At 63.9% G+C, this 56,302-nt stretch carries 51 protein-coding genes (1 of these 51 running past the window's edge); 28 read left to right on the plus strand and 23 right to left on the minus strand.

The window, feature by feature from the left end:
* Positions 1–16: 16 nt before the first annotated feature.
* Together ACZYTC_RS27255 and ACZYTC_RS27260 are read right to left on the minus strand one after the other, a co-directional pair.
* Positions 17–1,921, minus strand: coding sequence for a glycosyltransferase family 2 protein (locus ACZYTC_RS27255; RefSeq protein ID WP_488991007.1), 1,905 nt, complete (start codon positions 1,919–1,921; stop codon positions 17–19).
* A 43-nt stretch (positions 1,922–1,964) separates the two neighbouring features.
* Entirely contained in the window at positions 1,965–4,202 is a 2,238-nt protein-coding gene (locus tag ACZYTC_RS27260; protein ID WP_488991008.1) for a glycosyltransferase family 2 protein, read from the minus strand.
* Between the two features lie 449 nt (positions 4,203–4,651).
* Between ACZYTC_RS27260 and ACZYTC_RS27265 the strand changes: the two genes are divergently transcribed.
* The 5 genes from ACZYTC_RS27265 to ACZYTC_RS27285 all read left to right on the plus strand — a co-directional run bounded on the left by ACZYTC_RS27265 (position 4,652) and on the right by ACZYTC_RS27285 (position 10,277).
* Entirely contained in the window at positions 4,652–6,085 is a 1,434-nt protein-coding gene (locus ACZYTC_RS27265) for an ABC transporter substrate-binding protein (RefSeq protein ID WP_488991009.1), read from the plus strand.
* Between the two features lie 318 nt (positions 6,086–6,403).
* On the plus strand, positions 6,404–7,540 hold the full coding sequence (locus tag ACZYTC_RS27270; RefSeq protein WP_488991010.1) for a carbohydrate ABC transporter permease: 1,137 nt from the start codon (positions 6,404–6,406) through the stop codon (positions 7,538–7,540).
* Complete coding sequence (locus tag ACZYTC_RS27275; protein WP_488991011.1) at positions 7,537–8,589, plus strand: carbohydrate ABC transporter permease; 1,053 nt, start codon at positions 7,537–7,539, stop codon at positions 8,587–8,589. The genes ACZYTC_RS27270 and ACZYTC_RS27275 overlap by 4 nt, the downstream gene beginning before the upstream one ends.
* A gap of 2 nt (positions 8,590–8,591) precedes the next feature.
* On the plus strand, positions 8,592–9,641 hold the full coding sequence (locus tag ACZYTC_RS27280) for an ABC transporter ATP-binding protein (protein WP_488991012.1): 1,050 nt from the start codon (positions 8,592–8,594) through the stop codon (positions 9,639–9,641).
* A 225-nt stretch (positions 9,642–9,866) separates the two neighbouring features.
* The gene (locus ACZYTC_RS27285; RefSeq protein ID WP_434955011.1) at positions 9,867–10,277 is read left to right on the plus strand and encodes a carboxymuconolactone decarboxylase family protein; all 411 of its coding nucleotides are present in this window, start codon (positions 9,867–9,869) and stop codon (positions 10,275–10,277) included.
* Between the two features lie 70 nt (positions 10,278–10,347).
* Here the strand turns inward: ACZYTC_RS27285 and ACZYTC_RS27290 are convergent, their stop codons facing one another.
* Entirely contained in the window at positions 10,348–10,587 is a 240-nt protein-coding gene (locus ACZYTC_RS27290) for a BrnA antitoxin family protein (protein WP_068293266.1), read from the minus strand.
* Between the two features lie 204 nt (positions 10,588–10,791).
* Here ACZYTC_RS27290 and ACZYTC_RS27295 point away from each other — a divergent pair, with 204 nt between their 5' ends.
* The gene (locus ACZYTC_RS27295; RefSeq protein ID WP_488991013.1) at positions 10,792–11,790 is read left to right on the plus strand and encodes a Gfo/Idh/MocA family protein; all 999 of its coding nucleotides are present in this window, start codon (positions 10,792–10,794) and stop codon (positions 11,788–11,790) included.
* A gap of 239 nt (positions 11,791–12,029) precedes the next feature.
* Here the strand turns inward: ACZYTC_RS27295 and ACZYTC_RS27300 are convergent, their stop codons facing one another.
* Both ACZYTC_RS27300 and gabT read right to left on the minus strand, forming a co-directional pair.
* A complete protein-coding gene (locus ACZYTC_RS27300; RefSeq protein ID WP_488991014.1) occupies positions 12,030–12,314 on the minus strand; it encodes a hypothetical protein in 285 nt (94 codons plus the stop codon).
* 10 nt (positions 12,315–12,324) lie between these two features.
* Positions 12,325–13,644 (minus strand): 4-aminobutyrate--2-oxoglutarate transaminase, encoded by a 1,320-nt coding sequence (gene gabT / locus ACZYTC_RS27305; RefSeq protein ID WP_434955014.1) that lies wholly within the window; start codon positions 13,642–13,644, stop codon positions 12,325–12,327.
* A gap of 319 nt (positions 13,645–13,963) precedes the next feature.
* Between gabT and ACZYTC_RS27310 the strand changes: the two genes are divergently transcribed.
* Both ACZYTC_RS27310 and ACZYTC_RS27315 read left to right on the plus strand, forming a co-directional pair.
* The gene (locus ACZYTC_RS27310) at positions 13,964–14,959 is read left to right on the plus strand and encodes a LysR substrate-binding domain-containing protein (RefSeq protein ID WP_488991015.1); all 996 of its coding nucleotides are present in this window, start codon (positions 13,964–13,966) and stop codon (positions 14,957–14,959) included.
* 311 nt (positions 14,960–15,270) lie between these two features.
* Positions 15,271–16,359: a cell wall hydrolase gene (locus tag ACZYTC_RS27315; RefSeq protein ID WP_488991016.1), complete on the plus strand. Its 1,089-nt coding sequence runs from the start codon at positions 15,271–15,273 to the stop codon at positions 16,357–16,359.
* A 99-nt stretch (positions 16,360–16,458) separates the two neighbouring features.
* Here ACZYTC_RS27315 and ACZYTC_RS27320 read toward each other — a convergent pair whose 3' ends face one another.
* On the minus strand, positions 16,459–17,274 hold the full coding sequence (locus ACZYTC_RS27320; RefSeq protein ID WP_488991017.1) for a phosphate/phosphite/phosphonate ABC transporter substrate-binding protein: 816 nt from the start codon (positions 17,272–17,274) through the stop codon (positions 16,459–16,461).
* Between the two features lie 39 nt (positions 17,275–17,313).
* Entirely contained in the window at positions 17,314–17,949 is a 636-nt protein-coding gene (nthA, locus tag ACZYTC_RS27325) for a nitrile hydratase subunit alpha (protein WP_434955018.1), read from the minus strand.
* A gap of 155 nt (positions 17,950–18,104) precedes the next feature.
* Here nthA and ACZYTC_RS27330 point away from each other — a divergent pair, with 155 nt between their 5' ends.
* The 3 genes from ACZYTC_RS27330 to ACZYTC_RS27340 all read left to right on the plus strand — a co-directional run bounded on the left by ACZYTC_RS27330 (position 18,105) and on the right by ACZYTC_RS27340 (position 19,127).
* Complete coding sequence (locus ACZYTC_RS27330) at positions 18,105–18,395, plus strand: YggT family protein (protein ID WP_434955019.1); 291 nt, start codon at positions 18,105–18,107, stop codon at positions 18,393–18,395.
* Positions 18,396–18,451: 56 nt separating this feature from the next.
* Positions 18,452–18,721: a DUF167 family protein gene (locus ACZYTC_RS27335; protein WP_488991018.1), complete on the plus strand. Its 270-nt coding sequence runs from the start codon at positions 18,452–18,454 to the stop codon at positions 18,719–18,721.
* A gap of 73 nt (positions 18,722–18,794) precedes the next feature.
* Positions 18,795–19,127 (plus strand): hypothetical protein, encoded by a 333-nt coding sequence (locus ACZYTC_RS27340; protein ID WP_434955021.1) that lies wholly within the window; start codon positions 18,795–18,797, stop codon positions 19,125–19,127.
* Between the two features lie 35 nt (positions 19,128–19,162).
* On the opposite strand, the gene tesB is transcribed toward ACZYTC_RS27340, so the two are convergent.
* Complete coding sequence (tesB, locus tag ACZYTC_RS27345; protein ID WP_488991019.1) at positions 19,163–20,035, minus strand: acyl-CoA thioesterase II; 873 nt, start codon at positions 20,033–20,035, stop codon at positions 19,163–19,165.
* A gap of 165 nt (positions 20,036–20,200) precedes the next feature.
* On the opposite strand from tesB, the gene ACZYTC_RS27350 reads away from it, so the two are divergent.
* Positions 20,201–21,415, plus strand: a complete 1,215-nt coding sequence (locus ACZYTC_RS27350; protein WP_441771339.1) for a ubiquinone biosynthesis hydroxylase — start codon at positions 20,201–20,203, stop codon at positions 21,413–21,415.
* Positions 21,416–21,575: 160 nt separating this feature from the next.
* Positions 21,576–22,160, plus strand: a complete 585-nt coding sequence (locus ACZYTC_RS27355) for an SDR family NAD(P)-dependent oxidoreductase (protein WP_434955024.1) — start codon at positions 21,576–21,578, stop codon at positions 22,158–22,160.
* Here ACZYTC_RS27355 and ACZYTC_RS27360 read toward each other — a convergent pair.
* Positions 22,157–23,023, minus strand: a complete 867-nt coding sequence (locus tag ACZYTC_RS27360; RefSeq protein WP_434955025.1) for a LysR substrate-binding domain-containing protein — start codon at positions 23,021–23,023, stop codon at positions 22,157–22,159. The genes ACZYTC_RS27355 and ACZYTC_RS27360 overlap by 4 nt on opposite strands.
* Positions 23,024–23,134: 111 nt before the next feature.
* On the opposite strand from ACZYTC_RS27360, the gene ACZYTC_RS27365 reads away from it, so the two are divergent.
* The gene (locus ACZYTC_RS27365) at positions 23,135–24,052 is read left to right on the plus strand and encodes a DMT family transporter (RefSeq protein WP_434955026.1); all 918 of its coding nucleotides are present in this window, start codon (positions 23,135–23,137) and stop codon (positions 24,050–24,052) included.
* Positions 24,053–24,153: 101 nt separating this feature from the next.
* On the plus strand, positions 24,154–25,476 hold the full coding sequence (locus ACZYTC_RS27370; RefSeq protein ID WP_454812658.1) for an AcvB/VirJ family lysyl-phosphatidylglycerol hydrolase: 1,323 nt from the start codon (positions 24,154–24,156) through the stop codon (positions 25,474–25,476).
* Positions 25,477–25,699: 223 nt separating this feature from the next.
* Here the strand turns inward: ACZYTC_RS27370 and ACZYTC_RS27375 are convergent, their stop codons facing one another.
* Positions 25,700–27,235: a bifunctional metallophosphatase/5'-nucleotidase gene (locus tag ACZYTC_RS27375; protein ID WP_488991020.1), complete on the minus strand. Its 1,536-nt coding sequence runs from the start codon at positions 27,233–27,235 to the stop codon at positions 25,700–25,702.
* Between the two features lie 307 nt (positions 27,236–27,542).
* Between ACZYTC_RS27375 and ACZYTC_RS27380 the strand changes: the two genes are divergently transcribed.
* Genes ACZYTC_RS27380 through ACZYTC_RS27400 form a run of 5 tightly spaced genes read left to right on the plus strand, consistent with a single transcriptional unit; the run spans position 27,543 to position 30,062 of the window.
* Positions 27,543–28,406 (plus strand): restriction endonuclease, encoded by an 864-nt coding sequence (locus ACZYTC_RS27380; protein ID WP_488991021.1) that lies wholly within the window; start codon positions 27,543–27,545, stop codon positions 28,404–28,406.
* A complete protein-coding gene (locus tag ACZYTC_RS27385; RefSeq protein WP_488991022.1) occupies positions 28,403–29,020 on the plus strand; it encodes a hypothetical protein in 618 nt (205 codons plus the stop codon). Before ACZYTC_RS27380 ends, ACZYTC_RS27385 begins: the two co-directional genes overlap by 4 nt.
* An 18-nt stretch (positions 29,021–29,038) precedes the next feature.
* Positions 29,039–29,527, plus strand: a complete 489-nt coding sequence (locus tag ACZYTC_RS27390) for a DUF6998 domain-containing protein (RefSeq protein ID WP_488991023.1) — start codon at positions 29,039–29,041, stop codon at positions 29,525–29,527.
* Positions 29,527–29,706 carry a hypothetical protein gene (locus ACZYTC_RS27395; protein WP_488991024.1) on the plus strand — a complete coding sequence of 60 codons (180 nt, stop codon included), beginning with the start codon at positions 29,527–29,529 and terminating at the stop codon, positions 29,704–29,706. Before ACZYTC_RS27390 ends, ACZYTC_RS27395 begins: the two co-directional genes overlap by 1 nt.
* On the plus strand, positions 29,703–30,062 hold the full coding sequence (locus tag ACZYTC_RS27400) for a hypothetical protein (RefSeq protein ID WP_488991025.1): 360 nt from the start codon (positions 29,703–29,705) through the stop codon (positions 30,060–30,062). Before ACZYTC_RS27395 ends, ACZYTC_RS27400 begins: the two co-directional genes overlap by 4 nt.
* Before the next feature lie 710 nt (positions 30,063–30,772).
* Here the strand turns inward: ACZYTC_RS27400 and ACZYTC_RS27405 are convergent.
* The 5 genes from ACZYTC_RS27405 to ACZYTC_RS27425 all read right to left on the minus strand — a co-directional run bounded on the left by ACZYTC_RS27405 (position 30,773) and on the right by ACZYTC_RS27425 (position 38,193).
* The gene (locus ACZYTC_RS27405) at positions 30,773–31,582 is read right to left on the minus strand and encodes an MBL fold metallo-hydrolase (RefSeq protein ID WP_488991026.1); all 810 of its coding nucleotides are present in this window, start codon (positions 31,580–31,582) and stop codon (positions 30,773–30,775) included.
* A 118-nt stretch (positions 31,583–31,700) separates the two neighbouring features.
* Complete coding sequence (locus ACZYTC_RS27410) at positions 31,701–33,050, minus strand: virulence factor family protein (protein ID WP_488991027.1); 1,350 nt, start codon at positions 33,048–33,050, stop codon at positions 31,701–31,703.
* On the minus strand, positions 33,050–35,719 hold the full coding sequence (gene mprF / locus ACZYTC_RS27415; RefSeq protein ID WP_488991028.1) for a bifunctional lysylphosphatidylglycerol flippase/synthetase MprF: 2,670 nt from the start codon (positions 35,717–35,719) through the stop codon (positions 33,050–33,052). The genes ACZYTC_RS27410 and mprF overlap by 1 nt, the downstream gene beginning before the upstream one ends.
* 200 nt (positions 35,720–35,919) lie before the next feature.
* The gene (locus tag ACZYTC_RS27420) at positions 35,920–36,831 is read right to left on the minus strand and encodes a sugar kinase (protein ID WP_488991029.1); all 912 of its coding nucleotides are present in this window, start codon (positions 36,829–36,831) and stop codon (positions 35,920–35,922) included.
* Positions 36,832–37,005: 174 nt separating this feature from the next.
* On the minus strand, positions 37,006–38,193 hold the full coding sequence (locus ACZYTC_RS27425) for a pyridoxal phosphate-dependent aminotransferase (RefSeq protein WP_488991030.1): 1,188 nt from the start codon (positions 38,191–38,193) through the stop codon (positions 37,006–37,008).
* Between the two features lie 196 nt (positions 38,194–38,389).
* Here ACZYTC_RS27425 and ACZYTC_RS27430 point away from each other — a divergent pair, with 196 nt between their 5' ends.
* The 3 genes from ACZYTC_RS27430 to ACZYTC_RS27440 all read left to right on the plus strand — a co-directional run bounded on the left by ACZYTC_RS27430 (position 38,390) and on the right by ACZYTC_RS27440 (position 41,863).
* Complete coding sequence (locus ACZYTC_RS27430; RefSeq protein WP_434955036.1) at positions 38,390–40,192, plus strand: IlvD/Edd family dehydratase; 1,803 nt, start codon at positions 38,390–38,392, stop codon at positions 40,190–40,192.
* Positions 40,193–40,409: 217 nt separating this feature from the next.
* Complete coding sequence (locus tag ACZYTC_RS27435) at positions 40,410–41,111, plus strand: DUF2865 domain-containing protein (protein WP_434955037.1); 702 nt, start codon at positions 40,410–40,412, stop codon at positions 41,109–41,111.
* An 89-nt stretch (positions 41,112–41,200) separates the two neighbouring features.
* Positions 41,201–41,863, plus strand: coding sequence for a GNAT family N-acetyltransferase (locus ACZYTC_RS27440; protein ID WP_488991031.1), 663 nt, complete (start codon positions 41,201–41,203; stop codon positions 41,861–41,863).
* Between the two features lie 49 nt (positions 41,864–41,912).
* Here the strand turns inward: ACZYTC_RS27440 and ACZYTC_RS27445 are convergent, their stop codons facing one another.
* Entirely contained in the window at positions 41,913–42,362 is a 450-nt protein-coding gene (locus ACZYTC_RS27445; RefSeq protein ID WP_488991032.1) for a group II truncated hemoglobin, read from the minus strand.
* A 156-nt stretch (positions 42,363–42,518) separates the two neighbouring features.
* On the minus strand, positions 42,519–43,184 hold the full coding sequence (locus ACZYTC_RS27450) for an O-methyltransferase (protein WP_488991033.1): 666 nt from the start codon (positions 43,182–43,184) through the stop codon (positions 42,519–42,521).
* A gap of 92 nt (positions 43,185–43,276) precedes the next feature.
* Here ACZYTC_RS27450 and ACZYTC_RS27455 point away from each other — a divergent pair, with 92 nt between their 5' ends.
* Together ACZYTC_RS27455 and ACZYTC_RS27460 are read left to right on the plus strand one after the other, a co-directional pair.
* Entirely contained in the window at positions 43,277–43,909 is a 633-nt protein-coding gene (locus ACZYTC_RS27455; protein ID WP_434955041.1) for a TetR/AcrR family transcriptional regulator, read from the plus strand.
* Between the two features lie 178 nt (positions 43,910–44,087).
* Positions 44,088–44,546 carry a GNAT family N-acetyltransferase gene (locus tag ACZYTC_RS27460; RefSeq protein WP_481273772.1) on the plus strand — a complete coding sequence of 153 codons (459 nt, stop codon included), beginning with the start codon at positions 44,088–44,090 and terminating at the stop codon, positions 44,544–44,546.
* A gap of 7 nt (positions 44,547–44,553) precedes the next feature.
* On the opposite strand, the gene msrA is transcribed toward ACZYTC_RS27460, so the two are convergent.
* Both msrA and ACZYTC_RS27470 read right to left on the minus strand, forming a co-directional pair.
* Complete coding sequence (gene msrA / locus ACZYTC_RS27465; protein WP_488991108.1) at positions 44,554–45,252, minus strand: peptide-methionine (S)-S-oxide reductase MsrA; 699 nt, start codon at positions 45,250–45,252, stop codon at positions 44,554–44,556.
* Positions 45,253–45,500: 248 nt separating this feature from the next.
* Entirely contained in the window at positions 45,501–45,905 is a 405-nt protein-coding gene (locus ACZYTC_RS27470; protein ID WP_481273773.1) for a MarR family winged helix-turn-helix transcriptional regulator, read from the minus strand.
* Between the two features lie 128 nt (positions 45,906–46,033).
* Here ACZYTC_RS27470 and ACZYTC_RS27475 point away from each other — a divergent pair, with 128 nt between their 5' ends.
* Entirely contained in the window at positions 46,034–47,869 is a 1,836-nt protein-coding gene (locus ACZYTC_RS27475) for a chloride channel protein (RefSeq protein ID WP_488991034.1), read from the plus strand.
* A gap of 142 nt (positions 47,870–48,011) precedes the next feature.
* On the opposite strand, the gene ACZYTC_RS27480 is transcribed toward ACZYTC_RS27475, so the two are convergent.
* The 4 genes from ACZYTC_RS27480 to ACZYTC_RS27495 form a co-directional block, all read right to left on the minus strand.
* Positions 48,012–49,382, minus strand: coding sequence for a glutamine synthetase family protein (locus ACZYTC_RS27480; protein WP_481273775.1), 1,371 nt, complete (start codon positions 49,380–49,382; stop codon positions 48,012–48,014).
* A 59-nt stretch (positions 49,383–49,441) separates the two neighbouring features.
* Positions 49,442–50,320 (minus strand): FkbM family methyltransferase, encoded by an 879-nt coding sequence (locus tag ACZYTC_RS27485; RefSeq protein ID WP_481273776.1) that lies wholly within the window; start codon positions 50,318–50,320, stop codon positions 49,442–49,444.
* 28 nt (positions 50,321–50,348) lie between these two features.
* Positions 50,349–51,128 carry a hypothetical protein gene (locus ACZYTC_RS27490; RefSeq protein ID WP_434955047.1) on the minus strand — a complete coding sequence of 260 codons (780 nt, stop codon included), beginning with the start codon at positions 51,126–51,128 and terminating at the stop codon, positions 50,349–50,351.
* Positions 51,129–51,277: 149 nt separating this feature from the next.
* Positions 51,278–52,048 (minus strand): hypothetical protein, encoded by a 771-nt coding sequence (locus ACZYTC_RS27495; protein WP_488991035.1) that lies wholly within the window; start codon positions 52,046–52,048, stop codon positions 51,278–51,280.
* A 397-nt stretch (positions 52,049–52,445) separates the two neighbouring features.
* Here ACZYTC_RS27495 and ACZYTC_RS27500 point away from each other — a divergent pair, with 397 nt between their 5' ends.
* Together ACZYTC_RS27500 and ACZYTC_RS27505 are read left to right on the plus strand one after the other, a co-directional pair.
* Complete coding sequence (locus ACZYTC_RS27500) at positions 52,446–52,970, plus strand: hypothetical protein (protein ID WP_488991036.1); 525 nt, start codon at positions 52,446–52,448, stop codon at positions 52,968–52,970.
* Between the two features lie 1,248 nt (positions 52,971–54,218).
* Positions 54,219–56,302, plus strand: partial view of a hypothetical protein gene (locus tag ACZYTC_RS27505; RefSeq protein WP_488991037.1) — the 5' portion only. Its footprint extends 8,110 nt past the window's final position; only the first 2,084 of its 10,194 coding nucleotides appear in the window; the start codon lies at positions 54,219–54,221; the stop codon falls past the right edge of the window.

Here is a 56,302-nt window from a genome sequence, read left to right on the forward strand (position 1 = left end):
TCTCAAAATCCCGCACTCAACCAAGCGCTGCCTTATACCACTCCAGTGAGAGTGCAGGATGGAAGTAGGGGTCGTTCCTGAGCAGGTGAAGCCATTTCGAGCGAAAATACCCTATTTCTTTTCTGTACAGCATCTCGGACGGCATCTTGTTGCTACGCGAGGCGGACTCGTGATGGTGCAACACCACGCACGGATCCAGCAAGGTTCGCCAGCCGCGCTCGTTGAGCCGCAGGCATAGATCGATATCGTTCAGGTCGATCGGGAGATTGTTCTGGTCGAAGCCGCCGATACCCCGGAACTTCTCGCGCGAAACCGCCAGGCAGGCGGCCGTGACGGCCGACAATTCATGCGGTATGGAAAGGCGCCCGAAAAAGCCAGTATCGGTGCGCGGAAGGCGTCGTTCGAAATGGGCGGCCCGCCCGCCCATGCCGAGGACGACGCCGCCATGCTGCAGCGTATCGTCCTTGTAGAGAAGTTTTGCGCCGACGGCTCCGATGTCCGGTTGCCGAGCCCAGCCCGTCAGCCGGGACAGCCAATCGTCGGACAGGATCTCGGTGTCGTTGTTCAGGAAGACCAGCATATCGCCGCGGGCTCGCTCGGCGGCCTCGTTGCAGATTGCCGCGAAGTTGAAGGAGCCGGGGCTGCGCAGGATGGAAAAGCGAGGGTCCTTCGCCACGCTGTCCAGATAGGCCAGGGTGCCCGGCTCCGTGCTGCCATTGTCGATGATGACGACCTCGAAATGGTCCTGGGTGCTGTGGTCGAGCAGGCTGCGAATGCAGGCCGACAACAGGTCGGCGCGGTCCCGGGTCGGAATGATGATCGTCGACATTGGCGGCTGTCCGCCGGCAGTGATGGCGGCAGGGCTGAGCGGGGAAAGAGGAGCCGCCGGGCTGGCATGCGAGGTGGCGAGCAGAATGCGGCGGACGTGCACGGCCCGGGCGAGGGCGTCGACGGGCGGGCGAAACAGCAGGTCTTCCGCCGTCGCACCGGACGGCATGGCTTGGCGTAGCCAACCCGCACGCGCAAACCAGGCTCGCCCGACCAACGCGGCATGGCGGGCCAGGACAGGGCTCCAGTCCGGCTTGAAGCGGGGCGCCCCATCGCATTCCTCGTCGCCATAATAGAGGGCCGCGGGGTCCTCGACGGATCGCTGGGCGATCGCCGCCAGGGCGAAATCGCTCAGCCGATCATCGGCGTGCAGGACAATCACCAGGTCGTCGTCCCCGCTCTCGTCCAGGAGGGGGACCAGCGGCGTTTGCGGCGAAGCCCATGACAGGGCGATGCCCTTGAGAGGCTGGTTAGCGGCGAAGTCATGCCAGGCCGGTTCGTGCTTCGATGGATCTCCGATGATGACGAGACGGAAGCGTGCGCTGGCTGCCGCCGGTGATGGCATGTCGAGGCCCGCCCACTCGATGGCGCGGCTGCGCTCGATGCGCCAGGCTTCATACATCGCGAGGGGCGTCGCGCCGAGGGCGCGCCTGAGCCGGGCCACCTCTACGCGCCGATTGCCGCGCATGCTCGCCCACAATGCGCTCAGGACCGCCTTGGGATGGCGCCTCGCGCCCCTGGCCAGCCGCGGGAGGGGGCCGATGCGGCCCAGGCTCACCACCCGGAAGGCGAACGGACCGGCCCAGTCGGCCGGTGACAGATGCAGCTCGGTTGCGTCCGGGGGCAGGAAGCCGATCCAAATCCCGCGGCCAAAGGATGGCGCAGGCAGCATCACCTCCTCCTCGCCGCCCGGACGGATGATGCGCAGGATCGGGCGGGTCAACGGATCCAGCAGACTGGCCTCGAAGACGAGGCGGATCCAACGCCCGGCCCATTGCCGTACCGGGGCTTCGATCCGCAACCAGGGCAGGCGGCTCTGCGAGATGGTCCGGCCGTCCTGCAGGACGACATCGACGAGCGGCGTGAGCTTCATGCCGGTGGCCGCGCCTTGCGGAAATGACACCCGATGATGACGGTCATGCTTGGTCGGCCTTGAACACGAGGAAAGCATCGGATTCGTCGGGAACGGTCGTTGTTGCCGCCCAGGAGCGCGGCGGCGGCAGGTTCGGCGGCAGAATGTCGCGAGGGGCGGACGAATGTCTGGAATACCAAGGGCTGTAGGCCGGGTCCTGGAAAACGTCCGTGCGGTATTTTTGGCGCAGGGCCTCCTTTTCGCGCTGAAAGCGTTCCCTGTTCGCCTTTGTCTCGTCGCTGCCCCGTGAGGCGGATTCGTGATGGGTGAGAGTGGCGAAGGGCGTCCATACGGTGCGGAGGCCGGCGGCCGCTGCGCGCAGGCAGTAGTCGACGTCGTTATAGGCGATGGCGAAAGCCGTCTCGTCGAACTCGCCGACCCGGACGTAGCATTGGCGCGAGATCAGCATGCACGCGCCGGTGACGGCACTCAGGGTCTGGCGCACCTTGAGGCGGTTCATCGGCCCCGACGTGTCCTGCGCTGCATTGGCGTACCAATGGCCGGCCAGGCCACCCAGCCCGACGATAACCCCAGCATGCTGCAGCCTGCCGGTGGGATAGAGCAGGCGGGCCCCGACAATGCCGGTTTCAGGATAGTCGAGGCAGCTCACCATTTCCTTGAGCCAGTCGGCGGTGATGATTGCGATATCGTTGTTGAGAAGAAGGATCGCCTGGCCCCTCGCATCCCGCATGCCGCGGTTGACCTGGCGCGAGAAATTGAAGGGTTCGGCCGATATCAATGTCCGGAAGTTCCCATGCTGCCGGCGCATGGTCTCGTAGAGCGACAGCGTCTGCGCGTTCGTGCTGCCATTGTCGACGATGATGATCTCGAAGTCGGCGTAATCGGTACGCTCATAGAGATCGGCCAGCAGGCGAGCGAGGAGGGCGGGGCTGTCGCGATTGGGAATGACGATGCTTATGAAGGGCCAAACACGGCGATCGGGTGAAAGCTCGACACGGTGGAGATCGGGCACCAGTGCCGGGCCGACGGGGGCGGCGACACCGTTGCTGGCGTAATGCGCGGCCAGGGCCCGGCGGGCATGGCTGACAGCCGTGGCCGTGAAGGTGGCGGAATAGGAGGCCCGATGCCGTCGCCACAGATAGGCGGGGTAAGGCAGATGGATGATGGCTTGCCGGGGGAGCTCCGAGAGATAGCGCAACAGGAGTTCATAGTCCTGCGACCCGTCAAAGCCAGAACTCAGGCCGCCCAGCGCCTGCAGGCGCTGGCGGCGATAGAGCGAGAGATGATTGATGTAGTTGACCCCGGACAGCAGCACGGGGTCATAGGCCGGCTTGAAGAAATACCCCATCGGCTTCAGCCTGGCATCGGTGATGGTTTCATCAGTGTAGATGAACTGCGCATCGGGATGGCGCCGGATGGTATCGTTGAGATAGTCGAGGGCCAGCGGCGCGAGGGCGTCGTCATGGTCGATGAGGCCGACCCAGTCCCCGCGCGCCGCCGCGAGCCCGAGATTGGTCGCCCCGGCGATGCCCAGATTGTGCGGCGTGCGCAGGATGTGGATCTGGGGTTGCCCCGCCATGCGTTCGAGCCAGGCAAGAGTGGCCCTGCTGCTGGACGCGTCGTCGCACAGGAGCAGTTCCCAGTTGCGGGCGCGCTGGCTGCGCAGTGAGTTCAGGAGGGTGTCGAGAAAGGCGGGCGGCGTATCGTGCAGTGGAACCACGAAGGAAAGCAGCGGTGCCGGCAGCCCTTCGTCAGGCTGCTCCATGTCGGCGAGGCCCGCTTCCGCCAGGTGCAGGACGGCCTGGAAGTGCTCCTCCGGCGCGAGCTGGCGCGGCGGCGGTGGCGCGTTGGCCAACTCGTCGAGTTCGATGAGATGCAGGCGGTCGGCGGCAGTGCCGAGCTGGCGGCGGAGGGAGGCCAGCGAGCGGGCGGTACGAATGTTCAGGGTGAAGCTGCCTGGCTCCGCATCCGCTCCGGGATATTCCTCGCAGGGGTCGAAGCGCACACGACGGAAGCCCCTGATCCCCCCGGTCCTGAAGGCATAGACGCCATGGCGCTCCGGCGGTAGCGGCAGCACCTGCTCGGGCCGAAAACCATAACCGGTATCGATATACAGATGCGGTTCGAACTCGGGGCCGCTCGAGATGATCTCGATGGCGATATATCTGGCCGGCCAGGGGCCGAGCTTGAAGATGAAATGAGGATCGGCCTCGCGTACGCTCCACTGCGATCCCCCGACGCGAGCCAGCCCCTTATGGCCTTTCATCACGGGCGTAAACACGATGCCGCTTCCTCACATGGCCAGTCATTCATCGCGAACCGGAGAGACATGTCGTTGCTGGTCTTTGGGCTTTTGTGGTTGTTGGCGACTAAATCGGGAGAATACAGTAGAGGAATTGGCGGGAGAATATTGAACGATAGACTGTACTGTTCCTTGCGGCAAGGAGGCGAAAAGGGGAACTTGAAAAGCAGGTAAACAATGCTTTCGTCGACGGTATAGCGTTCAAGAACTCATCGCGGATCCTATAGCTGATTCTAGAATAAAAGCGATCTTCCCGTCATTGATCAGACATTTGACGTTTTCTCAGCGGCGGTGCCATAATCGAACCGCGATGTCCTGCTGCAGGGATGTGTTGGCGTGAATGCAGCGCCTGATATCGGCATAAAAACAAAAACGACATTTGGGAGGGACGAATGGCTTCGAGAAACGGAGTTATTGGTGCTGCGTTAATGGCAGTCGCGCTCGCTGGGGTGGCGCTGCCGGCCAAGGCGGGCGAATTCGATGGCGTTACCGTCAACATCATGACGCAGACGGGCGCCATCCAGGAGCCGCTGCAGCGGCGCGCCCCGGAATTCGAGAAACTGACCGGCGCCAAGATCAACGTGATCGCGGTGCCTTTCTCCGATCTCTATCAGAAGGTGCTGACAGACTGGGCCAGCGGCACCAATTCCGTCGATGCGGCGGTGTTCGCGCCTCAATGGATGGTGGACTATGTCTCCGGCGGCTATCTGGAGGACATCGGTGGCCGGGTCGCCAAGGACAAGGCGATCGCCTGGGACGACATCGCCCCTTTCTTCCGCGACTTCTCGTCGAGCTATGGCGGCAAGACCTATCTGGTCCCGCTCGATGGCGATTTTCATATGCTGTATTATCGCACCGACATCTTCGAGAAGGCCGGCCTCAAGCCGCCGACGACCTGGGACGAATATCTGGAAGCGGCCAAGAAGCTGAACGGCATGGAGGTCGACGGCCAGAAGGTCTACGGCTCCTGCATCGCCAAGAAGCGCAACGCCCAGAGTTACTGGTTCGTCACCGACGTGGTCGGGTCGATGACGCAGTCGAGGGGGACGTCGCAGGGCACCTTCTTCAACACCAAGGACATGGCGCCTCTCGTCGATAACGAGGCCTTCCGCAAGGCGCTGGCCTTCCTCAAGGAATCCGGCAAGTATGGTCCGCCGGACGAACTGAACATGGACGTGTCGGATACCCGCCCGCTCTTCACCTCCGGCAAATGCGCCCTCAATCTCGACTGGGGCGACGTCGGCGTGCTCGCCATCGATCCCGCGACCTCGAAGGTGATCGACAAGACCGGCGCCACCCTCATGCCCGGCTCCAAGCAGGTGCTGAACTGGGAGAGCGGCAAGCTGGAAGCTTGCTCCAAGGAAACCTGCCCGAATGCCATCGACGGCGTGAACCATGCGCCCTATGCTGCCTTCGGCGGCTGGAGCGGCGGCATCAATGCCAAGGCGCAGGATAAGGTCAAGGACGCGGCCTACGCCTTCTTCTCCTATATGACCGCGCCGGCCCAGTCGAATGTCGACGTCACCATCGGCAAGACCGGCTTCAATCCCTATCGCCTGTCGCAGCTCAGCTACAATGATTCCTGGAAGAAGGGTGGCATGAGCGAGAAGGCAGCTTCTTTCTATCTCGGCGCCATCAAGGACAGCCTCAACAGCCCGAACATGATCCTGGACCTGCGTATCCCGCAGAACCAGAAATATCAGCAGGTCGTGCTGGACGAGGCGATCGCGCGCTTCCTGGCCGGCGAGATCGACGAGGAGGCCACGATCAAGGCGGTTGCCGACGGCTGGAAGGATCTCAACGAGCAGATCGGTACGGAAGACCAGATGAAGTTCTACAAGAACACGCTGGGCGCGAAATAGGGTGCAACCTCTGGTGGCAGGCTTTAACCAAGCCATGTGGGACGCGACAATCCCTCCCCGACTTCGGGGAGGGTGGGCCGGCATAGCCGGCTCGGGTGGGGTAGGATGGCGTGACCTTGCTGCTTTACTGGTTCAGTTCGAGCCACGCTCCCCCCCTTCCGTCGATGCTGTGCATCGACACCTTCCCCGAAGTCGGGGAAGGATTGTTGCGCCTTATCTTGAGAGCTAGGGATCGGTACCCACGCCAGCCTTCCGAGGAGCGAGGAAGTCGGCCGTCCCGACATCATCTGAGCGCTTAGAACCCAAGCCAGGATAGCCATGGCCGTCAACCTCTCCATCCCTGATGAAACGGACCGGTGGGAGCGCCTTTCCCAATGGGTCGATCGCCATTCCGGCCGCATCATGGTGCTGCCTGCCGTGCTCATCCTCCTGGCCTTCGCCATCTTCCCGCTGATCGCCTCGGCCTATCTGTCGCTTTCGCGCTTCAAGCTCGCCGGCGGCAGTTTCACGCTCACCTTCATCGGATTCTACAATTATCTGCGCCTGTTTCTCGGCGCCCAGCAATATCATTTCCTCGGCACGCTCAAGGCCCTCGGCTGGCTGGAATGGCTGTTGTTCGTAGCCCTTCTCGCCTTGCTCGGGCTCTGGCTATTTCGCTTTGCGACCAATGGATTCGCACTCTTCGGTTTCCTCGGGCGGCTGATCGCTTCCAGCCTGATCGCCGGAATCTTCTACGTCGTGCTTGCGACCACGGTGGCGGGCGGCATTCCCGGCACGCTCCTCAACACGCTGCTCTATGTCGTGGTGGGCGTTTCCGTGCAGTTCCTGATCGGGCTCGGCCTCGCTTTGCTCTGTGCCCAGCCGATCCGCGCCCGTAGTTGGTTCCGGGTGATCTTCTTCATTCCGGTGATGGTGACGCCGGTGGGCGTCGCCTACATCTTCCGCATGCTGGCCGACATGCAGAAGGGACCGTTCGCTCCGCTCAGCCAGCTCTTCGGCGTCAGCCAATGGTCCTGGGCGACGGAAGCCTGGTCGGCGCGGCTGATGGTACTGGTCGGCGATACCTGGCAGTGGACGCCCTTCATGTTCATCGTGCTGCTGGCGGCGATCGAGAATCAGCCGCGCGACCAGCTCGAGGCCGCTCATCTCGACGGGGCCGGCCCCTGGCAGATCTTCAGGGACATCACCTGGCCGGCGATCGCGCCGGTGGCGGCCACGGTGGTGCTGATCCGCCTGATCGAGGCCTTCAAGATCATCGACATGCCGAACGTGCTCACGGCCGGTGGCCCGGGCCTGGCGACCGAGTCGCTGACCCTGCACTCCTTCATCGCCTGGCGCACCCAGGATTTCGGCGGCTCGGCGGCGGTCGGCTACCTCTTGCTGTTCGTGTCGACGATCACCTGCGTCTCCTTCTTCAACTTCGTGGTGCGCCCCAGCCGGAGGTATCAGGGATGAGTGCCGACACAGACGACCGCCCTCTGCTGCACCGCTTGTTCGAGCGCCGCAGCCTCGAGGAACTGGCACCGATCCCGAAGGCCTTGACCTATGCCGCGCTGCTGGGCTGGACCTTTGTGGTGCTCTTCCCGCTCTATTGGGTGCTGGTCACCTCGCTGAAGGTGCAGATCCAGGTCGATGCCGGCCCCTATTACCTGCCCTTCATCGACTTCCAGCCGACGCTGGATGCCTGGAACTTCATGCTGTTCCAGAACAACACGCTCTGGCCCTATGTGAACTCGATCATCGTGGCGTTGGTGAGCACGATCCTGGCCCTGATCATCGGCTCGCTCGCCGCCTATGCCCTGGTGCGCATCCGGTTCCAGGTCAAGCTTGCGGCAATCCTTGCCTTCATCGTATTGGCCGCCGGCGTCGTCGTCGCCGTGACCCTGTTTGCCGTGCCCTGGCCGGCAGCGGTGGTGGCGGCCCTGGTGCTGTTCTTCATGATCCTCGGCACCATCGGCCGGCGCTTCAAGGCGGCGCTCGGCAACAACGACATCGAATTCTGGATGATTTCCAACCGCATCATGCCGCCGATCGTGGCCGTGCTGCCGATTTATGTGATGTTCCAGAACCTGAAGCTGCTCGATACCCAGATCGCATTGATCTCGACCTATACTGCCATCAACCTGCCCATCGTGGTTTGGCTGACGCGCGATTTCTTCGCCGGCATTCCGCTCGACCTCGAGGAGAGCGCCGAGATCGACGGCGCCTCCAAGCTGCGCGTGTTCTTCACCATCGCCCTGCCGCTGGTGCGTTCGGGCCTGGCCGCCACCTTCATGCTGGTGCTGATCCTGGCCTGGAACGAATATCTTTTGGCCCTGTTCCTCTCCAATGCCAATGCGCAGACCATGCCCGTACTGGTCTCGGCGCAGAACACCACCCGCGGCCCGCAATGGTGGTACATGTCGGTGCTGATCGTCATCATGATCGTGCCCGTCATCGCCATTGCCGCATTCCTGCAAAAGCATATCGCGCGAGGCCTGATGGTCGGCGCCGTCAAGGGTTGAAGATGCAAGTCACGCTCAACAACGTCCACAAATCCTTCGGCGCGGTCGATGTCGTCAAGGGGCTCGATCTCGAGGTCAAGGACGGCGAGTTCCTGGTGCTGCTGGGCGCCTCCGGCTCCGGCAAGACCACGGCCCTGCGCATGATCGCCGGGCTGGAGACGGTGACATCGGGCTCAGTACGGATCGGCGAGCGCGACGTCACCCATGTCCTGCCGAAATATCGCGACATCGCCATGGTGTTCCAGTCCTATGCGCTCTATCCGCACAAGACGGTGTTCGCCAACATCGCCTATCCGTTGATGGTGCGCAAACGCCCCAAGGCCGAGATCGAGGCGGCGGTGAAGGACGTGGCCCGTCAGGTGCAGCTCGATCATCTGCTCGATCGCCTGCCCCGCCAGCTTTCCGGCGGCCAGCGCCAACGTGTGGCGCTCGCAAGAGCCATCATCCGCCGCCCCGCCGCCTTCCTGATGGACGAGCCCCTGTCCAATCTCGATGCCAAGCTGCGCGGCCACATGCGCGCCGAGCTCAAGCACATGCAGCATGAGCTCGGCATCACCACGATCTACGTCACCCATGACCAGGTGGAGGCGATGACGCTTGCCCATCGCGTGGCCCTGCTCGACAAGGGCGTGCTGCAGCAACTGGATACGCCGGCGACCATCTACAACCGCCCCGCCAATCTCTTCGTCGCCGGCTTCATCGGCTCGCCGCCGATGAACTTCCTGGAGGGGGGGCTGAAGGAGGGGCGTTTTTCCTCCGAGGCCGGCGCTTTCAGCACCACCAACACCACCTCGGCGCCGCGCGCGGTTGCCGGCATACGGCCCGAGGATTGCCGGGTGACCGAGCCGGATCTCGGCAAGTTCGCCGGCGAAGTCTTCGCCATCGAGCTGATCGGCGATCATTCGCTGGTTACCTGCCGCTGTGGTGGCGCCAGCGTGACGGTGAAGGTCGACAAGGAGTTCCAGCGCGATATCGGGGAAAAGGTCGGCATCGGATTTGACGACAGGGCCCTGCATCTCTTCGATGGCGAGAGCGGGGAGAGGCTGGCGTAGGAGGAGAACAGGCTCTCTCTTTACCCTCCCCTCGATGGGGAGGGGCGACACGTAGTGTCGGGGTGGGGCGATTCTTTTCTTGGGAACACACTTGCCCCAACATGATTTTCAAGGGCGCGAAGCGCCGGCCACTCCACCCCGATGCTCCGCATCGATCCTCCCCATCGAGGGGAGGGTAGAGATGTGCGCCCCCCGATCGACGTCCACCTTACACAGGAGCACATAATGGCCACCGTAAAACTTCTCAGCGACGACGAGGTCGCGGCCAATCCGGCCGCGAAGGCGGTGTTCGACGATATCAGGGCGACGCGCAAATCCGATTTCGTCAATAATTTCTGGCGTGGTCTCGCCAATGATCCGGTGCTGCTGAAACGCACGTGGGAGGAGGTCAAGGCGGTGATGGTGGGCGAGGGTGCCCTCGATCCGCTGGTGCGCGAATTGATCTATATCGCGGTCTCCTCGGCCAATGCCTGCCAATATTGCGTGCATTCCCATACGGCTGCCGCGCGGGCCAAGGGGATGAACGACGCACAATATGGCGAGCTGCTCGCCATCATCGGCCTGGCCGGCAAGACCAATCATCTGGTCACGGCCATGCAGATTCCGGCCGATCCCGAGTTTCTGGTGACGGGCTGAGATCGAGTTTTCAGCCTTCGTTTTCCGCATTCAGCTCGTCCGGCCGAAGACCGGGCTAAAGCGTTTTGCTCTAGTGATCGACGCCGGAAGCCTCCCGCAGGATCGCATTGATGCGGTCTTGCCACCCGGGCCCATCGCCCTGGAAGTGCTCCAGCACGTCGCGGTCAATCCGCAGCGAAACCAATTCCTTGGCATTGGGCAGCGCCGGCCGCGGCGCGGCAGCCGCCGGAGCCTTGGGCGCCGCGGGCTTGAAGACCGCCTCGGCATTCTTCCAAGGATCGCCCGGGCGGCGTGTTCTGTTGTTGCTCATGGGCTGAAACTGTTTCTGTTGGCGAATGGTGGGATCTGTCTATCTGCAGCCAATAAGAAGGTCGAGTCCATAGCCGGGGCCTGATGCGGCAGCGCAAATGCGTTTGGTCATCCACAGCCACGACAGGTCTTCCCTCTCGTCTCCGGCCATGCCAAGAATGCCGCCCATCGATAAGTCGGACTAATTTCCTGGGAGTGAGCCGGCATGGCCAAGACGCGTTGGGGTATCCTATCCACGGCAAAGATCGGCACGGGCAAGGTCATTCCCGGCATCCAGCGGGCGAAGGGCGCGGAAGCTGTCGCCATCGCCTCGCGCGACCTTGCCCGCGCGGAGGCCGTTGCCAACGATCTCGGCATCCCCAAGGCCTATGGTTCCTATGAAGCCTTGCTCGCCGATCCGGATATCGATGCCATCTACAATCCCCTGCCCAACCATCTCCATGTGCCGCTCACCCTGCAGGCCGTGGCGGCGGGCAAGCATGTGCTGTGCGAGAAGCCGATCGGGCTGACGGCCCAGGACGCGGCGCAACTCCTGGTGCTGCCGCGCGACCGGCTGGTGATGGAAGCCTTCATGGTGCGCTTCCATCCACAATGGCTGCGGGCCAGGGAGGCCGCGCGCTCGGGCGAATTGGGTGAGGTCAGGGCCATTCAGGCCTTCTTCTCCTACTACAATGTCGATCCGGCCAATGTGCGCAACCAGCTCGACATCGGCGGTGGCGGCATCCTGGATATCGGCTGCTATCCGATCGTCGCCGGCCGCTTCATCTTCGATGCGGAGCCGCGGCGGGTAATCGCCCTCATCGATCGCGATCCGGCGACGGGCGTCGACCGCCTCGCCTCGGCCATTCTCGATTTCGGCGAGGGGCGCCGCACGGAGTTCACAGTGTCGACCCAGCTCACTCCGCTGCAGCGGGTCGACATCGTCGGTACCAAGAAGCGTTTCGAGATCACCATCCCCTTCAACGCACCCCAGGCCGAGGCCGTGACCGTCTATACCGATGACGGCTCCAGGCTCGGCGACGCCTCGGCGGTGGCCGAGACCATCGCCCCGGTCGATCAATATGCCGAGGAGGTCGATGCCTTCTCCGCCGCCATCCGCGGCGAGATCACGCTGCCCTATGGCCCGGCCGACGCCGTGCAGAACATGAAGATCATCGATGCGCTGTTCCGCTCGGAAAAGAGCGGGGCTTGGGAGACGGTGTAGGGATTTTAAGGGGCGGGCGAGATGATCGGGTTGAAGATTAGGCTAAGCGTGCGAGCCCCCTCGCCCCGTTCTTACGGGGAGAGGATAGAGGTGAGGGGCTCAGCAATGCGCAGTTTTTCAAGGTTTGCGCCGCCCCTCATCCTTACCTTCTCCCCGTAAACGGGGCGAAGGGGTGGCTGGCGTTGCGCTTCTCGCCCTGAGTTAGCGCCTATCGGCAAGATGTCTGCGATCCCAGGGATTTATCGCCGCCTTTGCGAAAGAGGGATCTGCCTGAGATTGCAGATCTGCGTGCGCGTGCGGATCAGACGGCCCTGATAGCGCGATCCCGCCCGATACCAGCGGCAGCCATACCAGGGCGGGCGCCGCGTGGTCGTCTCGATATCCACGGACTTGTAGCGGCGGTGGGAGAAGTCGTGGCCGCCGATGAAGACGTTCTTGCCGAAGCGGACCTCGGCAAGAGCAGGCCCGCCGGCGCCGAGGAGCGCCAGCAGGATGGTGACGGCGAGGACCCGCAAACGGCCCATCGCGACAGGCTTACTTGGTGCCGAGCAGAGCGGCTTCGAGGATGTCGAGGCCTTCCTTGAGCACCTTGGGCTGGATGGTGAGCGGGGCGAGCAGGCGCACCGTTTCACCATAGACGCCGCAGGTGAGGATCATCAGGCCGCGCTCGAGGCACTCGGCCGCCAGGGCCTTGGCCGCGGCAGGATCGGGCTCGTTGCCGCCATGGCTGGTGACGAGTTCGAACGCCGTCATGCCGCCGAGGCCACGGATGTCGCCGATCGGGCGGCCGGTCTTCTTGCGCTTGATGGCCTTGAGGCGCTTGAGGATGAGCTCGCCCTGCTTGGTCGACTTGTCGAGCAAGTCCTCGGCCTCGAAGGCTTCGAACACGCCGAGCGCGGCGGCGCAGGCCACCGGATTGCCGGCATAGGTGCCGCCGAGGCCGCCGGGCTCCGGTGCATCCATGATATCGGCCTTGCCGACGATGCCGGCGAGCGGGAAGCCGCCGGCCAGGCTCTTGGCGGTGGTGATCAGGTCGGGCTCGACGCCGGAATGCTCCATGGCGAACCACTTGCCGGTACGGCCGAAGCCTGTCTGGATCTCGTCGGCGACCAGGAGGATGCCGTGCTCGTCGCACAGCGCGCGCAGGCGCTTGAGGAATTCCGGCGAGGCGATGTAGAAGCCGCCTTCACCCTGCACCGGCTCGATCACCATGGCGGCGACGTTCTTGGGATCGACATCCGTCTTGAACAGCCACTTCAGCGCCTCGAAGGTGTCGTCGACCGAAATGCCCTTGTGCTCGATCGGATAGGGCACGCGCCACACACCGCCCGGGAAGGGGCCGAACTTGGTCTTGTAGGGCACGACCTTGCCGGTCATCGCCATCGCCAGCAGGGTGCGACCGTGGAAGGCGCCGTTGAACACCACGACGTCGGAGCGGCCGGTATGGGCTCTGGCGATCTTGATGGCGTTTTCGACGGCCTCGGCGCCGGTGGTGACCAGCATCACCTTCTTGGGGCCAGAGATCGGCGCGATCTCGATGAGCTTCTCGGCGACCTGCACGGCCGGCTCGTAGGGCGTCACCATCAAGCAGGTATGGGTGTAGCGCTCGAGCTGCTCCTGCACCCGCTTCATCACGGTGGGGTGACGATGGCCGGTGTTGAGCACGGCGATGCCGCCGCCGAAATCGATGAAGCGGCGGCCTTCCACGTCCCAGATCTCGGAGTTTTTGGCCTTGGCGGCGAAGACCGGCTGGCCCGCGCTCATGCCGCGCGTGAAGACGCTGGCGCGCCTTTCCAGAAGGTCTTCCGTCTGGGTGCGGTTGGCGCCATGCGCCTTGGTGGCGGGTGCATTCATGGATCGAACTCCGATTGCTTGATCAATGCGCTGTGGGCGCATGCTATGGCGCTGTGCGACCGGCTCGTCAATCTCCGTGCGGGATCATCGACGGGCTGTTGTCCGATCGGTTCGGAGCCCTTCCGTGACGACGCTCTTGGATTGCGGCTGATCAGGCGCTTGGCTGGAATCCTGCCACGTCTTGCCGCAAGGCGGCAGGTGCTTTATGCCTGCCGCGGCGGTGCGGATTTGTAACCACTGAAGCCTTGAGACACCAGTCACCCGGCGCATTGCAGCAGGCAGGGCTGCGGGTCGGGATCGGGCATGGAAAGGGCGCGGCGTGGTGGTGGGTCCAGGCAATCAGTCTTCGAGCGAAGACCCACCGGGCGGCGGCGAGGAGATGAATGCCGGCGATGGCGCCGAGGCGGCCTTCGGCGGCCGGCTGCCGCCTTTGTCGATGCTCCGGGCCTTCGAGGCGGTCGGGCGCTTTTCTTCCATGCGCAAGGCCGGCGAGGCGCTCGGCGTCAGCCACACCGTGGTGTCCCGGCATGTGCGCCACCTGGAGGCCTGGTTCGATCTTCACCTCGTCACCTCCGGGGCGCGCGGCGTCAGGCTGACCAAGGCCGGCGCCCGCCTGTTCGAGGTGACGACCGCGGCTTTCGGCCAGCTCGCCGAAGTCACCGTGGAACTGCGGCCGGCCCAGCGCCTGCGCGGCCAGCTGCGGCTGTGGTGCGCCCCGGGCTTGGCAGCACGCTGGCTCACACCGCGGCTCGATGCCCTGCAGTCGGTGCTGCGGGACACGATCATCATGGTGCGTGCGACCTCCGACCAGCCCGATTTCGAGCGGCATGAAGCCGATGCCGCCATCATCTTCGCCGAGGAGGCTCCAGCATCGCCCGTGATGGCTGCACTTCTCCAGCGCGTGCGCATCTTTCCCGTCGCCAGCCCGGCCTGGCTGGCGACGCAGGCGCCGATAGCCAGCCTGGCCGACCTTGCCGGCCAGAAGCTCATTCATGAAGACAATGCCAGCCAATGGCACCGCTTCTTGCGTCTCGCCGGCTACCGAGCCGCCACGCTCAAGGGGCCGTGGCTGTGGTCGGCCTCATCCACCCATGATGCGGCCTTGGCGGGCCAGGGCGTGGCGCTGTCGACCAGCCTGCAGGCAGACGGGGACATCGCGGCGGGGCGGCTGGTCGAGCTTCTGCAGACCGACGTCTCGCTCGGTGGCTATTGGCTGATCGCCCCCGAAACGCGCTGGCGCCATCGCACCATATCGACCCTGCTCAAATGGCTGCGCCAGGAGATCGGAGGTCGTTCCGCCGCAGAGAGAGACTAGAGGCGTCTCGTCCTCACACCAAGTCGCGAAGATGCTGACTTTTCCCGGGATCGCAGGCGTCCTCGCCTGCCCTTCCCACCCATCAGTCGAAGCACTTTCAAGAGCACATACTTCGACAGGTCCGCGTTTTCGAGACTTGGTATCAGACGCCTTCTGCCCGCCCAAAAGTGTTGCAAATCGGGCACGGCTGGCAAGATTCGGGTAACCATCCCGTTAAAAAGACACCCTTATGGAGAAGTTTTGCAGGCTCGTTGCAATTCCGCCACAAAAATGATTACCGGTCGTTAACTTTCTCACGACACAACGAGCGCATGAAGACACGAACCCTCACATCTGCCCTGCGTTTCCTCGCGATAGCGGCGGTAACCTCGGCTCTTGGCGGCTGCGCCCTCTTTTCGACCTCGCGCGTGGCCAGCACCACGAATGAGCGTGAGTGTCTGGCCCGTGCCATGTATTTCGAGTCCAACCGATCCAGCGATGACGGCATGCTTGCCGTCGGCACGGTGGTGATGAACCGTGTCGAGTCCGGCAAATATCCGCGCTCGATCTGCGGCACGGTCGGCCAGCGCGTGCAGTTCGCCCCGGGCGTGCTGACGAAGCGGATGAACGACTCCGGCCGCGAGCGTGCCTTCCGAGTGGCGGATCAGGTGATCAGCGGCAAGCGCTATCCGGGCATGTCGAAGAATGTGCATTTCTTCCACACGGCCGGTTACACCTACCCCTACAACAACATGCATTACGTCGCTGTTGCCGGTGGCAATGCCTTCTACGAGAAGCGCCGCCGCGGTGGCGATGCGCCCTATGCTCCGCCGGTGATGGTGGCCCAGGCCGAGATGCCGCCGCTGCCGACGACGGTGGCCGCTGCCGAGCCGATGCCCTCGCCGCAGCCGCGCAAATATTCGCGGCCTGCTGCCCGGCCTCTGCCGACTGTGGCCTATCAGGATGATGCCGGTCCGCAGGCCGATCCCGTCATCGACATCCTGCCGCCGACCCGTCCTCGCCTCGGCCCGGTCAAGCGCCGCGCCGAACCCCAGGTGCAGGTCGCCCAGAATGATCCGGATGCCGGCATGATGCCGGAGGCCTTGCCGCCGGTGCGGCCGCGCGGTTCCATCGGCAAAGCGCATATCGGTGCAAGCCAAGCTGACGGCTCTCATGTCGCGTTGCCGCCGGTTCGTGGCGGCTCGCAGCCGCAATTCAACTTCCAGCAAGGGCCGTCCGGTGCTGAGGCCTCTGCACCTGCGGCCAAGCCGAGGCGGCCCATGGTGGCCCAGTCGCGTACCGTTCCCACGATCCGTATCCAGCCCGAAGCCGTGCAAGCGGATATGGGCGGCATGCCCGAGCCGGCGCCTGCTCCCAAGGCCAAGCGGCGTTCGAGCCTGGAGCCGGAACCGCTCTACTGAGGCACAATCAAGATCTGTCGAGCCTTCCCCATACAGGGAAGGCTCCCGAAGGGCGGGTGAGGGGTCTCTCCGCCCTTTTCCTTTATCAGACCCTGGCGGTCAGGCGATGGTAGCGTAGCCCTGTTCCCGCGCCTCGCGGTCCCAGGCCAGCGTCCTCTCGAAATCCGCTTGTTCCACCGGCGCGAAGCCGTTGAGCCGAAGCGCCTCGCCGAGCGGTGGGAACCAGGGCTGGTGATGGGCGGCCGCAAAGGCGGCCTTGAGTCGCACGATGGTCTCCGCCGGCAGGCCGGGAGCCGCCACGAAGGAAGGGATCGGTGCCAGCCCGGTGGAGCCGATCACGCGGATACCCTCGGTCAGGTCCGGGCGATAGGCGCGAATGAGCTCGTGCCAATAGCCGTCGAGCGGGCCGACATCGATCTCCCCCGCCAATACCTTGTCGAGGATACCGCGCGCGGTGACGAGATTGCCGACGACCTCGCGATAGAGGACCGGATGATCGGGCGAGCGATAGCGCAGCAGGTGATGGCGTAGCGCGTTGAAGCCGGAATGGGAGTGCTCGACCGTCCAGCCGATGCGATGGCCGAACGTATCCTCGATGCGCCGGAAGGGGCTGTCCGCCTTCACGATCAGGTCGGAGCGATAGAGCGGCTTGCCGCCGGCCCATTCGGCGGCCGGGATGGGCGCCGCAATCGGGATCACCTCGGAGAGCTGGAAGGCGATCGGATAGCCGCACATGAAGACGCAGCCGAGATCGTCACGCTCCCACAGCACTTCCAGGGGCTGCGGGGCGGGGTAGGGCTCATAGTCGAAGGCCACACCGGCGCTCGCCATCACATGGCCGAGTAGGGTCTTCCAATGGTCCTCGACCTCCGGGGTGACCGAGTACATGCGGGCATTGGCGATAAAGCGGGTCATGCAGGCACCGGTTGAAGTTTCGTCGTTGCGAGTTGGAACTCACAGCCCTCCAGGCTGGATGGCAAGGCCGGTACCGATCATGGAATCGCGGGTGACGAGCTGGGCCAATGCCATCTCACTCCACCCCTTGGTGCCGTCGGGCCGCTGGGGCAGTACGAGGTAGCGCAGTTCCGCGGTCGAGTCCCAGACCCGGATTTCGGTGTCATCAGGCAGGGTGACGCCAAACTCGGCCAGCACCCCGCGCGGATCGATCACGGCGCGCGAGCGATAGGGCGCAGATTTGTACCAGACCGGCGGCAGGCCGAGCACGGACCAGGGATAGCAGGAGCACAGAGTGCAGACGATGAGGTTGTGGAGCCCCGGCTTGTTCTCCACCACCTTCATATGCTCGCCCTGGCGGCCGGAATAGCCGAGCGAGGCGATGGCCGCCGTGGCGTCTTCCAGGAGCCAGGTCCGGAATTCCTCGTCCCGCCAGGCATGGGCGACGACATGGGCGCCGTTGCGGGGGCCGACCTTGTTCTCATAGGTGTCGATGAAGACGTCGAGGGCAGCCGGGTCGACATAGCCCTTCTCGACCAGCACGGCTTCGAGCTTCTTCACCCGCTCGGCCATGGGGGAGGGCGGCGCGCCATGGTGATGGTCGTCATGGTCGTGATCGTGATCGTGCGTGCTCATGGCGAATGTGTCGCAGAGATCGCAAGGAGAGGCAATGGTGCGGTGGACGGGCGGACGTCAAGTCCGCTTCTTCCCAATCCCCCGCACTTGCGGTGCACCCTTCCGGTCGCTAGATCAGAGGCAGGTGTGAATGGCCCGGAAGGCTTGGAGACCCGATGCGCGCAATCCTCGACATCATCCTCATCCTGCTGCAGCTCTATATCTATATCGTGCTGGCTTCCGTGGTATTTTCATATCTGGTGGCGTTCAACGTCGTCAGCCGCCGCAATCCCACGGTGGCGGCGATCGGCGATGCCCTCTATCGCTTGACCGAGCCGGTCTTCGCACCGATCCGGCGCCGCCTGCCCGATTTCGGCAGCATCGATTTCGCGCCCTTCGTGGCGATCCTGATCGCGATCTTCATCGAGCGGATCATCGCCTATTACATCTATCCCAACGTGCTTTGAGCGATACCGGTTTCGGCAAACCCTGGCGAATCACGTCGGATGGGCTGCTCGTCGCGATGCGCTTGACGCCTCGGGGCGGCAAGGATGTGATCGGGGCCGTGGAAATCATGTCGGACGCCAGATCCGTGCTGACGGCCAAGGTGCGGGCAATTCCCGCCGGTGGAGAAGCCAATCAAGCCCTGGTCAAGCTGGTCGCCAAGGCTGTGGGCGTGCCGACGAGCCGCGTGTCGATCACGCATGGAGCGACCAGCCGGATCAAGCTGGTGCTGGTGGAGGGCGACGGCGCCGCACTGGAACAATCAATTCTCGCCAGGATGGGCAGATAGTTGCGGAACAAATGACCTCACCTTGCGTTAACCAGGGCAATTTTGCACAGGCAAGGGTAGGGGATTTGGCCATATGGCGATGATTTTGCGTTCACTTCTGGCCGTGGGCGGCATGGTGCTGGCGCTCGATGCCCAGGCGGCCGAAGCTCCTGAGGTCGCAGCCTGCAAGGCAAGCGGCCTGCTCGCCCTTCAGCAGAAGTCGCCCGACATCGCCGATCTCGTCATCGACCAGGAAAGCATCGCCGTCTCGGCGGCGGATACCAAGGTCGGCGATGTGCCGGTCAAGGTCGTCGTGCTCGGGGAGGCCTATATCAAGCGGGCCAAGGAGACGGGCCGGCCGGACCGCTTCGTCTGCCTCATCGGCGAGAAGGGCAAGGTGCTCCTGACATTCTTCACGGCGAAATAGCCGCGACCGCCCAAGCTCCTTCTCGACGCGATGTCTCATGCCTGCGGCTTGTCCCAGCGCTTGCGGATCAGGCCTTCCTGGGCCACCGAGGCGATCAGGCGGCCATCCTGCCAGATCTCGCCGCGGGCAAAGCCGCGGGCGCCGCCGGTGAAGGGGCTCTCCTGCGCGTAGAGCAGCCATTCGTCCATCTTGAACGGGGCATGAAACCACATGGCGTGGTCGATCGATGCCGGCTGCACGTCGGGATCGAACACGCTCTTGCCATGGGCGACGAGCGTGGTGTCGAGCAGGGTCATGTCGGTGGTGTAGGCCAGCACGGCCTCGTGCAGGGCCCGGTCGTCGGGCAGCTTACGGGCGGCACGGATCCAGATATATTGCCGAGGCTCCTGGGGCGTGCGGGCGATGTAGCGCTTCATGTCGACGGGCCTGAGTTCGATCGGACGTTCGCGCTCCCAATAGTCGCGGACCATCTTGGGCAGATGGCCGAGGAATTGATCCTTGAGCTCGGCGATGCTTGGCAATTGATCGGGGGTAGGCACATCCGGCATGGTCGCCTGGTGGTGCCAGCCTTCTTCGGGGCGATGGTAGGAACAGGATAGCGAGAAGATCGGCTGGCCATGCTGGATGGCGATGGCGCGGCGGGTGGTGAAGCTCTTGCCATCACGCAGCCGGTCGACCTGGTAGATGATCGGCACGCTCGGATCGCCCGGCCGCAGGAAATAGCCGTGCAGGGAATGCACATGGCGGTCGGGCTCGACGGTGCGGGTCGCTGCCACCAGGGCCTGGCTGATCACCAGGCCGCCAAAAACGCGCTGCCAGCCGCCCTGCGGGCTCGTGCCGCGGTAAAGATTGTGTTCGAGCTGTTCGAGATCGAGTATCGAGAGGAGATTCGCAAAGGGATCGGACATGAAGCTTTCCTTGATGGAGGCAGAGCATCGGTCCTTCCTAGAGCAAAGCGCGTTTTGGTAGAAACGCCCTTTTACTCTAGCTCTTTGGTCGGACGCGTCTTTGCGATTTGAGATGGTTCCGTCAAATCGCAAAACGCTTTGGAAAGTCAAGCGCGGGGTTCGCACATGGCCAGCAAAGCCGATCTTGTCATAGCCGGTGCCGGCTTTGCCGGCCTCGGCCTCGCTTTGGCACTGAAGACCGAGCTCGGCGCGAGCTTTTCGGTCATCATCGTCGATCCCATGCTCGGCAAGGGTCCCTCGCGCGATCCGCGCTCCTCCTCCATCGCCACCGGCGCGCGGCGGTTTCTCGAGAAGCTCGAGGTCTGGGAAGCCGTGGCCGGTGAGGCCCAGCCGATCCTCGACATGGTGATCACCGATTCCAAGCTCGACGATCCGATCCGGCCGACCTTCCTGTCCTTCGGCGGTGACGTCGAGCCGGGCGAGCCTTTCGGCCATATGGTGGAGAACCGGCTGCTGCTCGATGCCCTGGTGGCGCGGGCCGAGGCCCTCGGCATCGAGCTGCGCGGGCAGGGGGCCACTGTCAGCCGCTACAAGCTGACCGAGGACGGCATCACCGCCGAACTGCCTTCCGGCGACGACATCGCCACGCACTTGCTGGCGGCGGCCGATGGCGGGCGCTCGCGGCTGCGCGAGCAGGCCGGGATCGCCATGCATGGCTGGGATTACGGCCAGTCCGGCATCGTCACCACCGTCGAGCATGAACTCGACCATGAAGGGCGGGCGGAAGAGCATTTCCTGCCCGCCGGTCCCTTCGCCATCCTGCCGCTGACGGGCCGGCGCTCCTCCCTGGTCTGGACCGAGAAGACCGAGGAGGCGACCCGCATCCTCGGTCTCGACGATGCCGGCTTCCATGCCGAACTGGAGCGCCGCTTCGGCCTCAAGCTCGGCGAACTCAAGGTGATCGGGCCGCGCGCCGCCTTTCCGCTGTCGATGCGCATCGCCCGCAATTTCGTGGGCGACCGGCTGGCCCTAGTCGGCGATGCCGCCCATATCATCCATCCCATTGCCGGGCAGGGCCTCAATCTGGGTATCCGCGACGCCGCCGCTCTTGCGGAATGCGTCGCCGATGCCGCTGCGCTCGGCCTGGATATTGGCAGCCCGGACGTGCTGGAGCGCTATCAGCGCTGGCGGCGTTTCGACACCGTCTCGATGGGCATCGCCACCGATGGCTTGAACCGCCTGTTCTCCAACGACCACGATGCCATCCGCTTGGTGCGCGATGTCGGCCTTGGCCTGGTGGAGCGTTTTCCGGCTGCCAAGAAGCTGTTCATCCGCGAGGCTACGGGCCTGACCGGCACGGTGCCGCGCCTGATGCGGTAAGGGACGGAGCGCGGACATCCTGTGCGCTTGTTCCCCCAACCCAAGCGCAATGCTCGTTGGAAAGAAAGAGGCGGACAAGATGTCCGCACTCCGAAAGCGCCCAGTTGCCCCCTTTTCACCAATCTGACACTGTCGCTGCTCGGTTGTGAATGAGGGCTGCATGGATCTGGAGTTTGCCGGCAAGGTCATCGCCGTGACGGGGGCTTCGCGCGGTGTCGGGCGGGCCATTGCCGAGCGCCTGGCGGCGGAAGGGGCGGCGGTGGCGATCGCGGCGCGCTCGGCGCAGGAGCTGGCCGATGCCCATGCCGCGATCGAGGGCCATGGCGGGCGCTGCCTGGCCTATGCCTGCGACCTTTCCGTGGCCGGAGAGGCGGCCGCCTTCATCGGCGCCGTGATCGAGATCTTCGGGCGCCTGGACGGCCTGGTCTGCAACGCGACCATGGCGACCGGGCAGGGGCAGGAACGCGAGGCCTGGCAGGCGGAACTGGCGCTCAATCTCGGCCATGGCGTCGAGGCCCTGGACGCGGCGCTGCCCGTGCTGGCGCCGACCGGCAGCATGCTGTTCATCGTCGGGGCCGATGCCGACAGCTGGCCGCAGGCGGCCTGCCGCGCCGGGCTGGCGGCTGCGGCCGAGCGGCACGCCGTGCGCGTCAACCTGATCGGCCGCAAGAGCGAGGCGCTGGCCGATAGCGCCGCCTTCCTGCTGTCGCAGCGCGCAGAGGGGATCAAGGGCGCGTTGCTCTAGGCCGCCAGGGCCTCCTGCTGCAGCACGGTTTCGCGCAGGAAGGTGGCGAAGCGCTTGGTGGCGACGCTGGCATTGGCGGGCACGACCAGGGCGATGTCGAGATGCGGCAGCTCCGGGAAGCCCTCGTCTTCGCCCAGGCGGCGCCATTCCTTGGGAATCGAGGAAATGCCGAGAATGGTGATCGCCATGCCGGCATTCACGGCCGAATGGATGCCGGGCATGTGGCTCGACGTATAGGCGATGCGCCAGGGCCTGTTCATGGCGTCGAGGGCGGCGAGCGCGTCGGGCCGGCAGCGGCAGCCCTCGGGGAACATGGCGAGCGGCAGGGGATCGATCAGCTCCGGCCGATGGTCGCGCGCCGCGCACCAGGCCCGCGGCTCGCGGCGCAGCACTTCGCCGAGCGGGCGGGCGGGATCCTGGGTGATGATGGCAAGATCGACCTCCCCGCGCTCCAGCATGGGTTCGAGGCGGAAGGAGAGGTCGCAGCGCATTTCGAGCTGTACGCGCGGGAAGCGCCGGGAGAAGGCGCCGATCAGCGGCGACACCATCATGTCGACGAAGTCATCCGGCACGGCCAGGCGCACCCGGCCTGCCGCCTCGTCGCCGCCGATGGCGGCGAGCGCCTCATCCTCCAGGCTGAGGATGCGGCGGGCATAGCCGATCAGGATCTCGCCGGCGAAAGTCGGCGTCACCCCCTTGCGCGAGCGTTCCAGCAGGCGCTTGCCGATGCGCGCTTCCATGCGCGAGACGATCACGCTGACGGCGGCCTGCGTCTTGCCCAGCGCTTCGCCGGCGGCCGTGAAGCCGCCGCGATCGATGATGGTGACCAGCGTTTCCAGGCTGTCCGTATCGAAATGGCGCATATCCGGCGTTCCATAAGAAAATGAAATCCTGCCATAAGATACATTCGTTTTCGCTTATGTGAAGCGTGACCTATCTTCGCGGCAAGTACGCGTATCAGCCCCGAGTATGTCATGAGCGACATCGTTTCCGCCCCCCGCCCCACCCCCCTGCCGGCGCTCGATTCCGTCGGCCTGGGCGCCATGATCGCCTCCGTTCTGGCGATTGCCTGGTCGCCCATCCTGATCCGGTTCAGCGATGTCGCGCCGGCCGCCGCCGCCTTCTGGCGGCTGGTGTTCTCGCTGCCGGTGCTGTTCGTGTGGGCCGAGGCAGAAAGGCGGCGGGCCGGCGGCACGAGCATGGCCTCCCTGCTCACGCGCCCGGGCCTGTTGGCGGCGAGCCTGGCCGGCGTGGCTTTTTCAGCCGATCTTGCCTTCTACCATGCCGCCTTGCCGCTGACCTCGGTGGCCAATGCCAGCTTCATTTCGAACCTCGCCCCGGTGGCCTCGGTGGTCGCCGGCTTCGTGCTGCTGCGCGACCGCATCCGGCCGGCGGTGCTGGGAGCGCTCGCCATCGCCCTCGTCGGCGTGGCCATCACCAGCGGCGCCCACCGCACCGGCCTCACCATGGGCAGGGGCGACCTCCTGGCTCTCGGCGCGGCGCTCGCCTATGCCTTCTATCTCGTCGCCCTCCGGGTGGCGCGCAACACGCGCCTGGCCGCCGATGCCTCGCTGGTTTCGACGGTGGTCGCCGCCCTCGGCCTGGTGGCGATCATGCTGGTCGAAGGCGGCACCTTCCTGCCGCAGTCGCCGCAGGGCTGGGCGGTGGTCATCGGCCTCGGCCTGATCTGCCAGGTGCTCGGCCAGGGGCTGAGCGCGGTCGGCATCGGGCGGCTGCCCGCCGGCGTGGTGGCGATCATCCTGCTTTCGCATCCGGTGCTGTCGGCGATCATCGCCTATTTCGTCTTCGGCGAAGCCCTGAGCCTCGACCAGCTCGTCGGCGGCATCCTGATCCTGGCGGCCGTGATGATGACGCGCATCAACATGAAGTGATGGGGCTACGTCCTTTCGCGGACTCGACAGCACATCGAGCCCGGCATAGTTTACCTTGAGGCATGCGAAGCGGTGGGCCGTCGCTTGCCAGTAGGTGATGCATGCGTTTGTTCTTTGCCCTGTCCGCCGTGATGATCCTCGCGCAATTGCCGGCCGCGGCGCAGGCTGCCGCCCCGCAAGAGCTGGAAGACGCGATCTTCGACGACGTCAAATTGTATCGTCCGGCCGACAAGCCGGCCAATGTCATCGTGCTGCTGTCCGATGCCGACGGCTTCGGCAATGACGAGGAAACCCTCGCCGCGGAGTTCCAGCAGCGCGGCGATCTGGTGATCGGCCTGGACTGGCCGACATCGAGACGCACCGCCGGCGGCCGCCATCGCATGACCTGCCCCGAACTCGCCGGCCATATCGAAGACACCACGCTGCGCATCGAACGCGAGCAGGCGATCACCCCCTATGTCACGCCCGTGCTGGCCGGGGCCGGTCTGGGCCGGGATGCCGCGCGCTCCCTGGCCCTGCAGGCGGACAGCCATCGCCTCGCCGGCGTGATCGCGGTGCACACCACCACGATGAAGCCCGATACGATCTCGGCCTGCCTCGTCGACAAGGCGGCCCTCGCCAGCGCCGACGTTTCGGCGGCGACCACCGCCAGTTTTGTGGCGCTGCGTGAAATCGAGGATGGCGACGAGAGTGCCGCCGAAGAGGCGGCGGAGGCCCTGGGCAAGGACGCCGGTCCGCATGGTCCGGGCGATCTGTCCGACCTGCCGCTCTATGTCTCCGAACCCGAGCAGCCCGCCAGCCGCCTCGCCGTGGTGCTGACGGGGGATGGCGGCATGGGCCAGCTCAACGTCGATCTGGCGACGGCGCTGACCCGGCGCGGGGTCGGCGTGGTCTCCATCGATTCCAGGCGCTATTTCTGGGCCAAGCGCGATCCCGACGAAGTCGCCGCCGACCTCAAGCGCATCATCAAGCATTACCGCGCGGCCTGGCCGGTCGAGCGGGTGGCGCTGGTCGGCTATTCCTTCGGCGGCGACGCATTGCCGCTGGTCTATAACCGGCTGTCCAAACGCATCAAGAGCATCGTCGCGGTGGTCTCCCTGCTGTCGATCGCGCCGGTGACGGACATGCGCGTCGAGTTGAGCGACGACGACTATCCCAACGAGATCCCGCTCCTGCCCGAAGCGGCGCGCATCGACGCGCCGAATGTGCAATGCATCTACGGCCAGGACGATCGCATGGCCGCACTGGCCTGTCCGGCCCTGGCCAAGGCCCGTCCGGATTTTGCCATCCTGCGCGAGGCGGGCGGCCATGGCTTCAGCGGCGATGCCGAGCGCCTGGCCGATCTCATCGTGGCGCCGCTGCTGTCTGCCCCGGCGGTGGAGCGCCATGCCCGGGCCGGTGTGAGCGGTAATCACGGGCATTGAGGGCAGGCCTGGGGCGCAGATGTCCTCGTCCATAGGCGCTACTTTGCGATGAGAGTACGCTCTTTACCCTCCCCTGGAGGGGGAGGGTCGGCCTGGAAGGCCGGGGTGGGGTGAAGAAGCTCCGGCTTTGAGGATGAGACGACATCTTCTTGTAAGGAAGTCACCCCACCCCGAGGCTTCGCCTCGACCCTCCCCCTCCAGGGGAGGGTAAAGAGTCCTCGCCTCAGCTCTCCACCTTGATCCGCCCCCCAGCGCCAGTGGTGACCGTGCCCTTCTCGCGCAGATAGACCATCACCTCATTGGCGAGCAGCTTGCCGTCGGTCGCGCCGATCAGCACGCGCCCCCGGCCGATGGCGTCATAGCCGTCGCCACCCGCCAGCAGGAAATTGTTGGAGGCGACCTTGTAGCGCCTGACAGGATCGAGCTTTTCGCCGTTGACGCTGACCGAGGCGATGCGCGCGCCGACGGGCGCCCTGGCATCCACCACGATGGCAAGGCCCGAGACCTGCGGGAAGCGGCCGGCATAGTTCTGGAGCTGGGAGACGCCGTTTTCGAGCGCGGCCTTGATGTCCGAGCCCTTGAGCTCGACCAGCACGGTGGTGTTGCCGAAGGGGAGTTCGGAGAGGATGTCGCGGCGGGTCAGCCGGGCGCCGGCCGGATAGAGCTTGTTGGCACGGATGCCGCCGCCATTGGTGATGGCGCAATCGGCGCCGGTGCGGGCGCGGATGGCATCGGCGATGAGATCGCCCATGGCGGTTTCCTGGGAGCGCACGCTGGCGGTGCGGCTGTCGAGCTCGACGGCGGTGGTGGCGATTTCAACGTCGAGTTCGCGCGACAGCTCGGCCTCGAGCTTGTCGACGGCGGCCTGCACCTCAGGATCCGGCTGCACCGACAGGCTGTCATGCACGCGAAAGCTCGGCAGCCAGGCGAGCTTGCGGCTCGCACCCTCGCCGCTCGGCGTCACCACGAAGTCGATGGCGGTGACGAAATTGCCCTCTTCGTTGGACTCAACCATCACCGTGCGGCCGTCATAGGTGATGGCAAGATCATGGTCGTGGCCCGTCAGCAGCACGTCGACCAGCCGGGAGCGCACGATCTCATTGTCCATGTCGCGATCGGTATGGGCGACGCAGACGATGAATTCGGCGCCCGCTCTGCGCAGGATCTCCACCTCGCGCTTCAGCGTCTCCAGCTCGGGCGCGAAGATGAGGTCGCCGCTCTGCGACATCTGGGGCGTCGCCGCCAAAGCGAGGCCGGTGACGCCGACCTTGATGTCGCCGAGCTCGTGGATCGAATTGTCCTTCATGCCGGGGATGGGGCTGCCGTCGGCCCGGCGCATATTGGCGGCGTAGAAGGGAAAGTTCGCCTCGCCCATGCGCTTGAAATAGACCTCGGTGCCGAAGTCGAACTCGTGATTGCCGGGCACGAAGATGTCGGGCCGGATCATGTTGGTGAGGGCGACGATGTGCTCGCCCTGGTCGAAGCCCGACATCAGCGAGGGCGAGAAGCAATCGCCGGCATGGCAGAACAGCATGGGCACGCCGCGGGCGCGCTCGGCCTTGACCACGGCCGCGAGCTTGGCAAAGCCGCCGCGGCCCTTGGTGTCGCCGGCCTTGTAGATGTCGTTGACGAGCAGCAGCGAGAAGGTGGTGCCCGCCGGCGCCGCCTCGGCAGTCTCGGCCGCGCCCGACAGCATGGTGACGGAAAAGCCGGCGGCAAGGCCGAGGCCCAGCGTCTGGCGGCGATTGAGACGAGGCATGGCGGGCATCCCGAAAGGCGGTGAAGGCCGGAGGGTTCCACAGGGATGTGACGGAGGCAAGTCGGGAGGGGGGGCGGCAGACGGCTATCGAAGGGGAAGAGGGGACCCGGCACACCGGAATGACTACTTTGCGCCCTCATCTCGGTTGTTCGATCGGGTCATGCGATTGCCCAAAAGCAGACATTGCTGACCGACGGTCGAGAAGCAGCTCAAGCATTGACCGAATATCACTTTCAGTTCTAGTCTGTGAGGACTAATCCTCGGGGCATCTTATATGTTCGTCTCATCTTTGCGTGGCATCCAGTAGATGTCGCCTATTCGTCCTATCGACATGACCACGTTGAACCAGATCTTCGACATGGAGCAAGGCTATCTCCTCGATTTCTCTGACAGGACGATGGGTGAGTTTTTCGCCCAAGAACTGAACATCGATATCGATGATCAGCGATACCGTCTCGAGGGTACGTCGAAAGCAAAGCGCTTCCGCTCATTCCTGAAGCAGTCTGAGACAGAAGTCGCCGTCAAAGCGCTCCAGCGTCTATGGGAGCACCGCCAAGCGTCCCTTCAAATCCGAGACGTCGTAGATGAAGTGCAGAACGCTCAAGGGCGGCTGCTGGACATCATTGATCGGCTCCGGGGTAACAAGCCTCTAGTCGAGGCCGCATTTACCCGTACGGCATTCAACTGGCAGGTCATCGATCGCCTCCGGAACGACCTTCACGCACTGCATACGGTGGCGCCCCAACAGCGTGGCTATCGTTTCGAGGCCTTTCTGAAGGAGACCTTCGATCTCTTCGGCATGAAGGCCAGAGATCCATTTCGAAATATCGGCGAGCAAATCGACGGCAGCTTCGAGCTTGGCAATGAGACCTATCTGCTGGAAGCCAAATGGCTGAATGCGAAGGTCGGCATCGGCGACCTTCATGCTTTTCACGGCAAGGTAGATCAGAAAGCCGCTTGGGCCCGGGGCGTATTCGTCAGTTACAACGGATTTTCCGATGAAGGTCTCGTTGCCTTCGGTCGGGGGAAACGAATCGTCTGCGTCGAAGGGTTGGACATTGATGATGCTTTCACACGCCGCATCCCCGTGAACCACGTGATCGAGCAAAAAGTCAGGCGTGCTGCCGAGACTGGAAATTGCTTCGTTCGAGTTAGGGACCTGTTTCCATGACCGAAAAGGACAGAACCGCACCCGAGGTTTTCATCATCGAATCGCTAAAGTTCGACGAGGAGCAGGATTATCGAGAGGGCGAATCCATAGCTCGCTCGCTGAAGATGTCAGGCAAGAGCCCCATCTATCGGTATGTTCGCACGGCTCAGGAACTTCAGCACTTCGTGGATGAGTTTGAGGACAGCAACTACCGCTATCTTCACGTCTCTTGTCATGGCAGCAAGACCGGGGTGAGCACGACGCTCAACAATCTGAGCACTGGAGATTTCGCCCAGATCGTCGGGCCGGCTCTGGAAAAAAAGCGCCTGTTCCTTTCCACATGCCAAGCGTCGACGACCGAGATGGCGAGTGCTGTCTTCTCGCGCAGCGGTTGCTACTCGTTGGCGGGGCCCGTCAACAAGATCAATTTTGACGACAGCGTCATCCTGTGGACCTCGTTCTATCACCTAATGTTCAAGGCCAACGAAAGGGCGATGAAGCAGGCGGCTATCAAACAGACAATGGCACAGTGCGCCGCAATGCTGGGCGAGAAGGTCGCATTCTACACTCCGCGAAAGAAGCTAGGACCTGAACGGACGGTGCTGCCTGCCAAGGCGGTTCCATCGCTGACTTAGAGTGGATGTGGGACGCTTATGCTGGAATTCGATCTGCCCCCAGCCATCGCTGATCTGGTCGCTGCGCGGAACAAGCTGAGAGCCCACTACCGTTCGGTGGGGCTGAAATTCACCCTCGATGGCAACCTAGTCGGCGATCTTGGCGAGGCCATCGCCGTCGAGCTCTTCGGTCTGAAGCTTGTTGAGGCTCGATCGACCGCTGGAATTGATGGACGTGCCCCGGATGGCAGGACAGTGCAGGTTAAGGCGACGGGCACCGGCTCAGGGCCAGCGTTCCGGCAGGCAGAGACCAAGGCGCAGCACCTATTGTTTTTCGATCTGGATTTCGAGCGTGCGCGTGGTCTGGTCGTTTTCAACGGCCCCGAGCATGTGGCTGTCGCGTCGCTACCGTCCGTCTTCACCGGTCAACGGTCTTTGACGCGAAGACAGATCCGAGCTGCAGACACCCGAGTGGATAATTCCGATCGACTGCCTCGAGTCGACCTCGCGGTCGGGAGTGGACAGTAATGACGGAAAGCTATCCGCTGACCTTCAGCGACTTAGATCAGAAGATGTACGAAAAGCTCGATGCTGCGGCACGGGACCTTTCCGACTGCACTGCCTATGGGGCCTTCATCATCAAGAAGGGTGGAAGGCGAAGCCTTGGGGACGAGGCTCGACGTATCTACAGCAGTCGGCTTTCATGACGAGCATGGTGGTTTCCTACGCCCGCGCCTTTGCGACGAGCTATGGCTGGCCGAAGATGCCAACAGCGTATCTGAATTCGTTCGACGCGCCGGAAATGGAATTGCATGAGCGGGTGCTGAAACTACGCAATCAGCTCTACGCCCACACCGACTCCGTAAATTATCCCGTGAAGCCATACTACTCGGATCTTCACTCCGACATCATCCATTTCCACGTCCTCGAAATGCCCTATGAGGACATTGAGAAACTCGCCGGCATGTGTCGGAAGATCACCAGGCAATGCCTCGCAGACCAAGTGGACATCAAAGCCAAATACCTCAAACTGGAAGACAGGTCGTCCCGCCGCGTTGTGTAGCGGGGCGCTCGCCGCTCGAACTTCGTCAAGAATGGCTACTTCTTCGCCATGCCCACCGCTGCCGGCACGACCGTAGCACGCCCCACCTCCCGTAGGACTCGTTTATGGCTGCCATCACCTTCGCAGATCGCTCATGGTCGAGGCCGTAGAACAGGGCGCGAAGCAGATCTGCCGGCGGCACCAGATCCTGCGTGATGATGCCCGCCTTGCTGTATCGGAACCCCGGGCCCATAAGCGATCCACCGCTCGGCGTGCGGCCATTATTAGCGTCAGGCTGTCATTAGTCGCCTCGGGGATGTCGATCGTCATGCTTAAGCTGCGCTGCGTGTCTCAAAAAGTGGGCTTGTGTACATGAAGGCACTGACGTGATCTGTCGCGAGGGGTGCAGTCGCACTTCTCGTCGACGCGGGTGGGCCTCTCAACCGGGTTGCGCGTGACGATCTCCTGGTCGACTGCGAAGTTGAGCAGGAGATTGAACAGGCCATGGTCATGTCGGCGGTGCGTGGCCGGTCGGCTAGTTCGCTACCGGCCCATCTAGGCCGTTACCAATGGCCGCTGGGAATGTCCGCTATCGCCGGCACGTCGAAAAAAGCCGCCAGTCTGCTACCGGCCCCAATTTGGTCTTTCCGATGCTCGCGTCCAAATCGTCGTTCCAGAGAGCGAATTGGTATGGCGACAACGCCTCCCTCTTTGTTTGCAGCTCACCGATCCTACAAAGGCTCGAAACGGAAGCCCTTCTCCTTGCGTGAGAGGCGGCCGACGCCGGGCGAGTCGAGATGCGCTCCTGCAACGCAATAGCCGCCGTCGGCTGCCAGGGCCATGAGGCGCATGCGGCTTTCGCGCGCCTGTTCCTGGTCGGCGTCGAACTCCCAGGTCAGCTCCGGCCTGTCGAATTGAAGCGATGGCACGTGAATGGTGTCACCCCAGATCAGGATCGTCTCGCCCTCGCTGGTGACGCGAAAACACGTATGGCCGGCCTCGTGGCCCGGAGCGGCCAAGGCCTCGATATCAGCCCCCAGGAATTGCCCCGACTCGAACGGTTCCGCCCTCTCGTGGAACCGTTCGAGTCGGGCTACGTCCCGGAACAGGCCGAGTTCCGCCCGGGGTACGAAGAGACGGGAGAGGTTCGGGAAGGCATCCTCGCCATTGGGCAGAATGAGCCCGTGAATATGGTCGAGATGCGTGTGGGTAAAGGCGACGGTCCGGATACGGTCGACGGCAATGCACGCCTCGCGCAGGGCCTGGGGCAGAAAGCCCATGCTCGGGTGCCAGGCGTTCGATGATCCGCTGTCGATCAGCGTAACCGCCTCGCCGTCATCGATGGCGAAGGCGTTGACCGAGAGCCTCAGTCCGCCCTCGACGAGATGAAGCTGTGGCGGCAGGTCGGGGCCGAAGGGGCGGTCGCCCGGCTGGCGCAACCGGGTGACGGGCATGTCGACATAGCCGTCCCGGAGGGAAATCAACGCCAAGCGACCGAATTCATAGGCGGCATGATGCTCGCCGGCAGCAATCCGCTTCATCGATGTCTCCTGTCAATATCGCCCTCTCGCATGGCGTCGGGCGTTGTGCCGCGATACGACGAGCAGCCGTTCCAGCGTGCCAGGGAGCCTGGAGATGGGCCCCGGCCGATGTTCCCAGCTATTTCTTCAGCCGATCCAGGATCGCCCGGGCCACAGGCTCGTAGTTCCCGTCGAAATGGTGGCCGCCCGGCCGTTCGATCAGTGTGGCCTTGCTCATTTCGGGGAAGACGCAGGCGGTGCCGTTCTCGACCACTTCTTCCTTGCCGTAGAAGCACATGGTCTTCTCGAAGGGCAGGCTGGGCAGATAGGGCTTGAGGTCGACGTCCGAGGAGGAGGCGACGCCGAGCCAGCCGGAGACCGAGATCTCGAAATCGGCGGTCGGCTCCAGGCCCAGCATGGCGAGGAGGTTGATCTTCTTTTGCATCGGCGGCGGCAATTTCTGCCAAACGAAGGGGATCACGTCCGCGCCCAGCGAATAGCCGATGATGGCCACGCGCTTGGCGCCCCACAGCTTGGTGTAATAGCCGATGATGCGGGTGAGGTCGCCGGCGATGACATCAGGCTCCTTGGTGCTCCAGAAATAGCGCAGCGAATCGACGCCGACCACGGCGACGCCTTCCTTCTGCAGGATCTCGCCGATGGTCTTGTCGATGTCGCGCCAGCCGCCGTCACCGGAGATGAAGATGGCAAGGCCCGTCGGCGGGCCGGAGGCCGGCAGCTCCACCAGAGGCAGGTCGCTGAGTTCCTGGTTGGGCGGCGCGCCCATCTCGACGGCGGCTTTCACCACGGCATCGACAACGGCGTCAGCCCCGCCGTCGGCGACGACCGACTGGGCATCCTTGGTGCCGGCGACGAAGGCCTGCGTCGTCGGATCGGGAGCGGAAGCGCCGACATAGGTCCAGCGTCCCGGCACCTTGGCGAGCGGCTTGTACTGCCATTTGCCGTCGGCGGCCTTGGAGACCGGCGCGCCTTCGCACATGCGCAGCTTGGAGGCCATCTCGTCGGAAAAGCCGGTCGAGACGGCGCCGGCGGCGGTGTTCTCCGGGGCCTGGGCGAGATTGATGTAGGCGAAGGTGCCGCCGAGCGTGCCGAGGCCGACGACCACCGGCCAGCGCCAGGTCTGCATGCCCAGTTGGCGCTGGGCCTCGCGGGCCGAATCCTCGATGTCGCCGAAGGCATAGTGGCAATCTTCCTCGTCGCCCTTGGCGAGGCCGTCGATGAAGGCCTGGCTGTCGATCAGCATCACGGCGGCGCCCTGGTCCACCAATTTGTCGGCCACGGCGCGGTAGGCCGGCGTGAGCCCGTCCTTGTCGGACAGCAGGGCGACGAATTTGGTGGGTTCCTCCTCGGGGGCGAGCACCGTGACGGTGCCGAGGACCTCCTCCTGCACCTTGACCTCACGCGGGGCCGACAGCGCCGATGCCGTGGAGGCCAGCAGGGCGAAACAGAACAAGGCGATGCGGCGCATCAACTGGCCTCCTCGGGCAAAGCGCGTCTCGGGCTCGAAGCGATCAAGCCGGTAACATCCATGAGAATCTGCGGTAGGGCCAGTCCCCCGGGGAAGGCAAGATATTTCGGTCGCCAATCCGGCTTGAACTTGTCCTTGTAGGCCCTGAGGCCTTCGAAATTGTAGAAGCGGTCGCCGCGCTTGTAGACGAAGGAGCCGATGCGGCTCCACAGCGAGGCGAGGCGGTGGCGCGCCAGGCCGGAGAGCGGCGCCATGCCGAGATTGAACCAGGCAAAGCCCTCGCTTTTGGCCTGGGCCAGAAGGCCGATGAACAACAGGTCCATCATGCCGGCCGGGCCTTGCGGCAGATAGCGCATCAGGTCGACCGTATATTCCTGCTTGTCCGCGCCGCGCCAGATATTGGCGAAGGCGACGATGCGGCCGTCCTGGCGGATCACGGCCTGATCGTAGCGCCTGATATAGTCTGAGGACCAGAAGCCGAGCGAAAAGCCCTTTTCCTTGTTGCCCTTCTCCTCGAGCCAGGCGTCCGAGACCGCCTGGAGCTCGCCGAGGATGGCGTCGACTTCGGCGGCCGGCACGATCTCGAAGGAGGCGCCGGAGCGCTCGGCCTTGGCGCGGGCCTGGCGCAGGCGGCGGCCCTCGCTGCCTTCGAGCGTGAACTTTTCGAGGTCGACCCAGGCTTCCTCGCCGAGCTTGGCGAGCGAAAAGCCGGCGTCGAGATAAGCAGGCAGATGGCCGGTGGTGACCTGGTAGAACACCGGCGTGCCGCCATTGCGGTCCACCAGTTCCTTGAAGCGCCAGACCATGGCGTCGACCTCGTCCTCGGGCGCGACGGGATCGCCCATGGCGATCCAGCTTCGCCCCTGCACGCCATACATGGTGAAGCCCTTGCCGCTGGCCGACAACAGGAAGCGCTTGTCGCCGAGCAGGGCCAAATGCGCGTCCGAGCGGGTGGAATCGCTGATCAGGGGCACCAGCGTTTCCAGTTCCTCGGGCGTCGCCGGATCGAAGGCGGCGCGGCTGGGATGCATCAGGATATAGGCGGCGATGCCGATGGCGACCACGGCCATGGCCAGCGTGGCGCGCAGGAAGCGCGGGGCATCGGCGTTGTAGGCGAAATCCCACCACAATTTGTGCTGGTAGTCGACATTGGCATAGACGAAGAAGCCGAGCCAGACGGTGGCGCCCACCGCCACGAGGCAGGCGATGATCCATTCGAAGGAAGGCCGCACCGAGAACAGATCGGCCTGCCGATAGAACTCGTCCCTGTAGAGCACCAGCAGCCCGGCGACGATGCTGCAGATGATGGCCTCCTCGACATCGAGGCCCTTGAACAAAGCGGAGACGGCGCCTGCGATCAGCAGCAAGACGGCCAGCCGCTGGGCATTGGCCATGCGTCGCACCAGGCCATAGGAGACGATCAGCAGCACGAGGCCGGCGATGCTGGCTGCGAGCTGCGACACCTCCAGGAAGGGCAGCGGCACCAGATCGCTCAGGATATCGATGCGATAATGTTCTTCAGGGGTGGCGCTGGAGAACAGCAGGATGACGCCGCCGATGAACACCGCGACGCTGGCGATGCGCGGGATGATCGGCCGGGCGATCGCATGCACCGTCTTGGCGATCCGGCCCACCGAATGCTGGCGCTGGCGGATTTCATAGGCGCCGAACAGCACGCAGGCGATGGCGAAGGGAATGACGTAGTAGACCAGCCGGAACAGGATCAGCGAGACCAGCATGTCCGCGGCGGGAATCTGCGGCTGGGCCAGGATCAGCGTGGTCTCGAACACGCCGACGCCGCCCGGCACATGGCTGATGACGCCGAGCACGGTGGCGATGGCGAACACCACCAGGAAGCTGACGAAACCGGCGTCCGGACCGGCCGGCATGATCAGCCAGAGCGCGCCGGCGGCGGCCACCGTGTCGAGCAGGCCGACCAGGATGGCCCCGAGCGTCGCCTGCGGGCCGGGCAGGGGCATGGTGTGCTCGCCGATGCTGATCGTCCGCGGGCGAAGGGCCGAGATGATCAGCCAGAGCGCGACGCCGCCGATCACGGTGAGGCCGATGGCGAGGTTGAGGCCGGGCGCAAGCCCATCCAGGGGCGCCAGCACGGAGGGCTGGAACAAGAGGCAGACCGCGGCGACGGTGGCGATGCCGAGCCAGAAGGTCAGCGTCGTCAGGGCGCCCACGGCCAGGATCTGGCTCGGTTTCAGGCCATGGGCCTGGTAGAGGCGCCAGCGCACGGCGCCGCCGGTCAGCACGCCGAAGCCGAGCGTATAGGTGAAGGCGTGGCTGATGAAGGAGGTGAAGGCGATCGCCGGCAAGGGCACCTGCCGCGCGCCGACATGGCGCAGGGCCAGCAGGTCATAGCCGATCAGGGCGCCATAGGAGAGCGCGGTGGCGACGAAGGCGAGCGCGACCTGGCTCCAGGCGATGCGGGACACCGCATTGCTCACCTCGGACCAGGTGATGCCGGCGAAAATCTGGTAGAGCACAGCCGCGGCGATGGTGAAGACCACCAGCCCGACCAGCAGGCCGGCCTTGCTCCAGTCGATGTGCTTGAGCAGGCCGGTCTTCGGGCGCTCAGCCGTTGGGATGGCGGCCGCCGAGACCTTGGGGCCGTCGTCGCGCGCCACGGCGCGGTCGAGCGAGCCCACCACTTCAGCCATGCCTTGTTCCCGTTTCAATGCGATTGTCCCAGCTACTGAATCGTTTCTATACGATCAGAGCCTCCTGTCAGCAGTAGAACGGGTTCGAAGTGGCCACCGTGCCCGGTATCCACTCCTGAATTGTTCAGTCTAAGATCAGGAGACGGGCCGTTCATGCTGACAGAAGATGGCATTCCAACGGCAGTCGCGTGAAATATGGGTCACAATCCGGCCATCGCCTCGGGGGGAATGATGGCGCCGCGATGGGTGATCACGCGTGCGGCGAGCCGGTGGCCCTGCAGCGCCGCCTCCTCGTTGGCGCGCTCGCGCCGGCGGGCGGCAAGATAGCCCGCGTTGAAGCTGTCGCCGGCGGCGGTGGTGTCGACGGGCGAGACCGCTTGCGGCACCGGAACGTGGCCATCGATGCCGTCCCGGCGCAGGAAGGCGCCGTTGGTGCCGTCCTTCACCGCGATTTCGCCGATGCCATGGCCGGCCAGGCGCGTGAGCGTGTCCTGCGGCGTGGCATCGCCCCACAGCGCCTGCTCGTCGTCGAAGGTCGGCAGCATGATGTCCACCAAGGGCAGGAAACGGCTGAAAGCCTGCCGGGCCCGGGCGGGATCGCCACCCCAGCCGCGCGGGCGGTAATTGCCGTCGAAGGCGATGCTGGCGCCAGCAGCCTTGGCGCGTTTCAGGACGGCATCGAAACGCTCGAGGCCCGCGGGCGTATAGAGCGACAGCGTAATCCCGGAGAAATAGACGATCGCGGCGGTTTCGATACGGGCGATCAGCGCCTCGGCCTCTGGGAGCTCGAACAGGCTGCGCGCCGGCGCACTGTCGCGCCAGTAATAGAAGCGTCGCTCGCCCTTGGCATCGGTCTCGATGACATAGAGCCCCGGCACGCGGCCGGCCAGGCGCGGCACGCCGGCCATGCCGACCTTCTCGCCGGCGGCGAGGTCCGAGATCGCCTGGGAATAGGGGTCGTCCCCCAGCGCCGTGGCATAGGCGACGCCGAGCCCGAGGCGGGCCGCATAGACGGCGGTGTTGAAGGTATCGCCGCCATAGCCCAGCGACATGCCGTCCCCGCGGCGCGACAGTTCCACCATGCATTCGCCGATGGCGACGAGATCAGTCATCATATTTTCCTTATAGCGCGACTTGCCTTCTCCCCTTGCGGGAGAAGGTGGCCGAGCGCAGCGAGGTCGGATGAGGGGAGGCAGCGAAGACCTGGTAAAGTCATGGCTCTCCCCTCATCCGCCCCTTTGGGGCACCTTCTCCCGCAAGGGGAGAAGGCAAGTCGCGTCTCAACTTCACGCACCCGCGCCCGGATTGGCGCTGAGGAACTCGCCCATGCGCGCCAAAGCCCGCCTGATGTTCTCGGCTGAGTTGGCGTAGGACAGCCGGATATAGCCCTCGCCATATACGCCGAAATCGGGCCCGCCGATGGTGGCGACGCCGGCCTTCTCCAGAAGGGCGGAGGCGAGGGGCTTGGCCTTCCAGCCGGTCGCCCGGATGTTGGGGAAGGCATAGAAGGCGCCCTTCGGCACCACGGAGCTGACGCCGGGCAGGCCGTTGAGGCCATCCACCACGATCTTCCGGCGCCGGTCGAACTCGGCGACCATGGCATGCACCGCATCCTGCGGGCCGGTGAGGGCGGCAAGCCCGGCCCATTGCGCGCTGGCATTGACGCAGGAATAGGAATTGACCGCCAGCTTGCGGGCGGCATCTCCCCAAAGCTTCGGCCAGAGCGAGAAGCCCATGCGCCAGCCCGTCATGGCATAGGTCTTGGACCAGCCGTCGAGCAGGATCAGGCGGTCGCGGATGGAGGGATAGGTCAGCAGCGAGACATGCTGCAGGCCGTCATAGCTCATCTGGCTGTAGATCTCGTCGGAGAGGATGGCGACATGGGGATGGGCCTCCAGCCCCTTCACCAGCGCATCGATCTCGGCCTTGGGCGTGACGCCGCCGGTGGGGTTGGCCGGCGAATTGAGAATGAGAAGGCGGGTGCGCGGCGTGATCAGCGCCAGCGTCTCGGCGGCCGAGAAGGCAAAGCCGTTCTCCTCGCGGATCGGCACCGGCACCGGCGTGGCGCCGGTGAACTCGATCATCGAGCGATAGATCGGAAAGCCGGGATCGGGATAGAGGATCTCCGCGCCGGGCTCGCCGAACATCAGGATGGCCATGAACATGGTGACCTTGCCGCCGGGCACCACGATGACCTCGTCGGGCGAGACGGCAACGCCGGTGCGGTGCTCGACATCGGCGGCGACAGCTTCGCGCAGCGGCAGGATGCCCGTGGCCGGCGTATAGCCATGATGACCGTCGCGCAGCGCCTTGATGGCGGCCTCGACGATATGGTCAGGTGTGGGAAAATCAGGCTGGCCGATGCCCAGATTGATGATGTCGCGCCCCTCGCGTGCCAGATCCGTGGCCCTGGCGAGGACAGCGAAGGCGTTCTCCTCGCCGATGCGGGAAAAGGCGGGAACGAGATCGGGCATTTGGGTCATTCCATTGCGGCGGGATGTCGGCTGAACTGCATTGCTAGCACCAGAATCACGAAACTGGGAATCGGCAATCGGCCGCATGAGCTTTGCCGTTGCGAATAGTCTGACAAAAGTGTTAACTCGTGAAGTAGAGCGTAAATGCTGTCCGCGGTAGAGCGCGGGCGGGGCACGAAAGACAGGGAGGCTTGCCATGGCTGACACCAATAACAAGACGAGAAGATTGCGGTCGCAAGCCTGGTACGACAATCCGGACAATCCGGGTATGACCGCGCTCTATATCGAACGCCAGCTCAATTTCGGCCTGACCCGCAAGGAATTGCAGTCGGGCAAGCCGATCATCGGCATCGCCCAGACCGGCTCGGACCTTTCCCCCTGCAACCGCCATCATCTCGTGCTCGCCGAGCGCGTGCGCGAGGGCATCCGCGAGGCGGGCGGCATCGCTTTCGAATTTCCGGTGCATCCGATCCAGGAGACCGGCAAGCGTCCCGGCGCCGCGCTCGACCGCAACCTGGCTTATCTCGGCCTGGTCGAATTGCTCTACGGCTATCCGATCGATGGCGTGGTGCTGACCATCGGCTGCGACAAGACCACGCCTGCCTGCCTGATGGCGGCGGCCACCGTGAACATCCCGGCCATCGCCCTGTCGGTCGGCCCGATGCTCAACGGCTGGTGGCATGGCGAGCGCACCGGTTCGGGCACGGTGGTCTGGAAGGCGCGCGAGATGCTCGCCACCGGCGAGATCGACTACGAGAACTTCATGGACATGGTGGCCTCCTCGGCCCCCTCGACCGGCTATTGCAACACCATGGGCACCGCCACCACCATGAACTCGCTGGCCGAGGCGCTCGGCATGCAGCTTCCCGGTTCGGCCGCCATTCCCGCGCCCTATCGCGAACGCCAGCAGATTTCCTACGAGACCGGCAAGCGCATCGTCGACATGGTGCATGAGGACCTCAAGCCCTCCGACATCATGACGCGCGAGGCCTTCGAAAACGTCATCGTGGTCAATTCGGCCATCGGCGGTTCCACCAATGCGCCGATCCACATCAACGCCATCGCCCGCCATATCGGGGTCGAGCTCGACATCCGCGACTGGCAGACCGTCGGCCACAAGGTGCCGCTGCTGGTGAACCTGCAGCCGGCCGGCAAATATCTCGGCGAGGACTACCAGCATGCCGGCGGTGTGCCGGCGGTGGTCAACGAACTGATGAAGCACAAGCTGATCCACGAGAATGCGCTCACCGTGAACGGCAAGTCGATCGGCGAAAACTGCAAGGACGCCAAGATCGAGCTGCCCGACGTGATCCGCAGCTTCGACACCGCGCTGGTGCAGGATGCCGGCTTCATCGTGCTCTCGGGCAATTTGTTCGATTCGGCGATCATGAAGACCAGCGTGATCTCCAAGGAATTCCACGACCGCTATCTCGCAGATCCCAAGAACCCCGGCGCCTTCGAAGGGCGGGCCATCGTGTTCGAAGGGCCCGAGGACTACCACCACCGCATCGAGGATCCGGCTCTCGGCATCGACGAACACTGCATGCTGTTCATCCGCGGCACCGGGCCGATCGGCTATCCCGGCGCGGCGGAGGTGGTGAACATGCAGCCGCCGGCCGCGCTGATCAAGCGCGGCATCACCTCGCTACCCTGCATCGGCGACGGGCGCCAGTCGGGCACCTCGGGCTCGCCCTCCATCCTCAACGCCTCGCCGGAAGCAGCCGCGGGCGGCGGTCTCGCGATCCTGCAGACCGGTGATCGGGTGCGCATCGACCTTAACAAGGGCGAGGCCAACATCCTGATCTCCGATGAGGAACTGGCCAAGCGCCGGGCCGATCTCGCCGCGGCGGGTGGCTTTCACTATGCGCCGAGCCAGACGCCCTGGCAGGAAATCCAGCGCGCCATGGTGGATCAGCTCGGCGACGGTATGGTGCTCAAGCCCGCAGTCAAGTATCAGAGGGTCGCCCAGACCTATGGCATCCCCCGCGACAATCACTAGTTGGTGACAAAGTGTCACCGACATGATTTTGACGGGATGCTCGCATAGAAGGCGGGGCCGGTCGCTGCCGGCCCTTCCCAAGTGGGTTCCTCCTGATCGAGCCACAGGCTCGATCAGGAGGAACCCACGGGATTTCAAATGCTTGCGAAATTTCCCGATATTGCTCATTCGTGAGTAATATCGGGAAATTTCGCTTGGACCTGCCAGGACCCGTGCCATGACCTTGAAACGCCTTGCCGCTCCCCTTGCCGCCGGATTGCTCCTGACGGTTGCCGTGGGTGGCAGCGCTCAGGCTGGCCTGTTCGATTTCCTGTTCCGGCCCCGCCAGGAATCGCGGCCGGCGCCAGCACCCGTGCCGCAGCAACAGCAACAGCAGCAACGCGCTCGTCCGGCACCCGCGCCCGTGGTCAGCGCGCCCAAGGCGCGGGGCTACTGCGTGCGCACCTGTGACGGCTATTATTTCGCCACCGGCTTCATCCGCTCCCAGCGCGACGAGGACATGCAGAGCTCGATGTGCGAAGCCTCGTGCTCGGGCGGCCAGATGGTGCTCTACAAGGCCAGCGGTTCCAATGACGGCAGCAATGGCAACACCAAGCCAGCGATCGAATCGGCCGTCGACAGTGCAGGCGCGCTCTACACCGCGCTGCCCACCGCTTATGCCTTCCGCGACAGCGAAAACCCGGCCTGTACCTGCCAGTCCAATGCGCGTGGCCTGCCGCAGATCCCGATCTCGGTCGATCCCACTTTGCGCAATGGCGACATCGTGGTGATGCCGGATGGCCTCAAGGTGTTCCGCGGCGCTGGCAATGTGCCTCACCCCGATACGGATTTCAGCTCGGTCGCCTCCTCCAAGGCCCTGTCCGGCGTGGTGCGCCAGCAGGTGCTTTCGCTTGAACAACGCATCGCGCCGCCGCAATAATGCGATCATCTGATCATTTGATCGTTGGGATGATGGATCGGAATCGGCACGGGCCGCTTTCCTGATCGCATAGGCGCGAAGGACATTCGATGGACTTGTCGACTTGGAAGGGCGTGCCGCGCCCGGAGCGCGTCGTGCTCGATGGACGTTATACCCGCCTCGAGCCACTCGATCCGGTGCGCCATGGCGCCGATCTCCTGCATTCGGCGCAGGAGCCGGGGGCCGACGGGCGCTTCCGCTACCTGTTCGAAGGCGTACCGGGGAATGCCGCCGACTTCTCGGCCTGGCTCGACAAAGCGTCCTCGATAGCGGATCCGATGTTCTTTGCGGTGATCGACAGAGCGAGCGGCAAGGCCGAGGGCCGACAGGCCCTGATGCGGATCGAGCCCGTGCACGGCGTCATCGAGATCGGCAGCATTCTCTGGGGGCCCGCGATCGCCCGCACGCGGGTGACGACGGAAGCTCTCTATCTCTTCGCCCGCCATGCCTTCGAGACGCTTGGCTATCGGCGCTTCGAATGGAAGTGCCATAATCTCAACGAACCGTCCAAGCGGGCGGCGACGCGCTTCGGCTTCACCTTCGAGGGCGTCTTCCGCCAGCATATGGTGGCCAAGGGCCAAAACCGCGATACTGCCTGGTTCTCGATCATCGACGGCGAATGGCCACGTCTCAAGGCGGGCTACGAAGCCTGGCTGGATCCAGCCAATTTTGACGCTCAAGGTCAGCAGAAGAGCAAGCTGAGCTTCGGCTGAAGGCTTGCTGGGCGAAAACGGCCCGATTCAAAATCGGGTTCCTTGGTCGCTAAGGTGGATTCGAGCCCGTTCCAGCTTCGATTTCTTCGTCACGATTGCGCAGGGGATTGACGTCGTGCACCAGGCGGGCTGCGGTCGCGAGAGCGGTCATCCCCCTCTTTTTCACCTCCGGGGGTAAGCCGGTCTGGTCGAACGCCTTGTCCATGCTGCGGATCCAGATGTCGCGCGTCTCGGCTGTCACAGCCACATGGGCATGGATGGCCCTCACATCCGAATGGCCGTGAAATTCGACATAGAGACGCGGTCCCCCGAAGAAGCCCATCAGGAAGCGGGTCTGCTCGACGCGGGAATGGGCGACGCCATGGCCGTCGAGATGCAGCATGTAGAGTGCGGCCGCCGCCGGATCCTGCTCGACGATGTCGTAAAACAAGTCCACAAGCCGGGAGATACCGTCTTCGCCGCCCAATTGCTGGTAAATGGAGGGACGCTGCTGTTGCATCGTTTCGACCTGTCGAGCGCTGCACGGGTTGCGTCGACATCGTGATGGCAATGTGCCGGCTCGGCAATCTGCCATCACGTCGCGGTTGGCAAGGGCCGGAAGTTCGCCTCCAACTCCTTGCAGCGTTCCTGGCGCCTCGCAGCGACGGGATTGGGCTCAGCCAATCCGCATCGAGAGTTCGACATCCTCGCCGAAGGGGGTCGACAGATAGCCTCGGGCCGGCGAGCGCACGCGGGCGAGATAGTCGGGGCTGTAGTCGGCATTGTCGGCGACGATGAGGGCGCCAGGCCTGAGCCGGCTTTCCAGCAGATCGAGGATCTCGGGGTAGAGGGCCTTGGCGCCGTCGAGCAGGACCAGATCGATCGCCTCCGGCAGGCCGGTGCTCAGCGTACGCAGTGCGTCTCCCTCCCGGATTTCGACGAGATCGAGAAGACCGCCGGCGGCAAGGTTTTGCCGGGCCCGTTCCAGCTTGGACGGCTCGAACTCGCTGGTGATCAGACGGCCGCCGCCATTGTCCCGCAGCGCCGCGGCCAGATGCAGGGTCGAGATGCCGAACGAGGTTCCGAATTCGACGATCGTCTGCGCCCGGCAACTGCGGGCCAGCATGTAGAGCAGCAGGCCGGTTTCGCGCGAAACGGCGAGCGGCAGGTCCTTCAGCCGGCCATAAAGGTCGAGATATTCGGTCTTGCTGCCCATCAGGCGCTCGCGTTCCGGGCGGGAGAGCTCGGCCACGGCGGGGATCGCTGCCGGCGAGGTGGCGTCGGCCTCTTCGAACAGGCGGTCCAGCAGGAGCGCAAGCGGGGCGGCGGTCAGGGTGGTCATGGCAGGCTCCGGTTTGGGAAAACGCATTCTTGCGCCGGACTAGAAATACGATTAATTCGTCGCGTTCACTATTCGCATTGGCCTGCATCCCGATGACCGATCGTCGAAGCTCTTCTGTTTCCTTACGAAAACAGCCTCGGCAGACCCGCTCGACCGAGCTGGTCGCCGTCATTCTGGAGGCTGCCATTCAGGTTTTGAGGAAGGAGGGCGCTCAGCGCTTCACCACGGCGCGGGTGGCCGAGAAGGCCGGCGTCAGCGTCGGTTCGCTCTATCAATATTTCCCCAACAAGGCGTCGATTCTCTTCAGGCTCCAGAGCGACGAATGGCGGCAGACGACCGAGTTACTGCGCGCCATCCTGCAGGATGGCGACAAGCCGCCGCTCGAAAGGCTGCGTGTTCTCGTCCATACCTTCATCCGCTCGGAATGCGACGAGGCCACGGTGCGCGGGGCGCTCGACGATGCTGCGCCGCTCTACCGTGACGCGCCCGAGGCGGAGGCAGCCAAGGCAGCGGGAGACGGCATCGTCGAGGCCTTCATGCGGGAGGCTCTGCCGAAGGCTTCGGAAACGACACGAACCTTGGCCGGGGACCTGATCGCCTCTACGCTGAGCGCGGTCGGCAAGCAATTTTCGGAAAGCCCGCGGACGCCGGCGGAGATCGAGGCCTATTCCGATGCCATGGCCGACATGGTGTGCGCCTATCTCGAACGGTTGATGGCGAATTGAGGGGGAGCCCGGGAGAGCCGACAATCCCGGCGAGGCTTCGAGGGCGGATGAACGTCCTTGCTTTGGAACCTCTTGCGGGTCGGCATCGATTGCGCGAATGCTCGATCGGGCGGATTCGGATGTGCATCATCACCGGTCCCCCTCGATCCCCGATAGCTGCACGATTTCGAGCCTCGTCATGAAATTTCGTCGCGCCGCCAGAACCGAGATCCCTGCGATCACCGTCCTGCAGCAGGCGGCCTATGCTCCCTTGAAACAGCGCATCGGCATATCCCTGCCGCCGCATGATGCGGATTTCATGGCCCTGTTCGAGGCGATGGAGATCTGGGTGTCCGGTTCGTCCGAGGCCCTCGAAACTGCCCTCATCGTCGAGCCGAAACCCGATCATCTGCTGATCTGGAGCCTTGCCGTGGCCCCTGCGCTCAAGGGCCGTCGCCTGGGTTCGGCCCTGCTCGATTTTGCCGAAGACCGGGCCCGGCGCGACGGGCATGGGCTCGTGCGGCTCTACACCAATGAGCGCTTCACCGAGAATGTCGCCTGGTACCAGCGGCGCGGCTACGCCATCGAGCGGGTGGAGGAACGCCCCGATCGCCGCATCGTGCATTTCAGCCGCGACGTCACGGCTCTTGTTCCGTAGTTCGGCCTCAGCGGCCGGCTACCAGGACCGGGTCGCTGCGATAGACGGACGGGAAGAGCTGCCGGAGGGCGGCGACCTTGGGCAGGTCGTTGATGACGATATAGGGCTGGGTCGGATGGCGGGTCAGGTAATCCTGGTGATAGGCCTCCGCCGCAAAGAAGCCCTGCAGCGGCGCGATGCGTGTCGCGATCGGCCGGGCGAAGGCCTTGGCACCGTCGAGCTGGCTGACATAGGCGGTGGCGATGCTGGCCTGTTCCGCGCTGGCGGTGAAGATCTGCGAGCGGTATTGCGTGCCGCTGTCGGGACCCTGCCGATTGAGCTGGGTGGGATCATGCGCCACCGAGAAATAGATCTGCAGGATCTGGCCGTAGGAGATGAGGCGGGGATCGAAACGGATGCGCACCGCTTCGGCGTGACCAGTCGAGCCGGTCGAGACGGTGTCGTAGGTGGCGGTGTCGGCCGTGCCGCCGGCATAACCCGAAACCGCCGAGGTGACGCCTTTCACATGCTGGAACACGCCCTGCACGCCCCAGAAGCAGCCGCCTGCCAGCACCGCTGTTTCCGAGCCTGCTGTCGATCGGGTGTCGAGGCCGGGGGCGGCGACCTTGCGCGGCGATTCTTCGGCGTTCGAAACCGAGAACCACAGGCCGGTGCCGAGGCAGGTCGTAAGGGCTGCTGCCAGGATCAGGATGCCGCGTCGTTTCATCATCGTCCTCCACTCGAGCAAAACGCGTTTGAGTGTGAACGCTCATTTGCTCTAGCTCCTTGTTTCCGAGCCAATCCAAAGGATTGGCTGGAGCGTCTTTGCGATCAGGAATGATTCATTCAAGTCACAGAACGCTTTGCCGAAGCAAGACATCATCGCGTCTGGAGGATTATACGCGCGGGCAGGGTAGGTTCGTTACGCTTCACGCCGATTTGAGGTCGATGCCGCCGCGGATACCGGTCGCGTGATCAGCCGCGGAAGGCCTGCAGGAGCTCGGAAAGCGTCGGTCCGATGGCTGCCAGTTCCTTCAGATGGGTTTCCGATAAGGCCTGCAGCTTCTGTCGGCCTGCCTCGCTGAGCCGCACCAGCACGCGCCGGCCATCGGACGGATCGGCCATGCGTTCGACCAGGCTGAGCTTGCCGAGCCGGTCGACCAGTTCGACGACGCTGTGGTGGCGCAGGATCAGGATCTCGGCCAATTCGCCGATCGAGAGGGCACCGCCCTGCGACAGGCCGGCGATGGCGAGCAAGGCCTGGTGCTGCTGCGAGGTTAAGCCCTCCGCGCCCGCCGCCTCCTCGCTGAAGGCGAGGAATTTGCGCAAGGCATGCCGAAAGCGTGCGAGGGCGGCGTAGTCCGGATCTTGTTGCCGCATAGGGTCCATCGCTCCACGATTCTCCTGTCTGCCGCACTCTCTACGAAAATCCGTTGACTTGCGCAAAATATATCGTATTGCGATACAAAATTCAGCCGGGCCAGGCCCGACAGATGGATATCAGAGACATGACCACTTCGACTCTGGGCACCCCGGGGCATGATGCCGAGGCGGGGACCCGCGGGTTGCCGGCGCGCCTGGGCGATTTCACCACGGACAGGCGGGTGATCCTCCTGATGGCGATCGCCGTTTTTGTCGGCACGGCTGGCGTGGGCGCCGCCTTCGCGCTGCTGCGCCTGATCACGCTGTGCACCAACATCGCCTATTATGGCCGTTTTTCGCTGGAGAGCCTGCCGATCTCCGGTACGCCGCTCGGTTGGGCGGCCGTGTTCGTGCCAGTGATCGGCTGCCTGATCATCGGCCTAATGGCACGCTACGGCTCTGAGAAGATCCGCGGCCATGGCATTCCCGAGGCGATGGAGGCGATCCTGATCGGCAAGAGCCGGATCAATCCCAAGGTGGCGGTGCTGAAGCCGCTGTCCTCGGCAATCTCGATCGGCTCGGGTGGTCCCTTCGGCGCCGAAGGGCCGATCATCATGACGGGCGGGGCCATCGGCTCCCTCATCGCCCAGATGATCCATCTCAGCGCCAATGAGCGCAAGGCGTTGTTGGTCGCCGGCGCCGCGGCGGGCATGACGGCGGTGTTCGGTACCCCGATCGCAGCGGTGCTGCTGGCAATCGAGCTCTTGCTGTTCGAATGGAAGCCTCGCAGCTTCCTGCCGGTGGTGGTCGCGGCCGCCGTGGCAGCCGCGGAACGCGGACTGCTGCTCGACCCCACACCCCTGTTCGGCTTCACCGGGCACATGGCGTTGTCCCTGCCCGGTTTCCTCAGCTGGGTCTTGATGGGTATCGTCGCCGGCGTGGGTTCGGGCGTCCTCACAGCCATGGTCTATGCCAGCGAGGACTTCTTCCATCGTTTGCCGCTGCATTGGATGTGGTGGCCTCTGTTCGGAGGCCTGGCGATCGGCATTGGCGGCCTGTTCGACCCGAGTGCCCTCGGCGTGGGCTACGACAATATCCGCCATCTGCTCTCCGGCGAGATGGCTCTCAAGGCGGTGATCCTGCTCCTGGTGGTCAAGTCCCTGATCTGGTCAATCTCGCTCGGTTCGGGGACATCCGGCGGTGTCCTCGCGCCCTTGATGATGCTCGGCGGCGCGCTGGGAGCGCTGGCAGGCCTTGTCCTGCCGCAAGCCGATCCGGGTTTCTGGGCCCTGCTCGGCATGGCGGCGATGATGGGCGGCACCATGCGCGCGCCGCTGACTGCGACGCTCTTTGCGGTGGAGCTCACCGCCAATCTCGGCGTACTCCTGCCACTCCTCACGGCCTGCGGCATGGCCTATGCCACCACCGTGCTGACCATGAAGCGTTCCATCCTGACGGAGAAGATCGCTCGTCGTGGCCATCATATTTCGGGCGAGTACCACACCGATCCGTTCGATCTCGCCCGTGTAGCCGATCTGATGGTGCGTGAGGTCGACACGCTACCTGCAGCGATGACGGTGGCGCGGGCGGTTGCCTTCTTCACTGGCGGGGAGCCCCGCCACAAGAGCTATCCGGTCGTCGATGCCGAACGGCGCGTGGTCGGCATGGTTTCTCGGGGTCATATCCTCGATTGGTCGGTGCATGCCTCGGAGGATGACGACATTCAATCCCTGTCGCTGGAGGAGATACTCGAGGGGCAGGAACTCGAGATCGGCTATGCCGATGAACTCGCCGGCGCGCTCGCTGATCGCATGGCGATTGCCGATATTGGCCGGGTACCGGTGCTTGATCGCAAGAGCGGGACCCTGGTCGGCTTGATGGCGCGCAAGGATCTGCTCCAGGTCAGGGCGCATCGGCGCGCCGAGGAGCACGACCGCGGCGTGATGATCCGGCTAAGAGCCCGGGGCGCGCGGGGGATCTGAGGCCGGCTGGAACGTTCAACCCGCTTGAAGTCATTGCGAGGAGCAGAGCAACGCGGCAATCCAGGCCTTTTGGGGTCTGGATCGCTTCGCTCCGCTCGCGATGGCGGTTAACTTTGTTCGCCGATCGGGATGAGGACGGGTTTCAGAAGAACAGATCGTATTCGCGCGGACTCAGCACCGAGAGGAAATCCTCGTGCTGGCCATGGACCAAATGGGCGTAGGTCTCCAGATAGCGCTTGGAGAAATACTCCTTCAACAGGCTCGCCCGCGCCAGCCGGCGCGCGGCTTCGAAGACATCGGCCGGCAGGCCGGGATCGCGCGTGAAGCCGGCATGCTTGCCGACAACGGGCGCATCCGGTTCTAGTTTCCTGGTAATGCCGTAATGGGCGGCGGCGAGGATGGCCGCCAATACCAGATAGGGATTGGCATCCGCACCGGCGACGCGATGCTCGATGCGCCGTCCCGCGCCCTTGTCGGTGGGTATGCGCAGGGCGACGGTGCGGTTATCCTCACCCCATTTGCGATTGACCGGTGCGAACAGCCCGCCGAAGCGGCGGAAGGAATTGTGGTTGGGCGCAAAGAAGGCGAGCGATTCAGGCATCAGGCGCTGCATGCCGGCGATGGCATGGCGGATCGTCTGTTCGCCGGTGGCGGGATTGGCGAAGATGTTGCGGCCTTCGGCATCGGCGAGGCTGACATGCACATGCAGGCCCGATCCCGCCTCGTCCTCATAGGGTTTGGCCATGAAGGTGGCGTCCCAGCCTTCGGCACGGGCGGTACCGCGGATCAGTCTTTTCAGCAGCACGGCGTGATCACCGGCGAGCATGGCATCATCAGTATGATGCAGATTGGTCTCGAACTGGGCCACACCCATCTCGGCGATGATGCTGCCCATCGGCACATTCTGCGCCCGCGCCGCATCATCGGCCTTCGCCGACCACAGTGCCACTTCCTCCAGCGTCAGCACCGACAGGTTGGTCGGCGGACCGAGCGGCCGGCCGGTGCGCTTGAGGATCGGCGGGCGGATGCGGCCATCGGCCTCGCGAGTGCCGTCGGTGAGGAAGAACTCGTATTCGCAAGCCACGGTGGGATGGAGCCCGTCGGCAGCGAGGCGGGCGAGGATGGTCTTAAGCAGGTGGCGCGGATCGGTCCATAACGGTTCGCCCGAAACGGCATAGGAGATGTTGAGCATGACCTGCGCCGTCGGCACGGCTGCCCAAGGCATTGGCTTGAGCGTGCCTGGTATCGGCACGCCCTTGGCATCCGGGTCGCCATCGTCCCAGCCGATGCCGCCGGAGCCATAGCCGTCATGCCTGGCATCGAGCACATAGGGCGCGGCGGAAAAGCCCATGCCGGAACGGTAGAGGCTGTCGATCTCCTCGATCGGCAGGCGCTTGCCAAAACCATAGCCGGTCAAATCGGGGGTAAAGGCTTCGATGAAGCGGGTATCGGGATGGGCGGCAAGAAAAGCGGCGACTTCGGGGTGACGGGAAGCGCTGGTATCGGCGGGCATGGGGAGGGGTCTCACTGATGCTCCACAGAACGCGCCCGCCGCTGTGTCGTCAAGCCCTCTCAGGCGGTGGTGGAGGGACGCGCCGCCTCCAGCAGTGCGGTGTAGCGGGCGAGCGCGTCCTGCGGCAGGGCGCCGCGCCGGCACAGCAGGTCGATGCAGCGGCCGCAGAGCTCGATGCTGCCATAGCAATATTGAGCCAGCAGACACAGATGCTTGAGCTGCTCGTCGGTCATGGCATCCGGATCGACGAAATCCCGGACATAGACGATGTCGGCCTCCAGCAGCTGGTTGGCGGCCGGCGTCCAGTTCTCCGGCCTGACATAGGGCGCCATCGGGCTGAACTTCACCGCCTTGAAGCAATGCGGCACGAAACCCTGCGAGCGCAGTTCGATGTCGATTTCTCCGAAGCCCGGCTGGTTTTCATAGAGCGCGATGAAGGAGATCTCGGTCTGGACGGCCACGGCCGAGCGCAGTTTCTCGCGGCCGTTCTGGAACACCGCGAGCTCGGCGCCCTGCACGTCGATCTTGAGCATGTCGATCTCCGGGAGCACCGAGAGATCGTCGAGGCGGGTGGTGCGCACGGGAATGCGGCCGATCACCTCCGCATTGGGCTTGAAATAGGAAAATACCTCGAGCGCGGCCTGGCGCGGGGTGAGCAGGCTGCTCCAGCCCGAATAGGCGCACAGATTGAGATAGGCCTCGCTGCCGTCGCCGATGGCGTGGGGCAGATAATTCTCATTGGGCCCCTTGGTTGCCTCCAGCCTGGCCAGCGCCTCGGCCTGCGGCTCGAAACCGGTGAGCCGGGCGAGGCCTGCCGCCAGCATCGACTTATAGGGCGGCTCCCCATCGATGGGATTGGCGCCGATATCGACGATATGAGTGCGGCGCACCGGGCCGAGAAGCTCGACGAGGGGCGCCGTCATGGCATAGTCCGGCATTCGTGCTCCTCGCCGTCTCGATGCGGCTCTACCAGTGCCCCTGCTGCTTCAGGCTGGTCTCGACATCGCCGACATAATTGTACTGGCCCAGATGCTGTAGCTTGGATTGGGAATCGACCCAGACCTTGCCGCCGATGTCGCGCCAGCGCCGGCAAAAGGCATAGTCTTCCGACAGATAGCGCCCGGAATCGGGATCGACCATGCAGTCGAAGAACAGCCAGTGCAGCGGCTTGAGCGGATTGTCGGGGGGCCCGTCCGGCGTGTAGTTGAGATGGGGATAGGCCTGCATCAGCTTGGGGAAGACATGGCGCTTGATCACCATGAAGCCGGTGGGCGCCTCCGAGACCTCGATGAAGCCTTCATCGTCGACATGCTGGCCGATCGGCGTCTTGCCGTGGTCGACGGGATTGAAGGCATAACGGGCGAAGCGGATTTCCATCTCGTCCTTGGTCAAGCCGCCCGGCAGGGGATCGGGCCAAGCCAGCGACTTGATCGGATAGACCCCGCCGGCCACGTCGCGATCGGCGAGCAGCAGGCGGACCACCTGCTGGGTGGTGAAGGAAATGTCGGAATCGATCCAGAACAGATGCGTATAGGACTCGTCCTGCATGAACTTCAGCACGACCATATTGCGTCCGCGTGTGATCAGACTCTCCGAATGCATGTGCAGCACGGTCTTCAGGCCAAGCTGCGTGGCATCGCAGGCCAGGCTATACATGCTGACCACATAATTCATGCTGACGGCAGAGATATAGCAGGGCGTTGCGAACAACACCTTCATCGACTGGAGCGCGGAAATATCGAGCATGACCTGCTTTTCTATTGAGGCCTGATGGTGCGCCGGATGGCGAGGGAAGCGGCGCGTTCGGCGATTAGAGCAGGTTGGAAACCCGAATCAAGCCATTCCCTTCGGTCATGCACAGCCGGTCCGCGGGAAGCTTTCCCGCGTGCTCGGGCTCATTTCGGCGGCTGGGCCGTTGGCAGGATTTCCGAGCTTGGCGGTGTGACCGGGACGGCATGCGGCACGATGGCGTCCGGTGCCGGCGCCGGTGCGGGGACCGGCACAGGTGCAGGCCCAGGAGCCGGTGACGACGGCGTCTGCGCGACAGGTACGGGACCGAAGCTGGAATCGACGGAGACGGCGATGCAGGTCTTGTTCACGCCCGGCAGCAGGAAGATGCGCTTGCCGTTGCGGTCGATCATGAGCTGAGTGTTGAGAATGGGGATCGGGCTGGCACCTGTCGAGCGCATATAGGTCTGCGCGGTGGCGCAATCGCTGGCAAGCGGAAAGACCTGCACCGTCACCCCGTCGCAACTGCCCGATGGCGTTGGCGTGGCGATGATGGCGGCCAGGCCGTTGGCCGGCGTTACTTCCGGCCGGTCGATGACGGCGACGCTCTGGAACACATGCTGGGCGGGAGCCTGGCGGTTCCAGCCCGATTGCACGTCATATTTGCTGTTGAGCGAGCCGCGCGACATCTGGTCGACCAGGCTGGTGCAGGACGTCGTCCCGAACTGGCGGATCTGCTGCACGGGCAGCGGCGGTTCCGGCAGCACCACCGGGGCCGGAGGCGCAGGGGCAGGTTTGGCGGGCTGCTTTGCGGCTGGCTTGTGCTTTCTGGCCGGCTTGGGGGCCGGCTGATCCTGTGCCATGGCCGGGATGGGTGGAACCGGCCCGAGGCCGCCTGCGGCCAAGGCGAGGAGAAGGCAACCGACACGAACGCGCATTGTTTCTTTCCGTAACGTTGTCGAGCCGAAGTACGCGGCGGCGGTGCCATCATGCTCGACCATCTGCTGCCGTCACATGTATCGGGTCTCGGCTGGCGTGGATAGATTGAAACATGCGAGGTGACAGGTCGGGGGAAATCTGTGACACCTTGGCTATCGCGACCAATCCAACGAGGCCTGGAACCCTATGAAATTTCGTTCATCGCAGAGCAAGCCGGCCTGGCGGAGACACCTTCCTCCTACGATGCGCCGAGGGAGCCTGCTTGCCTTCGCGCTCGCGGCCGGTCTGTCTGCGCCTGCCATGGCGCAACAGCAGCCTGCGCCTGTTCCGGCTGCGCCGGCTCCCGCAAATGCGGCGCCGGCGGGGGCGCAGACGATGAACCTCGATCCCAAGACCGTGCTGATCCTCGTGCGATCCACCCTGATCGCGCTAGACCAGGCCAACAAGACCGGCAATTATTCGGTGTTGCGCGATCTTGGCTCGCCGGATTTCCAGCGCGAAAACAGCGATGCCAGGCTGGCCGAAGTTTTTGCCAGCCAGCGCAAGGCGGATCTGGACTTGGCGGCGGCGCTGGTGCTCGACCCGACGATCACCCTGGCCCCTCAGATCGAGAAGAACGGGTTGCTGCATCTGGCCGGCTTCTTTCCGGTGAATACCAATACCAAGCTGACCTTCGAGCTTCTTTTCCAAGGTGTTGATAAGCGCCTGCTGCTTTATGGACTCAGCGTCAACATTGCCCAGGCTGGCGGGGCGAATGCCGCCCAGGTGCCTGCGCCGACGCCCGCTATGCCGGTGACTGCTGTGCCCGGGACACCCGCGCCAGCAGCTGCTCAGGATGCCAAGCCTGAGGCCAAGCCGAAGCCGAAACCCAAGCCGAAACCCAAGCCGAAGCCGGAACCCGAACCGGCTCCGATCCAATAGATCTCATTGCGATGGGGCGGCTTTCGAGCCGCCCCTTTTCTTTGGAGCGGAACGAAGGCGAAGGCCGCCCCTGATGCGATGCTTCGGGCAGATGTCCCTTACGGCACCTGGTCCGTTCGCCGGGCGCGCCGTGGTGTTGGCTCGGGGGAGGATGGCGGCTGATTTTTTCACTTTGTTGCATGTTCGCAACAATGCTCGGGGAGGCTCTGGCAGATCAATAGGCTTAATTACTTCGTAGTAGGGGGCCTTTCATGTTGCCGGCGACGACGCCGGCTATTGGCAAAAGCACGCTTGGCCAACATGGTAACTTGGAATTGAATGTGTGTATATGCGGATATCATCGCGATGAATCAGCGTTGTTTTCGTGTAATTATATTTGATTTTAAATAAATATCTTACTTTTTAAATAATAGATCTCTGAAATAATAAATCGATTTATCGATTTATTTTCTTTTGAATATGGCTTTTGCACCTTGTTGTCCTTCTGGGAAATTTTATGATTATTTCAGGGTTTTTGGATAAATTTTCCAGGATATACTCCTTTTGAATTATGAATTGACTCGATTTTCGAAATAATTATCGATGCCTTTTCAGTTTATTTTTAACTTAGAGGTAAAAATATACTTTTAATTGAATATCATGTAGTATTTACACACCCGCGGAATCGTGAGTATTAACCAACAATGCGGAGGATTTTTAAGGTCTGACGCTACGGCCATTTCTCCCTTACGTTGAGGGAGATAGGGGTCGGGGGACTAAGTATTCGAGATACGAATCACTGCCCGGTAATGCGGGAATCCCCAGGTCAACTGCTATCAAAGCCATTTCCAGAAGGGATGGCTTTGCCTGTGAGACGCGGCGTTTCAGACAGACCGGGGCCCCATGCCGAACCACGACAGCATCCATCTCGCCAAGCACGCCCATCGCAGCTTGCGCCGACGAATCCACGCGATCTTGCGCCTGGCACATCGCGTGATGGGTATGAGAGGCAAGCGCCTGGGGCTTGGGGCGCTTACTGGCGGGGGGGAGGTGAGTTGTACGCTCGGGTGCACCGCGCTCGCCGCCATCCTGTTGAGCCTGTGGAGCGGGGGGCCGGTTGGTGCCAACACGATCAACACCTCGTCATCGTGTGTGACGGGTAGCAATAGTGTGGTCGGGCGGACAAATCCAGGAGGTACCACAAATCAGGCTACCGATGGAACGGGTACCTACTCGACTGTGGCGGGTTGCGAGTCGAGTGCGTCAGGCGTGACGGCGGGCACGGCCTACGGGGCCTTCTCTAAGGTAACTGGCGAAGGTGGTTCAGCCTTTGGCGTGATGAGCCTCGGCGGTAAATGGGGGACCGGGATCGGCCTAGAGGCCCAGGCGACTGCCACGGCAGCGACCGCTGTCGGTTTCGGCAGCCGAGCCATCGCAAACAATGCTATCGCTATCGGTGGCGCAGGTGGCAATGGCACGACCGCTTTGAGCGTGGCCAACTCGACCACCGCATCCGGCCAGAGCTCAATCGCCATCGGTTCGAATGATGTGCGGGGAGCCCAGGCGGCTGGGAGTAATTCGATCGCCTTTGGCGGACAATCGACGGTTACCGCCGCTTCCACGTCAGGCATCGCCATTGGCCGCGGTGCCAATGTTGCGGCTAGTTACGGAATGGCTCAGGGCGACGGTGCTCTGGCAAATGGTTCGAACGCAATTGCCATCGGCACGTCTTCGTCTGCATCCGGCGGAGCCGGGTCGTCAGGTTCCACTGCAATCGCAATCGGCACCGGCGCCAATGCCGTAGCTGGGAGTGCAGGCAGCGCCATCGCCTTTGGCGGCGGCGCATTTGCCAAGAGCAATACCAATGCGGGTGATACACTGGCCTTCGGTGCTGGTGCCCAGTCGACGGGGCAGGATTCCGTTGCGATCGGCGCACAGTCGATTGCCAACAATGTCGATGCCGTCGCGATCGGTGGGCAGGGGTCCCTCGGTGGGACAACGATGTCCTCGGGAGTCGGCGCGGTGTCGATCGGTCTGGGCGCCCAGGCTACTGCGAATGCGGCCTATGCGATGGGTTATGGTGTCAGGGCCGCTGGCGAGAATGCCATCGCGGTAGGCCGCTCCTCCAACGCACTGGCCCAAAATGCCATGGCCTACGGTGTGTCGTCGAATGCCAGTGGTGTCGATGCCATTGCGATGGGCAGCAATTCGTTGGCGACGTCGACCAACGCCATAGCCTTTGGGGTTTCCTCCAAGGCAAACGGCGCCAACGCCGTTGCCTTCGGTGGGGCAAGCGTGGCCAATGCTGCCAATGCCATTGCATTTGGACAATCGGCCAATGCTGCCCAGGCCAATGCGATTGCCTTTGGTGGTAGTGCGATCGCCAATGGTGACAGCGCAATCGCTTTCGGTCAGGCTGCCAACGCCAATGCCGCCAATGCGACGGCGATTGGCACCAATTCCAAGGCAGCTGGTGCCAATGGTGTGGCTGTTGGCCTGAATTCGATTTCCGGCGCCACGGGCCAGAACGTTGCCATCGGCGTGGGCGCCAATGCTAATGCCGCCACAGCAGCCGGCGGTGCCGTTGCGATCGGCCTGGGGCAGAAGGCCATCGGCGACGGGGCCGTGGCGATTGGCGATCCGAATATCGCCAACGGCACCGGCGCCGTGGCGCTTGGCGCCAATAACACCGCAGCCGGTGACACTCTCGGCGTCACGGCTGGCAATGGTGCCGTCGCGCTCGGCAACGCCAATTTCGCGATCGGGCAAGGCTCCGTTTCGCTGGGCAATCAGTCCAACGCGGCCGCCGCGGGGGCCCTCGCTTTCGGCGACAAGGCCACGGGCGCCGCTGCCAATGCGGTTGCCCTGGGTTCCGGCTCGAAGGCCAACAACGCCAACGACGTCGCCTTGGGCGCAGGTTCCACCACGGCCGCCGTCGTCAATACGCCGAGCGGCACCATCAATGGCACCAGCTATACTTATGCCGGCAATGCCGCCAACTCGACGGTGAGTGTCGGCTCGTCCGGCAAGGAACGTACGATCACCAATGTCGCGGCGGGCCAGATCAACGGCACGTCCACCGATGCGGTGAACGGCTCGCAGCTCTTCGCCACCAACCAGGCGGTGAATGCGATCGGCACGTCGGTGACCACCATCGGCAACAACGTCAACAATCTCGGCAATTCGACCGCTTCGACCATCGGCGGTGGCACGACCTTCAGCACCGCGACCGGCACGCTATCGGGCTTCAGCCAGGGCATCAAGGCGGTTGATGCCAAGGGCAATGCGGCGGCTGCCGCATCCAACTTCACCACGGTGGCGGGTGCGTTGACGCAGCTCGACACCAACACCAC

This window comes from Labrys sp. F242, from assembly GCF_057813875.1.

Bases quoted from the DNA above. Each gene is read 5' to 3' on its own strand.
- ACZYTC_RS27255 (WP_488991007.1), bottom strand. From the start codon at position 1,921: ATGAAGCTCACGCCGCTCGTCGATGTCGTCCTGCAGGACGGCCGGACC.
- ACZYTC_RS27265 (WP_488991009.1), top strand. From the start codon at position 4,652: ATGGCAGTCGCGCTCGCTGGGGTGGCGCTGCCGGCCAAGGCGGGCGAA.
- ACZYTC_RS27270 (WP_488991010.1), top strand. From the start codon at position 6,404: ATGGCCGTCAACCTCTCCATCCCTGATGAAACGGACCGGTGGGAGCGC.
- ACZYTC_RS27275 (WP_488991011.1), top strand. From the start codon at position 7,537: ATGAGTGCCGACACAGACGACCGCCCTCTGCTGCACCGCTTGTTCGAG.
- ACZYTC_RS27280 (WP_488991012.1), top strand. From the start codon at position 8,592: ATGCAAGTCACGCTCAACAACGTCCACAAATCCTTCGGCGCGGTCGAT.
- ACZYTC_RS27285 (WP_434955011.1), top strand. From the start codon at position 9,867: ATGGCCACCGTAAAACTTCTCAGCGACGACGAGGTCGCGGCCAATCCG.
- ACZYTC_RS27290 (WP_068293266.1), bottom strand. From the start codon at position 10,587: ATGAGCAACAACAGAACACGCCGCCCGGGCGATCCTTGGAAGAATGCC.
- ACZYTC_RS27295 (WP_488991013.1), top strand. From the start codon at position 10,792: ATGGCCAAGACGCGTTGGGGTATCCTATCCACGGCAAAGATCGGCACG.
- ACZYTC_RS27300 (WP_488991014.1), bottom strand. From the start codon at position 12,314: ATGGGCCGTTTGCGGGTCCTCGCCGTCACCATCCTGCTGGCGCTCCTC.
- gabT (WP_434955014.1), bottom strand. From the start codon at position 13,644: ATGAATGCACCCGCCACCAAGGCGCATGGCGCCAACCGCACCCAGACG.
- ACZYTC_RS27315 (WP_488991016.1), top strand. From the start codon at position 15,271: ATGAAGACACGAACCCTCACATCTGCCCTGCGTTTCCTCGCGATAGCG.
- ACZYTC_RS27320 (WP_488991017.1), bottom strand. From the start codon at position 17,274: ATGACCCGCTTTATCGCCAATGCCCGCATGTACTCGGTCACCCCGGAG.
- nthA (WP_434955018.1), bottom strand. From the start codon at position 17,949: ATGAGCACGCACGATCACGATCACGACCATGACGACCATCACCATGGC.
- ACZYTC_RS27330 (WP_434955019.1), top strand. From the start codon at position 18,105: ATGCGCGCAATCCTCGACATCATCCTCATCCTGCTGCAGCTCTATATC.
- ACZYTC_RS27335 (WP_488991018.1), top strand. From the start codon at position 18,452: ATGCGCTTGACGCCTCGGGGCGGCAAGGATGTGATCGGGGCCGTGGAA.
- ACZYTC_RS27340 (WP_434955021.1), top strand. From the start codon at position 18,795: ATGGCGATGATTTTGCGTTCACTTCTGGCCGTGGGCGGCATGGTGCTG.
- tesB (WP_488991019.1), bottom strand. From the start codon at position 20,035: ATGTCCGATCCCTTTGCGAATCTCCTCTCGATACTCGATCTCGAACAG.
- ACZYTC_RS27350 (WP_441771339.1), top strand. From the start codon at position 20,201: ATGGCCAGCAAAGCCGATCTTGTCATAGCCGGTGCCGGCTTTGCCGGC.
- ACZYTC_RS27355 (WP_434955024.1), top strand. From the start codon at position 21,576: ATGGATCTGGAGTTTGCCGGCAAGGTCATCGCCGTGACGGGGGCTTCG.
- ACZYTC_RS27360 (WP_434955025.1), bottom strand. From the start codon at position 23,023: ATGCGCCATTTCGATACGGACAGCCTGGAAACGCTGGTCACCATCATC.
- ACZYTC_RS27365 (WP_434955026.1), top strand. From the start codon at position 23,135: ATGAGCGACATCGTTTCCGCCCCCCGCCCCACCCCCCTGCCGGCGCTC.
- ACZYTC_RS27370 (WP_454812658.1), top strand. From the start codon at position 24,154: ATGCGTTTGTTCTTTGCCCTGTCCGCCGTGATGATCCTCGCGCAATTG.
- ACZYTC_RS27375 (WP_488991020.1), bottom strand. From the start codon at position 27,235: ATGCCTCGTCTCAATCGCCGCCAGACGCTGGGCCTCGGCCTTGCCGCC.
- ACZYTC_RS27380 (WP_488991021.1), top strand. From the start codon at position 27,543: ATGTCGCCTATTCGTCCTATCGACATGACCACGTTGAACCAGATCTTC.
- ACZYTC_RS27385 (WP_488991022.1), top strand. From the start codon at position 28,403: ATGACCGAAAAGGACAGAACCGCACCCGAGGTTTTCATCATCGAATCG.
- ACZYTC_RS27390 (WP_488991023.1), top strand. From the start codon at position 29,039: ATGCTGGAATTCGATCTGCCCCCAGCCATCGCTGATCTGGTCGCTGCG.
- ACZYTC_RS27395 (WP_488991024.1), top strand. From the start codon at position 29,527: ATGACGGAAAGCTATCCGCTGACCTTCAGCGACTTAGATCAGAAGATG.
- ACZYTC_RS27400 (WP_488991025.1), top strand. From the start codon at position 29,703: ATGACGAGCATGGTGGTTTCCTACGCCCGCGCCTTTGCGACGAGCTAT.
- ACZYTC_RS27405 (WP_488991026.1), bottom strand. From the start codon at position 31,582: ATGAAGCGGATTGCTGCCGGCGAGCATCATGCCGCCTATGAATTCGGT.
- ACZYTC_RS27410 (WP_488991027.1), bottom strand. From the start codon at position 33,050: ATGCGCCGCATCGCCTTGTTCTGTTTCGCCCTGCTGGCCTCCACGGCA.
- mprF (WP_488991028.1), bottom strand. From the start codon at position 35,719: ATGGCTGAAGTGGTGGGCTCGCTCGACCGCGCCGTGGCGCGCGACGAC.
- ACZYTC_RS27420 (WP_488991029.1), bottom strand. From the start codon at position 36,831: ATGACTGATCTCGTCGCCATCGGCGAATGCATGGTGGAACTGTCGCGC.
- ACZYTC_RS27425 (WP_488991030.1), bottom strand. From the start codon at position 38,193: ATGCCCGATCTCGTTCCCGCCTTTTCCCGCATCGGCGAGGAGAACGCC.
- ACZYTC_RS27430 (WP_434955036.1), top strand. From the start codon at position 38,390: ATGGCTGACACCAATAACAAGACGAGAAGATTGCGGTCGCAAGCCTGG.
- ACZYTC_RS27435 (WP_434955037.1), top strand. From the start codon at position 40,410: ATGACCTTGAAACGCCTTGCCGCTCCCCTTGCCGCCGGATTGCTCCTG.
- ACZYTC_RS27440 (WP_488991031.1), top strand. From the start codon at position 41,201: ATGGACTTGTCGACTTGGAAGGGCGTGCCGCGCCCGGAGCGCGTCGTG.
- ACZYTC_RS27445 (WP_488991032.1), bottom strand. From the start codon at position 42,362: ATGCAACAGCAGCGTCCCTCCATTTACCAGCAATTGGGCGGCGAAGAC.
- ACZYTC_RS27450 (WP_488991033.1), bottom strand. From the start codon at position 43,184: ATGACCACCCTGACCGCCGCCCCGCTTGCGCTCCTGCTGGACCGCCTG.
- ACZYTC_RS27455 (WP_434955041.1), top strand. From the start codon at position 43,277: ATGACCGATCGTCGAAGCTCTTCTGTTTCCTTACGAAAACAGCCTCGG.
- ACZYTC_RS27460 (WP_481273772.1), top strand. From the start codon at position 44,088: ATGAAATTTCGTCGCGCCGCCAGAACCGAGATCCCTGCGATCACCGTC.
- msrA (WP_488991108.1), bottom strand. From the start codon at position 45,252: ATGAAACGACGCGGCATCCTGATCCTGGCAGCAGCCCTTACGACCTGC.
- ACZYTC_RS27470 (WP_481273773.1), bottom strand. From the start codon at position 45,905: ATGCGGCAACAAGATCCGGACTACGCCGCCCTCGCACGCTTTCGGCAT.
- ACZYTC_RS27475 (WP_488991034.1), top strand. From the start codon at position 46,034: ATGACCACTTCGACTCTGGGCACCCCGGGGCATGATGCCGAGGCGGGG.
- ACZYTC_RS27480 (WP_481273775.1), bottom strand. From the start codon at position 49,382: ATGCCCGCCGATACCAGCGCTTCCCGTCACCCCGAAGTCGCCGCTTTT.
- ACZYTC_RS27485 (WP_481273776.1), bottom strand. From the start codon at position 50,320: ATGCCGGACTATGCCATGACGGCGCCCCTCGTCGAGCTTCTCGGCCCG.
- ACZYTC_RS27490 (WP_434955047.1), bottom strand. From the start codon at position 51,128: ATGCTCGATATTTCCGCGCTCCAGTCGATGAAGGTGTTGTTCGCAACG.
- ACZYTC_RS27495 (WP_488991035.1), bottom strand. From the start codon at position 52,048: ATGCGCGTTCGTGTCGGTTGCCTTCTCCTCGCCTTGGCCGCAGGCGGC.